This is a genomic window from Alteromonas alvinellae, assembly GCF_902705805.1.
Genome location: NZ_CACSIH010000084.1, coordinates 1 through 44,379 on the forward strand (window position 1 = coordinate 1; position 44,379 = coordinate 44,379).

Genomic DNA, 44,379 nt, shown 5'->3' on the forward strand with positions numbered 1-44,379 from the left:
CGCTTGTCGCTTGTCGCATTACCCTTGATCTTTTCTGAAAATACATTAAATTGTTTATATAAGATTTATCTTATTTAAAGTTGTTAGTCTCGCGTATAACTTTAATTAAGTTGCAGCTCTTATTAAGAAGCAGTCTTCGAATCTATTTCAGTGCAGCAGGATGATGCATGGGAAAAGCCAAATTTTTCTAAGCATTAATGAATGCACTTAAGCGCAGTCCAACTAGGAGTTCATTGTTATGTTTACGGCAGTTATTGAAAGATTACTGTTTTTGTCTACCCACAAAGGAAAGTGGGTATATGCCGTCTTATTGTTGGCTGTCTTATTTTGTGCTTATCAAATGCGGTTAATTACGATAGACACCGATCCGGAGAATATGCTTGAAGCCAATCATCCTGCCCGCGTGTTTCATAACGATGTGAAGCATACTTTTGCTATGCATGACGCGATTGTGGTGGGGGTTATAGCATCATCGGCGAATGACACTGCTACTGAGAATGCCGATAGAACTACCAATAAAGGCATCTACACACCAGAGAATCTAAGTGCAATAGACAAGGTTACTCAACATATATTGAACACTGAGGGCGTGATTGCTCAAGATGTCATGTCGTTTTCAACGGTGGACAACATCACTCAGGGCGATAGTGGCGAGCTTAAGTTTTCTTGGATGATGCCAAACGCTCCGGCGTCTCAAGAGGAAGCGGGGAAAATTGCTGAGGCAATAGCACGTCTTCCGATGTTGCAAGGTACCCTGGCCTCTTCTTCTAAAAATGCAGCCGCTATTTATGTGCCAATTAAAGACAAAAATGAAAGCTTTCGAATTGCAGAAGACATTCGCGCATTTATTGGTGCGAATACAACAAACGAAACATTGCAGTGGCACATAACAGGGCTGCCCGTTGCTGAAGATCAGTTCGGCGTTGAAATGTTTATTCAAATGGCAATTTCAGCGCCAGCTGCGGGATTGATGATTTTTATTCTCTTATTTGTTTTCTTCCGTAATTTCACGTTGATTACTGCCCCAATGGTGGTAGCAATGGCAACGGTAATTATCACAATGGGCGCCTTAATCGGCTTAGGTTTCACTGTGCACATCATGTCATCCATGATTGCCATATTTTTGATGCCAATAGCTGTTGTCGATTCGGTGCATATATTGTCTGAGTTTTCAGACCGCTATAAACCAGGTCAAAAGGCCGATGATGTGATTACCACTGTGGTTGAACACTTATTTCAACCGATGCTTTATACGTCGCTGACCTCGGCAGCCGGTTTCTATTCACTTATGCTTACACCGATCCCGCCGGTGCAAATCTTCGGCGCCTTCATTGGTTCAGGTATCCTGTTGGCTTTCGTTATTACGCTCACTTTTATTCCTGCTTATATATCAAGAATGTCCCCAGAAGCGCTGGCTAAGTTGCAGGCTGCGTTACATACCGATGCCAACTCATCTTCAGTAAAGGCTACGTATCTACAGCGATTTGTATACGGTATTCGCAATGTTGCGCTTAATTACAAAGGTGCGTTACTCGTAGCGTTCATGGTGATTTCAGCGGTATCAGTGTGGGGTATTTTCCAAATACAAATTAACGACAACCCTGTGCGCTGGTTTAAAGAAAATCATGAAATTCGTGTAGCAGATAAGGCGCTTAACAAGGAGTTTGCGGGTACGTACAACGCGTACATTGTTATTCAAGATACCCGCGAGCTGAAAAGTGCAAGTGAAATACTGCAAAGTGCAGTGTTGCCCTCTTCGTTAGATGAATGGCGCAAAACAACCCTCGATACACTCAACAATGAAAATGCCGGTAATAATTATGAGACTCTCGCATTTGCCGTCGACGATGCATTGTTCGGTGATCTAGACAGCAACGAATATGACGCCTTAAATCGCTTGCTTTCAAGCATTGATGAAATTAAAGGCACAAGCAAAACGTTTCAACAGCCCGATAATGTAGCGCTGCTTTCAGACCTGCAAAGTTACTTAAGCACTCAAACGCTGGTGGGTAAAACTCAGTCCCTCAGTGATGTGGTTAAAGTAGTTAACCGAGAGCTGCACTCGGGCAATGACAGTGACTACGTGTTACCTAATACTCAGCCAGCGATAGCACAGACGCTTTTACAGTATCAGTCCTCTCATAGACCGCAAGACTTGTGGCATTTCGTGACACCAGACTATCGTAAAACCTTGGTGTGGCTGCAGCTATCAAGTGGTGATAACCAAGATATGACAGAGGTAATTGAGTTGGTAGATAACTACTTTGCTCAACATCCATTGCCTGACGGCCTAACTTATCAATGGGCAGGTAAAGCGTACCTAAATGTAGTGTGGCAGGACAATATGGTTGCAGGCATGTTAGACAGCTTACTTAGCGCCTTCATTATTGTTTTCGTGATGATGGTGTTGCTGCTGCGCTCGCTGGTGTTTGGCCTATTAGCTATGCTGCCTCTTACCATAACTATCACCTTTATTTACGGCGCTATTGGCATTGTAGGTAAAGATTACGACATGCCAATTGCCGTGCTTTCGGCCCTTACATTGGGTTTGTCGGTAGACTTTGCCATTCACTTCTTGGCTAGAGCTAAAGAGATCTACAAGCAAACTGGTGATGTGAATGCCACGCTAAGTGCTATGTTTGAAGAGCCTGCTAGCGCTATAACTCGTAATGCGCTGGTTATTGCGCTTGGCTTTACGCCGCTGCTTTTAGCGCCACTCGTGCCTTACATTACCGTGGGTATTTTTCTGGCAAGTATCATGTTTATTTCGGCACTCGTTACGCTGCTGGTGTTGCCAGCTGCTATGACTTTGCTTAAACGTTGGGTTTTCAAGGAGGCCTAAAATGCGTATTTCCATATTATCAACTCTAAGGTTGCGTCGACCAACAAAGTTAAATCTACGCAGCTCATTCACGGGGCTTGTTGCGCTATTACTTATATCAGGTAATGGTTTCGCTCAAACCTCGGCAAACCAAAACGGTAGTAATATAGATGTTGCCGAAATCGTCAATAAGGCCGAGCAAGCAGCGTATTACGCAGGCAATGACGGGCGTTCAATGGCGAGAATGCTGATTGTAGATGAGCAAGGTCGAAAGCAAATGCGTCAGTTTACTATTCTGCGCAAAGATGTGCTGAATGAGGCAGGCGCCGACACCGGCGATCAACGAATGCTGGTTTTCTTTAGCCGTCCTACTGAAGTTGAAGGTACGGTATTTCGCGTTGAAAAGCATGCGGCGCTTAATTCTGATGACGACCGTTGGTTATATTTACCAGCTTTAGATTTAGTAAAGCGAATCGCGGCAGGCGATAAACGTACATCGTTTGTTGGTTCTCATTTCTTCTATGAAGATGTTTCAGGCCGCGCAACGGCGCAAGACAGTTTTGAGCTGCTTGAACAAACCCAAACTCATTATCGCTTAAAAGCGACGCCTAAGGACACAGCGCTCGTAGAGTTCAGCCACTATGTAGTAGAGATAGACAAAGACACTTACTTGCCCACCTTAATTAACTTTTATAAGGGTGACAATAACTACCGTCGTGTTGAAGCTGTGACCATTGAGACTATACAGGGCAACCCAACTGTGGTGAGAAGTAAGGTGACGGACCTTACATCAGGTGGCTATACCCTTATGGAATTCAGAGGGATTGAGTACGACATAGGTCTTCCAGATAGCATATTTAGTGAGCGTAGCCTACGTGTACCACCGCAAAACTATATTAAATAACACTATCTCTAAAAAGGAGGGCAGCACTGTGCGCTTGTCTAAATTACTAGCTCCATCCATGTGGATAACGCTGCCTAGCCAAGCCTATAGTCTTTCTGAGCGGGTTAAAAAGCAATGGAGGGCGCACGTTTTGCTCGCGCCTTTTATTTTCACTTTTGCGTTCACGGCTGTAGTTAGTCTACCGCTAAACGCCCAGACAGTGAGTGTTGAAAACCAGAATCAGAAAGACCCGGTGAAAAGCGGCGCTCAAGAACAGGAAGCTAGCGCAAACGACGAGTGGGACAGCGTGTGGCCTGGGGACGACAATGTCGAATCAGGTGACGATTGGAACGATGAGTGGGATGACGAATGGGGCACTGAGAGCAAAAGTAAACTTCGTATTTCTGGCTTTGCCGAGCTCGCAGTAGGAAACCGTTTTTCCCGTGACATGGCTACTGCGTTTGGCAGTCAGAATTCACAAATGAACGAGAGTTTCCAAGCTGCTAACGCGCCATCCGTGCTAAATAACAGCACATTGCGCGACGCCAGAGTTCAACTTCGCGCAGACTATGCATTAGACAGTTCTTCCATTTCCAGTAAAGCAGACGTTTGGTATGACGGCGTTACATCGTCGTGGGAATCACAACTTCGCGAACTGGCATGGCAAGGTAGCTTAAGCAGCATTCTACCCAGCGCTTTAGTCGGCACGGGGGACTGGGCAAGTGCATTTGACATCAAAGTCGGTAAGCAAGTACTGACCTGGGGGACAGGGGATTACTTGTTCTTAAATGATCTCTTCCCAAAAGATTATCAGTCGTTCTTTGCAGGAAGAGAAGACGAATACCTTAAAGCGCCGAGTAATGCATTAAAGGTGTCGGGCTACACGGATATTGCCAATGTAGATTTAGTCGTCACACCTGAATTTGAGCCTGATATTGGTATTACAGGCGAAATATTTTCTTTTTACAGCCCGCAATTGGATGAAAACATTGCCCCTTCGTTTTCTGTTGAGCGCGAAAATCGCCCACGAGGAAGTGAGCTTGCCTTAAGGGTGTATAAATCCGTTAAAGGGGTAGAGATCGCAGGCTATGGTTACACCGGTTATACAAGGCAGCCCACCGCGACAGATTCTCTTGGAAGGCCTCGCTACAGTAAAATGAATGCCTATGGCGCAAGTGTTGTTACGCCTCTGGGGCGGGGGATAGCAAATGCGGAATACGTTTTCTACAACAGCCTTGAAGACATAGATGGAACTGACCGGCAAATAGCGAATGATCAAAGTCGTTTCTTACTAGGCTATAGCCAAGAAATTGCCGCAAATCTTACCGGTGGTTTCCAGTGGTACACCGAGTACTTACACAATGCGGATGGCCTAGATAGAACAGTCTCGTCTTCTGAGCGAGTTCAGGAAAAATATCGCCATTGGGTGACGACCCGTTTAACGTGGTTAGCACTTCGTCAAACACTGACGTTAAATACTTTTCTGTTTTATTCACCCAGCGATAGCGACGGATACCTAAAGACTACAGTGGCTTATTCGCCCACCGATAAGTGGCAAGTGCGAGCGGGCGTAAATGTGTTTTCAGGTAAGGATAACTATACGTTTTGGGGGCAGTTTGAAGACGCAAGTAATGCGTTTGTTGCCTATCGATTTTATTTTTAATCTTCTTCAATATTTAAGGAATTCGTTATGTCACAGGAAAAAGCATTAACTGCATTTGCAGGGTTCATGGTGTTGTTATCTGTAGTCCTAACCCAGTTTGTTCATGCAAACTTTATGTGGTTCACCGTGTTTATCGGCGCAAACTTATTTCAACAAAGCTTCACTGGCTTTTGCCCAGCAACCCTATTTTTTAAACACGTGCTTGGGCTTAAAAGTGAACGGGAGTTGGCGTGTCCTGCAGACACTTCTACTTCTCGATAGAAAGCCGCTGACTTCTATAATCAAACGAGCGCGCTGGGTATACTAGCTTATTCAACAGTGTTAAATAAGCTAGTTGCCCCGGCTACTCTAGCTTCGCTCTCTACCAAGACCCATACATGGGGTTTGGCAGAATAAAAATCTCTGTGCCCACTCGTGGCATGAGTGACTGAACGTTGGCAGATTCTTGAGTTACGCCGCCTACATCTTCAATGTTGTCCCCAATTTGCATGATAATAGTGTGAGGCACAGCCCACGTAGACGTCGCGTCTTTAGACGTATTTGAACATGCGATCTTGCCTTGGGTAAGCTGCATTCTGCGCAAGTCCTTGTCATTAACCATACCTTCTTGGCCTACCGCTTCTTTGTCTTCAGCAGTGCGGCCAACAACACAGGTATTACTCGTGGTAAGCGGTAAACCTTGCGCCAAGAGGTTATTCCACGTGTGACTATCAAGTGTTTTATCGCGATTCGTAATAAGCGCCACCTTGCCATTTCGTACAACAACTTCATCGATGAAAGCGGCTACTCCCGGTACCAGTGTAGCCTCTTCACGCTTTACCCAATCAGCCCAGCTTTTTGACGAGTAGCCCAAACCTACGCTTTCGCGCTCTTTCTGGTATGTGCTGTTATCTAATACAGTTTCATCAACATCCATAACCACAACGTCGCCATCGGCAAAGCGCGTAGGTAGTGCTGCAATAGCTTGGTTATACACAAAGCTGGAAAGAACAGGGTACTCTTTGCTACTGGTTTGGTATATCACGGCATTTGACAGAGTGTGTGATTTTACACCAGCAAGCGGGGTTGATGGCGTAGACGAGCACGCCGCAATAGCTGATACTGCAGCGCCTATGCACGCTGCTTTGCTGATGTAAGAGAGCTTGTTAAGAGATAACAATGTTATTTTCCTTTTATTGTTTCTTCTGCCTACCGGCTTCAACACTCAAATTATGTCTGAATTTATCGATGAACAGGGCCTGATAATTCAGCAATGGCGTCGTGTGCATGCAGACTTTCTTGATGTTCTACTTTTACACGAAAATAGGTAGCTTGGTAATACGTACTTAACGCTTCATGCAGTCGCCTTACCGAATCTTCTACAAACATTAGGTTTTCAGCATTACGCTTGGCAAACGCCTGTTCATCTTCACGCTTAACTGCGGTTTGAAGCGGTGTGCCTAACGCGTTTTCTATCAAGTCAATAATACCAATAAAATCGGGGATCTCGTTGTCGCTTAAATCTAGGGTTATATCGGCAAAGGAACGCTGTGCATGCGCCGTGGCGATGCTGGCTTGTTTAGAAGCGAGCCAAGCGCCCATTTCTTCTACGGATAAACCTTTTCCTTCGAATTGCTGCACAAATACTTCTGATAACGCCTTGCGAGAGAGGGAGGCCGAACAAGGACAAGTACTAGAGTACGGTACTCTTAACTTAAGCTGTGCCTCATAACGTTCAGGTGATCGTCTTACGCAAAGTGAAGCAGGGTACGATTGATATCCTGACATCCTACTGATAAGCGCAGGACGCGACACGGTGAGGTCAAAGTGTAAATTAAGCTGGGCGCTGTTGCTCAGCCCATCTTGAGACTCGATAAGCGCGTTCATTAACGACACAAGTGCCGACTTATGTAAGTCTTGGTTGCTCAAATATCGCTGTAGCAAGCTGTACAATCGAGACATGTGAATGCCTTTAGCATTGGGTTGATCTAAACTCACTGTTACATCGACTTTTACTTGGCTGGCTAATCGCTCACCGCGCTTAGCTAGCACGTGCAGAGGGATAGCAATGCCCTGCATGCCTACACTATCAATAACAGGAAGTTGTGCAGTGGAATGCTCTGTAGTGACATCGGGAAGTACCGTGTCGGAATGATTAAAACTAGACAAAATAACCTCTGAATGAGACCTCAAAAACGACTTACATCACTAATATTGCGAGCGTCGCTCGATAAGAATTACCCGCTTTTGAGATTATGATGAAACTAATAGGGTTGTGATTGGGTGGTCTCGCGCTCTTCGCAAATAGGCACCTGCACGGTCGACCTAAGCCGATAGTTAATCAGGTGCGCACCAACGATAATAAACGACGCGATTACCGTGATTATCACTTCACCATATTCACCAAGCACTTCGTGTCCTAAGCCTACCCATTCAACCAGTAGCGGACTACTTAAAAGCGTTAGTCCAAAAAAACCAGCAAATACTACCCACTTATTCTTGTGATGTAGGTAGCCTAGTGAGAGCGCAAAAACACCGATGGGCAACACAAAAAACAGCAATATTTGATGGAAGGTTTCATCATTGAGAATTGACACACCTGCCAATGCAGGCATGGAAATTAATAAAATAGGCGTTAATAAACAATGTATTACGCAAAGGGATGAAAGGAGCATAGCGAGCCTGTCTGAAATAAACTGCACTTTTGGCATTGCGCTGCTTCCTTGAGATATCGAATTCATAATATGTCCGAAAATTGCTATGGCGCACGCATAATGGGTGAAGCTTGCGCCTGAGAGAGTAAAAATCTAACTAGCTGCTTATCAGTAAGGCTGGCTGACTTGGAGTTACCTCCAGTGCGCCTTGTCCTTTGTTGGCTACCCAAATTGCATTAACGTGCTGCAGGCTTGGCCAATGGGGAAACCCTGTCATCTCAATACGCTTTACGGGGCCTTGGCAACTAAGCAAATATGCGACACGAAAATCAGAATGCGTGTTGCGATGGGCATGGCCTTCATGCTCGTTAGCTACCTCCCATGGGCTTTCAAGTGTGATATCGAGTAATTCACACGTATTGCTTAGGGTAAAAATGTCGTCAAAGCGCTGAAAAACCTTTTGCGTTTCTTCATAACGTTTTTTCTCGCTAGTCGTGGATGGCGCGTATTCAAACCCCAGGACATCAGCAGCAGGCAGCTGCAGCACAAACTGCCACTCACTTCCCGCTTGTAGGATTTGTAGTTTGCCTTCGCCGTGAGTATGAGGCGCAGCATGAACAGCGTTGATACCCATCCCAGCCAAATTCAATCCGACAAAAGTACCTACCTTAAGAAAAGTTGAAGAGGCGCGTAGCGCTTTTTGTGAATTCTTCCACGTAATAGAAATAGTTTTCATTTTTACCTCTTGTGTAAACGTTACAATATAACATACCATAAAAATAAATATGATACATTATCACATTACACAAATTCAGAGGTTAGAATAATGAAACTGTCTCGATTGGCGTTAGGCTTATCGCTTTCAGCGCCTGCGTTGCTATTAGCATCTCCGTCAGTACTGGCACAAACACTTTCTGGCACGGTAACTAATGCAGCCGGAAAGCCGCTCGCCAATGCCACTGTTGAAATTGAGGCGCTAAAGCGTGTTACCAGCACTAACGAGCTGGGCGAGTTTACTTTCTCTAACGTAAAGGAGGGCGACTATACGCTTCACATATTCGCCTCTGGCTTCGCTCACTTACATGAGCACACGCAAGCTCAATCTGACAACGCGGGTGGCGCTAACTTTGTCTTGGCGCGCAGTGCTATCGAAGTCATTGACGTGCACGCCACGCCTATGCATTTATCGGTGATGGAATCGGCCACTCCAGTGAGCGTGTTATCTGGCGAAACCTTACGTCGGCAACAAGCGGCCACGCTGGGCGATACGCTAGAAAAATTACCCGGCGTACAGTCTAACTTCCATGGCAATGTTGCGAGCACGCCAATTATTCGTGGCCTTAGCGGACCACGGGTACTGATTACTCAAAATGGCTTGGATGTGAGCGACGTTTCCCGTGTTGGCCCCGACCACGCAGTAGCAAGTGAAGCCTCAACCGCTAAACAAATTGAAGTGCTGCGTGGGCCAGCAACCCTGTTCTTCGGAAGCGGTGCGATAGGCGGTGTGGTGAACGTAGTTGACCAACGTGTGCCCACGTCCACTGAAACGCGCGGTGAATTTGTATTAGAAACGCAAACCGTTAACGACCAGAAACTTGGAACGTTTAACGTGACTACTGGCGTGGACAACATAGCCTTTTACGCTGACGGTTTTTATCGCGATTCAAATGATTATGAAACACCTGTTGCCCCTGACATTGATGACCCAGATGGCGCCCATGTGGTTGAAAACAGTAACGAAGAATCGAATGGGTTTACGTTAGGGACCAGCTATTTATTCGACCAAGGCTATGTTGGCGTAGCGGTAGAGCGATTTGAGCGAGAGTATGGCGTGCCTGGGCACAGCCATGGCGGAGATACTTCGGTATTCGCTGATCTTGAGCAAACTAAGTATCAGCTTTTAGGTGAGTACAACTTTACCAATGACTTTTTGCAAAGTGTTCACTTTAGAGCGGGTTATACCGATTATGAACATGCTGAAGTTGAGGGCGGTTTAGTAGGTACCACTTTTAGTAATGAAACCGAAGAACTACGCGTAGACTTATTGCATAAACCCATGGCTGGCTGGCGCGGTGGAATCAGCCTTCATTACAAAGGGAGCGATGTATTTGCTCAAGGCGAAGAAGCCTTTACACCGCCTTCAGAAATGGAGATGTTTGCTGTAGCACTCATGGAAGAGCGTCACTTTGGTGATTTTCTGGTTCAATTAGGGGCGCGAGCGGAAAGCGTAACATTAGACGCATCAAGTGTGCTGTTGCCTGAGCTTGACGCTCACGAGCACGACGATGAACATGATCATGATGAGCATGCTCACGACGAACATGAACATGAAGGCAGCGAGTTCGTACGACAGTTCGCGGTAGATCAAGAGATTACACCTATATCGCTATCAGCGGGTGTAGTTTATACCATTAATGAAAGCTATAACGTGGGCGTTTCACTTTCCCGTTCAGAGCGCGCCCCTTCTGCCTCTGAGCTTCTTTCTTTTGGCCCGCATATTGGCACCCGTACCTATGAAATTGGTGCCCTGTTTGATTTGTCAGAGGAAGGCGAGTTTGTGCTTTCTCAAACGGCAATCGATCTTGAGACAGCAAACAACATCGACCTAACGTTCAGAAAAACACAGGGCGATGTCGGCTTTGTATTTAATGCCTTTTATAACCAAGTAGATAACTACTACTTCCAAGAAGAAACCGGCTTATTCGCTGAAAGTGGTCATGACCATGCTCACGATGAAGAAGGCCACGATGAAGAAGAGCATAGCGAAGATGAACACAGCGATGAATTACCTGTTTACCTGTTTGGTTCAGCTGACGCCGTTCTTCATGGTTTTGAGTTACAAGTTGCCTGGCAAACCACTGACAACCTAAAACTCGATTTCTTCGCCGACTACGTTAAAGCCCGCCTTAAAGATGGTGGCGCACTGCCTCGCACTTCGCCCATGCGAGTGGGCTCACACGTTGCCTATACGTTAGATAACTTTCGCGCAGATTTAGACATCACATATTTTGCAAAACAAGACGATATCTCGACGTTCGAGACTGAAACGGACGGCTACACCCTTGTTGATGCTTCAATTACGTACGACATTCCTTTGGGAGATATTGATTTATCGGTTTACCTGAGCGGTGAAAACCTAACCGACGAAGAAGCGCGCGTTCACACCTCATTTTTGAAAGATATTGCACCACGTCCGGGTAGAAACTTTGCTTTCGGCGTACGCGGTTATTTCTAAGATCAGCTTATAAAAAAGAATTATTGATAGGGATACACACATGAAAAATAGACTAGTACTAAGCGCCATAGCCAGCGCACTTTTGCTTGCCGGCTGTGGTGATGCAGAAACCAATATCGTAGAGCTGGATCCTATTGAGGTGCCAGAGGATGAGCACGACCACTAATCAGATGTAGTGCTCTGAAAATGCTAACAAGCATTTAGATCGTAGATGAAGACTAGGGGCATAGCAATATGCCCCAATTTACCTACTTCCGCTTTTGACTCTGATCTTGTGAGTTAAAGAGAATCACGCAAAATCTAACAAGTCAGTACCGAAGAAGTTATCGATGACACAGCGCCATTCTCCACTTGCATCCCTTTGCAGAACATAAACGGCGCGCTTACCCTCGCAGGGTAGGGCGTTGGGTGTTGCTTTGGGCACAAGGTAAAGCTTAGCGACGACTAGCGCTACGTCACCGGCTTTTATAACCCGTTCATCTCCGGTTGTAACAAAATGATCGGGCATGAATTTCTTTTGAAATTTAAGCAAGGCATCAACGCAGTCGCGCTGCGTGGCATGTTCTTCAGCGGTTTGGTTTTGCGTTGAGCTGGACATAGGGGTCGCGACCACTGTTGCATCGCTAGCATAACATTGGGATAAGGCGTCTTGATCGCCGCGGTTTACTGCGTCATGCAACTGTTGTAACACGTGAGATATTGGATTGTTCATGGCTGTCGTTCCGTTATTTTTACCGCAAGACGAGCCAATAAAAAACCCGCCTTTGCGGCGGGTTTAGTGAATTCTATTTACGCACTAGCTAACCCGCCCATTCCTTAGAATAGCGAGAATAATAATCAGCGCAGTCGCTGAGTAAGCAGTATGTGTATTCGTGTTTTTAGGCATAGTATTTAAAAACAGTGCGCTGCTAGTGAGTATTTAATGACCCGAGTATCCTGTGCACAATGAAGAAAGTCAATGGGTTTTTAGGTGTAGAAATTAGACCCATGCGAGTGGGTGGGCAAGCGGTAAGTGTAAGGTACAAGATGTAAGGTGTAACGCTACCCTAGGCTTCAAATATGGTAATGCGAATAATCGAGCCCTGCTTTAAACAATCATAAATATCTTTATCAGTGAACCCGCTATTACTGAGAAGTTGCCTGGCAACTAGCTTAGCGCCTTTTGTACATTGCTTGTCGCGTATTATCCGAAGTGCTTTGTTTAAATAACTAATAGAAGGCATGATAAATAACCTTACGCACTAGGCGTGAGTTTTGTATGATATTTAAACGATGTGTTTTGGTGTAATGATCACTCAAACCATACAAACTGTGTTACGAATTAAGGTGGAATTTGACCCTTGGAGTTACTTTATAGCTGGTTAACGGCCAATGATGCGATGTCGATGTCATCATCAGTAGTACTTGTTGTTACCTCCTTTTTTACGTCGATGATGACAGCAACGCTGGGTATTGGTGGCGGGGTCTTATTGCTGGCAGTAATGGCCGGTACTATGCCAGTCAGTGCGCTGATCCCGGTTCACGGTCTAGTACAGCTTGGTTCAAACGGCAACCGTGCACTGATGACGGCAAAGCATATCGACTGGAATATGCTGAAGTATTTTTCTTTAGGCGCAATCGTTGGCGCTTTTTTTGCTTCGTTTGTTGTGGTTCAGCTGCCGTTGATTATTATTCAATTTGCGGTTGCCGCATTTATTTTATTTCTGGTGTGGGGGAGTAAACCCAAAGCACAAGAAATGAACCCCGCGGGTAGAACATTGGCAGGGTTAGTAACCACGTTGGTTTCAATGTTTGTAGGTGCTACAGGGCCTTTGGTGGCGGCATTTGTACACAGAAATAATTACAGCAAAATGCAGATAACCGGCACGTTTGCCAGCTGTATGACACTGCAACACGGCCTTAAAGCGTTTGTTTTTACCTTTGTAGGGTTTTCCTTTGCCCAATGGGCCGGGCTAATCATTATTATGATTGCCAGTGGTGCGCTCGGCACGTTTTTCGGCTTGAAGGTATTAAAGCGTGTCCCCGCTGAAAAATTTATGCTGGCGTTCAAGATAGTGGTGACACTGTTGGCCCTGCGGCTTTTGTGGCAGGCATTCTCAACCTTATTTCCCGCTGTAATCTGACACAGCTCTTTACCTCCCAAATACTTACGTTAGTGCGCAAGTTTTCATTTCTAGCGTTTAAAACGGCATGTGTATCAGACATTAAGAGAAGATAAACCAGCGGAGGCAGACCACTGGTTTATCTTTTTGCCTTTAGCTTTTACTCAGGGCTGAACCTACATATTGCGTTTGGCTTTTGGGGTTTGAGTTTTAAACAATTAGAACCTGTAGCTCAGCGATAGATGCCACTCTCGTCCCGCTGCGGGTACTCGCTCACCTAGTGCAACATCAGTATTCCTCACGCGGTTAATTCCCGCTGTGTGTGGGGCGTAATGCTTATCAAATAGGTTATGAATGGTGGCCGTAATCTGAAGATTTGACCGCGCATTATCTATAAGGGTGAAAAGCCCCGTAATGTGTACTAATCCATATCCTGCAGTAGTGGTTTCATTTTGTAGCGCTGAAACGTGGGTTTGTGCTCCTGCCAATTCTGACGTTAGTTGCAGCGCCATTGGCGCATTAAGTAGCTGTGTATCCCACTGAATGGTGGTGATTAGCTGTTCGGGGGCAATACGAAACAACGCATCGTCGATATCGTCGCGATTACCGTGCTGAACACTTGCTACTGCGTTAAGCTTCACGTTATCAAACACATTACCCGAAACAGTCAGATCTGCCCCTTTGATTACGGCGTCTGTATTAGTCCATTGAAATGGTGTTGTGCCTGCCATCATGGTAGAGACCATATTGGCAGCCATATTCATGCTGGGAGAACCAGTAATATAGTCTTCAATATCTTGATAAAATAGACGAGGAGAAACTGACCAGCTTTTGAAACGGTAATCAATACCCACATCTATCTGGCGTGCAGTTTCGTTGTCTAGAGCCAAGTTTCCAATGTAGTTAAACCCGTCTGCCATTCCCCCAGAAATACCAAGAGGCAGCCACGTATAGCGTTCGAAGTAAGTAGGGGCACGGTTTTTCTGCGATACGCCAAGGACAACATCGACATTGTCGCTGGCGTGATATCGCGTGCTAGCGGCAATATCTAACATGTTATAGCTCTTACTGCGTTCTGCCGCGTTGAAATCATCAACGAGTGAAGCAATGGCTGGGTTCATCATAACCATATTAGAACCGGCTAGCCCGGCATCCATGTCAACACGTGTATATCGGGTACCAATTGTTGTTGAAAAAGATGCTTTATCTCGCTGCCATTCTGCGTATACGCTGGCTGTGTCTTTTTCTACGTTGGTAAAGTTATCAACGAAGAACATGCCGTTATTAGGGTTGGTGATGGTCGAGTTATTCCTGCTGTGGTGCAGATAGGCACCCAGTTTGAGATCGCCTTTATAAAATGGCGTCACATAGGTGGCATCCAGGCCTTGAGCAATAGCATCAGCGTTATTCTCTCTCGCCATGCCGGCAGACATCACCATGCGCTGTGAGAAGTTGTCCATGGCATGTTGGTTGCTGTTGCCAAACCAGCTTAACGTGAAGAACTCCCTATCGTTCGCGTTATAGCGATAGCCCAGTCGATACCAAGCGGCATCAATAAAACCAATGTCCATGGCTAAAGCAGGCGTGCCGCTTTCGTTAGTATTAAGTTGCTGAAAACTCACATCGATTTGGTGATTGCCCCACTCGACGCCCGCCCTAAACTTACCGCCATTTCTTTGGTAATGGCTGTTTGGAATAACGCTGTTATCTCCCGACTCTTGTTCGTCGCGCTGCTGATGAGTGAAGGCGCCGCTAACAAAAGCCTGCTCACTCTTATAAAACACATTGCCTTGGTATTGCTGACCGCTCCCCGGAGATATTGCGCTGGCACTTACGCTACCGCTAAAGCCTGTATTCAGGTCAAAAAGTGCTGGGGCATCAGAGTGAATGCGAAGCTTTCCGCCTAGCGTCTGCACACCTGCACTTACTGGCACAATCCCCCGGTAAAGGGTGGCGGTCAGTCCTGGTTCTGGCAGCACATGAGAAAGGGGCGAATCCATGGCGTTTGGTCCTGCTCCAGCAATATCAACGCCATCAATGCTTACGCCAACTCGGTCACCGTAAAGTCCTCTATACTGAATAAGCCCGGTGACTGGGCCGTTTCGAGATATCGACACGCCAGGTAATGTGGCAAGCTGATCGCCAAAGTCAGCGTCAATATTGCTGGTAGCACTAACAGACTCTTGCTCGATATTTTGCGTGCTAAGGGAAAGTGGTGTGCCAATAACGGTGACCACTTCTGTCGAAGTGTTATCGGCCAAGTCGATGGTGTTTGCGTAAATGTGTACGGGCGCGCACGCAGTGAATACGGCAAGCGCGATGATAGATTGCTTCATAACAATTCCATTTTAAAAAACGAGTGTTGTGCATGGTGAAGGCATGCATGTTCAGTGTGTTTTGGAGTTTGTTATGCGTGTGGTGGGGCGCGGCTTAGCGGCGCCGCGTAAGCAAAATCTGTAAAGGGCTTAGCCGCTAAACGCGCGACTAAAGCGCGATAGCGAACCAGCGATAGTAAAGGTAATGTGGCATGTAGTGGCTCGTCCACCCGAGGTAAGTCGGCTAACGTGCCATTGGTACAGTCAACGTGCTCGGCGGGTGCTTTGAGCAGTTCGGGGCTAACAAAAACGAACTCACCTTCAAACTCAGTGGCGCTAATTGAAATGTAGCGCATGGTCTTGCCAGTACAAATAAGTTCAATATCTTCACCTACAAACGCACGTGCTTGCTGCATAGTATGGGCAGCAAGGCCAAGTGCTAATGCATTTTGCAAAAGCATACAAAGGCAAAGTGTTAGTGTAAGTAGGCGTCTTAAAGTCATTTTTCTTTATCTGGTTAGCGCCTTTTATCATAGCCTGCGTTTTGGTAATTTTTCTACCTATTATTTTTTAAGTATCTCCAACCCCCGCTTTTTTCAGCTTTCTGTAAAGTGTACGGGTACTCACTCCCAGCGCTTGTGCAAGTTGCTGGGTATCGCCTTCAAAAGACGTGTAAACCTGACGTAAGTATTGGCGTTCCATTTCGTCTAAGGTCACAACGTTACCGTGAGATGACAAGGCATCATTGATAGCATCAGAGCTAATGTTATCGAGCTCGGGTAAGTCTGTATCGTAAATAACGCTTTCATCAGCCAGTAAAATAGCTTGGTCTACAATGTTTTTGAGTTCGCGAATATTGCCTGGGAACGGGTAGTTGGTTAGTTTTTCTAGCGCGTTTTTATGAAACCGTTTTTTCTCTTTAGACATTGCTAGAAAGTGGGCTGCTATCAGCGCTATATCTGACTTTCTTTGTCTTAAAGAAGGCAGATTGATAGGAAAGCCGGCAATACGGTAGTACAGGTCTTGTCTGAATTCGCCCGTTTCCACCATATGCTTTAGATTTTTGTGTGTTGCACACACTAAACGAAAGTTAGCCTTTTTAGAGTCTACACTTCCTACTGGACGATAAGTTTGCGACTCGAACAACCTCAGTAGCTTTACCTGTGTTGAAAGTGGAATATCACCCACTTCATCAAAAAATAATGTGCCGCCTTCCGCTGTTTCTATGAGACCTTTCTTGTTTGTTGTTGCGCCAGTAAACGCACCTTTTTCATAACCGAATAGTTCGCTCTCAAGTAGGGTGTCAGACATGCCGGTACACTCGATGATAACAAATGGTTTGCCAGCACGGTGACTACTCGAGTGAAGTGCTTGGGATACCAGCTCTTTACCCGTGCCGGTTTCGCCAAACAGTAGTACTGAAATATCTGAGTTAGCGGCGCGATTTATTTTGTTGAGCATTGCTTTGAATACTTCTGACTCACCCACCATTTTCCCTATTGAAGGTTGGTTTGAGGCAAACGACAGCTTATCAAGTATTTCCAAGTAGCCTAATAACTCTCCGCTACCGTCGAAGATCGGGCGCATGAGAATGTCGCAGTAGCTTTGACCCTCACTGGTGGTATGAACGTGTACTACGCTAGCCGCTCGTCCTGTGGCTTTACTCTCTTGCATGGGGCAATGCTCGCCGCACTTATCGCAAGGTTTGCTGTTGCGGTGAGAGACTTGATAGCAGGTACTGAAGCCAAGCTTTATATCTACAGGGTAGGTGTCTCTGTATGGCTGGTTAACAGCCTCAATAGCGTAGCTTGGGTTAATGAAGATTGCGGGTTTATCTATCGCATCTATCATCGCTTGTACTATGGATATATTCATGGGTGGCTGAACATTAGTTTGTTCTAATTTGATTTTGGCAATTTATCATATTGGCATAGAGCTTGTTCACTGTTTGAGACAAACGGCAATACTTCGGTAGCAACTCATTCAATTCCAAAGAGAGTTTTATAATGAAAAATAGCGTAATGCTGGTGGCGATAAGCTTATTGGCAAGTAGTGCTCATTCATTGGCAGATACAGTGACTGCCAATGAGCAACAAAGTGAAAACAGTGTACAGGAAAAAGTCAAAGAAGCGCGATTACACGCAAAAGCACTGGGAGGCGCGCTAAAGTCACGACTACAGCAAGCAATTCAATCCGGAGGGCTAGAGGCTGGCGTTAACGAATGCCAGATTGCAGCGGCTCCTATTGCTCTGGCGCTTAGTCAAAACGGGTGGGAGGTTGGGCGTACCGCGCTGAAAGTAAGGAACCCAAACAATGCGGCAGATCAATGGGAGCGTGAGCAGTTAGCGTGGTTTTCACAGTTACTGACCGAAGCTAAGCAAGACAATTTGACCCCTAAAAGACCTATTGAAACTTATCAATACGATAGCGAAAGCGGTGAGTTTAGGTACATGATGGCGATTGAACAAGGGCAAGTATGTATGGCCTGCCACGGAGCCAATGTGGCACCGTCAGTAAAGCACGCAATTTTAGAACACTATCCCAATGATCAAGCTACAGGGTTTGAATTGGGTGATTTACGAGGTGCATTCACAATCACATATACACCCTAACGCGCCCTATTCTCTACCTCTCAATGTTCACCTACGTGACCTTTCTTTTGTGTCATATTTGTCATTTGAGTGACAAATATGGCGCATTGTTCACCATTAATTGTTGCGTTGGATCAATAAGCCAAACTCCCGGTCGTGGAATACTTTTTCCGCACAGTACGAAAATACCGCCGTTCATCGGTAATTGGGCTTGAGCAGCCAAATTACTGATGTATAGCATAAACCGTGCTCTTGCCATGCGGCATATTCATGTGTTCATCACTGAATTTTAAACCACTTTTTCTGCTAAGCGCTTAACGCGCACACGAAATACAAGGGAGATAACCCATGAGCGATACGTTAATAGAACTATCGCGGTGGCAATTTGCATTAACTGCAATGTTCCACTTTATATTTGTACCTTTAACTTTGGGGCTTAGTTTCTTACTTGCCATTATGGAATCGGTATACGTAATGACGGGTAAAGAAATTTATAAGCAGATGACCCAATTCTGGGGAAAGCTGTTTGGAATTAACTTTGCCATTGGTGTAGCCACAGGCTTAACCATGGAATTCCAGTTTGGAATGAACTGGTCGTATTATTCTCACTACGTAGGCGATATCTTCGGCGCGCCACTTGCCATCGAAGGTCTAATGGCCTTTTTCCTGGAATCTACCTTTGTGGGGTTGTTCTTCTTTGGCTGGGACAAAATGTCAAAGGTGAAGCATCTGATGGCGACTTGGCTGGTGGCCATTGGTTCAAACTTCTCTGCACTGTGGATCTTGATTGCTAACGGCTGGATGCAATATCCAGTAGGCGCTGAATTTAATTTTGAAGCTATGCGTATGGAAATGACCAGCTTTGCTGAGGTCATTTTTAACCCCGTAGCACAGGTCAAATTTGTTCACACTGTATCAGCAGGTTACGTGACCGGCGCAATGTTTGTGTTGGCAATTTCAAGTTACTACCTGCTTAATCATAAGCATATCGCCTTTGCGCGCCGTTCGTTCGCCATAGCTGCTAGCTTTGGCCTGGCCTCAACGCTTTCAGTGATCGTGCTGGGTGATGAAAGTGGTTATGAGCTTGGTGATGTACAAAAAGTGAAGTTGGCAGCGGTTGAAGCTGAGTACGAAACCCATCCTGCACCTGCGCCGTTTACTGTGTTTGGTATTCCAAACGACGAGAAGCAGGAAACCGAGTACGCCCTTCAAATTCCTTGGGCAATGGGCATTATTGCTACCCGTTCGTTAACCGAAGAAGTAAAAGGTATTAAGGATCTTAAAGAAGAGAATCGCGAGCGTATTCTAAGCGGAATTAAAGCCTATGAAGTGCTTGATGATGTAAGAAACGGCACCGCGACAGCTGAGCAACGTACTGCCTTCGACCAAAATAAAGACAGTTTGGGCTACGCTATGTTGCTAGAGCCTTTCACTGAGAACGTTTCAAATCCTTCTGATGCCGCGCTTCAACAGGCAGTAGATTACAGCATTCCGCCGGTTGCCCCACTGTTTTGGAGTTTCCGCCTTATGGTTGTGGCTGGCTTTATTATGCTTGCGTTATTTATGTGCGCCTTTTACTACAGTACTAAACACAAGATTACTAAGCCACGTTGGCTATTAAAAAGCGCGCTCTACGGTTTGCCGCTTCCTTGGATTGCCTGTGAGGCTGGCTGGTTTGTCGCTGAATATGGTCGCCAGCCATGGTCAATTGCAGAGGTGCTTCCGGTGCATACGTCGGTATCTAACCTCGCGGTAAGCGATGTGGTAATAACCCTAGTAGCCTACAGTGCTTTCTACACCGGCATGTTCATTATTGGTTTTTACTTAATGAAGAAGTTTGCCAAAAAAGGGCCAGTTCCACCTGAAGATAAGCAGTCTGACACTGAATTTGATCTTATTGACCTTGATGAGCAAGGAGCAAAAGCATGATTGATTATGAACTACTAAGAGTCATTTGGTGGTGCTTGGTTGGCGTTCTGCTAATTGGCTTCGCGGTTACTGATGGCTTCGATTTGGGCGTTGGAGCTCTGCTCACGCTTATTGGTAAAAATGACAAAGAACGTCGCGTAATGATAAACACGGTAGGCCCGCATTGGGATGGCAACCAAGTTTGGTTTATCACCGCAGGTGGCGCTATTTTCGCTGCGTGGCCGATGATTTACGCCACTGCGTTTTCTGGTTTTTACCTCGCGCTGGCCCTTACCTTAATTGCCCTTTGGATGCGCCCGATAGGCTTTGATTACCGCAGTAAATTACCTAACCCGCAGTGGCGTAAAGCGTGGGATTGGGCGTTATTTGCTGGCGGTATTATCCCAGCCCTTATCTTTGGTGTGGCGTTTGGTAACCTGTTGTTGGGCGTACCGTTTGAAATGGATAGCACGCTTAAATCAACCTACACAGGCTCGTTCTTTGGCCTTTTAACACCGTTTGCGCTGGTGGCAGGACTGCTTTCAGTGGCTATGTTGCTGAACCACGGTGCAACCTGGCTACAAATGAAAACCGATGGCTTCATTGAAGTTCGAGCACGTGCAGTATCGGTTGTGTTAAGCCTGACTGGTGTCACGCTATTTGTACTTGCAGGTCTGTGGGTAGCATTTGGATTAGATGGCTTCGTGATTACCTCGGCAATTGACACCATTGCTACGTCAAATCCACTTAAGAAAGAGGTTGCCATTGAAGCTGGGGCTTGGATGAGCAACTACAGCAAATACCCCTTTATGATTGCAGCACCTGTGTTGGGCATTATTGCGGGTTTGGCCTGTGCGCTTTTCTCTAAGAAGGGTAATGCAGGCATGGCGTTTGTATCGAGCGCGCTATTTATAGCAGGCGTTATCTTAACTGCTGGCTTTTCAATGTTCCCATTTCTAATGCCAAGCATCACTATGCCAGAGGCGAGCTTAACGGTTTGGGACGCAACGTCTAGCCATATGACGCTCAACGTAATGTTTATCGTTGCCTGTATCTTTGTGCCTATTGTACTTAGCTACACGGCCTATAGCTTTTACGTAATGCGCGGGCGTATTAAAAATGAAGACCTTGACCAGTCTCACACCATTTATTAAGGAGAACGCTATGTGGTATTTCGCTTGGATTTTAGGAGTTTTACTGGCGTGCTCTTTTGGCATTATCAACGCCATGTGGTTGGAGTCGACGGAAAATATGGATAGGCCCGAAGACCAAGAGTAGAAGTGGAGGTGGGCTGACCGAAGAACACGCCGTGAGCCCGTCCTTGGGGGCTTTTCAGCAGCGTCCCTGCTGCTGAAGGTTTGAAAACGGGTGAACACCGAGTCATCAGTTTAGTTGGCAGGTGTTGGAGCGTTCTTGCAGCCAGCCCACCACCACTTCGAAAAGAATGAAAAAAAATGCGAGATTTGCTCTCGTTACTAAGTAACGAAAAAGATGAGTCAAAACCACAGTGATCAAAGAAAAAGTTCCCAACCGGCAAACGCTCAACGCGTGGTCCAATAAGATAGATAAGGCGCAGTCGCTTGGCTTGCGTACCTCTCTTATGGCCCTAGTAATGGTTAAGTGTTTGTCGCTTTTTTCTTTGATTATTGGGTTCTATTATTTTTCACATATTGCTCATGACTGGGTAGTAAACCAGACTCCTGCAACAGCGAGTGATGTCACAGGACTTGCCGTTTCTCTGGGGCTTAGCTGGCTGCTACAAGGCGCATTCAATGCCTTATCTAGTAGTGCAAGAATGCAGGTGTTAAACAAGCTCGAACAGCACCTACAACACGTATTCATTGAGCGTCAACATGCGCTTATTCGACTGCACTCGGTTTACTATTGGCAAACGTTGTGGCTACAGCACTTACAGGCTTTTGCTGACTGGGCACTTGAATATCGAGTGCAGCAATTGATTGCAGTTGTTGTCCCATTATTTGCTTTAGCCGTTATCTTTTATGTGAACCCCATTATAGGGATTGGCCTACTGCTTACATTGCCAGTAGTGCCACTTTTTATGATTATTGTGGGTAAAGGGGCGGCAGCCCTTCATCGAAAGCACTTTATCGCCCTTGAACGTTTGGGAAGTTTATTTACTGATAGGTTAGCTGCATTGCCTATGCTGACTAGCTATCAGGCGCATCAAAAGCAAACTGCCCTGCTAAAAGATGCCAGTGAAAACTTGAATGCGCGTACTATGAAAGTAGTGAGCGTAGCCTTTTTGTCCAACAGCGTGCTCGACTTCTTCGCAACACTCGCGGTTGCACTTACGGCAGTATTTATTGGTTTTTCACTGTTAGGTGAATTGAGTATTGGGCCGGAAATAACGCTCCAGCAAGGCTTATGGATATTGCTGACCGTACCTTTGCTGCTAAGTGAAATGAAAAAGTTGGGGCAGGTATACCATCAGAAGGCGCAAGCGGAAGCAGCCAAAACTGAACTCGCGCCGTTATTCTCGTGCTTCACGCAAAATCTTGATAGTAGTGCAGTGAACGCGGTTAACATTGCCACATCCCACTATCATTTTTCAGAACACGGTGTATTGCTAACGGCTAACAATCTTAAGGTCTATGACATTAACGCCGGGCAAACTCACTCGCAAAGCTCTTGCGCTACAACGGATGTTGATGAGCCGTCTGTGCTTTTGCACGCTGAATCTCTAGAAGTATCAAAGGGCGACAAAATACTTATTAGCGGGCGCTCAGGTTCGGGTAAAACACTGTTATTAGAAGCCCTAGGTGGTCAAAGATCTAGCACACATACATTCAGTGAACCGGTAATTTGGATAACCCAGCACCCCGTGATCACGCCAGGTACCGTGCGTGAAAATTTGTGCTTGAACGACACCTATACAGACGACGCGCTTATGAAAGCGCTAGAAGCAGTAGAACTTGACTTGTGGCTGTCGTTATTGCCTTTGGGGCTTGATACGGTAATGACGGATTATCCGCTGCTTTCAGGTGGAGAAGCGCAAAGGCTGTCGCTTGCGAGAGCGCTGTTGCGCAAAGACAATATATGGTTGCTCGATGAACCCACGGCCCATTTACCTGATGCTCAGCACACAAGATTGGCACAGCTAATTGAACGATTGGGCAAAGATAAAACACTGATTTGGGCTTCTCACAAAGCCCTCCCTGCAAACTGGTTTAACCGCTTTTGGACGGTATCGCGAAGCACGCCTGAACAAGACGTTCTCTTAAAGTCAAAGGCAGGACTTAAAAGCAAGCTGGGCGCAAAACATGAAGGGCACCAACAAGGTTGTAGTAGCGTTGTAGAAACAAGTTTCAAGACGAATGCCAATCAAAAGGAGCGTAGCCTTGATGAAAAGTAAACCGGCTTATCTCACGCTGCTGCTTGCTCTTTTACACGGTGTGGCAGGAATAACCATTCTCGTTATTTCTTCGTGGTTCATCGCTATCAGTGCTATTGCACCTGTAGGTTTTAACTACGTTATTCCAGCGGTGGTCATTCGCGCGCTAGCGCTACTTCGCATAGCATCTGGGTATGCCAGTATGTGGGTGGGGCACAATGATTTACTTGCGCGTATCGCAGGGGTGCGACTACGTGTTTTTAGGCAACTTGAAAACAGTAAAATTACCGACAAAGCCTTCACCACAGAGGCGTTAGCACAGCACACCGAAGAGCTTGCCAGCCGTTGGATTGCATGGATAGCTCCGCTTTCTAACATTACATTTATATTCACAAATCTTTGCGTTGTTGCAGTATGGTTTGACCTTCCCGGCACCTCGTTCTTAATTACGCTTTTTGCTATTTGGTTAGTGGCAGTGGTGGTACAAGGCTTAGGTGCACTAAATATTGCCAAACGAGTAACGAAAGAAAATAAGGCATTTCGCCAGCAATCAGCCGACTTTCTTAATTGCAGCGCTATATGGCACTTAAATAAAGCAATGAACAACATGCCAAAGGAAGAGGGAAGGCATGTGATCAACAGCGCTCCGAGTGCTCATAGTGTTTGGCAACAACAAACTGCGCAGAAAGACAAAGCGCAACGCGTGAATTGGTGGTTTCAGGGGGCTGCATTTTCTACCGTTGTATTAGTCATGTCGGGCGTATTTAGCTCGCCATCTGAGATGTCGTATATGCCCACCGCTATTGTAGTACCTATGATACTTCTGGCTGCCCCTGATTGGGCTGGCGCGGCGTTTCACAGCATTACCAAGTTTGCACAGCACAAACAAAGCGTGAAGGCCCTTAAAAAGCTCAAAACCACACCCATTCAGGTGATCGAAAATACCGAACTACAGCATTCACTTACATTGTTTGATTTTGCAGCTAAAAACAGGCGTCTACCCTTGGTGAGCGCAACATTTCCATCCTCAGGGATCGTATCTATATCTGGGCCCTCAGGCTGTGGCAAGTCATCCTTGCTTCAGTCAATTGCTGGAGTGCTGCCATCTACAGGTATAAAAGAGGTGGATGGCATGCATATACCCGATGGCTTAATTACAAACTGGCGCTATGTGGAACAAGAGCCAATAGTACTTTCTGGCAGTGTCTCATCAAATTTAGACCCTGCCGGAATGGGTATTCCCCTTGATGACATGACTAATCTGTTGGCTCAATTAGGGCTAGAGGCACTGTTGCCGTTATCTATGTGGGTTGGCAAGGCGGGAAGGGCGCTTTCTGGGGGCGAGCGCAAGCGGCTTGCGTTAGCGCGCGCTATTTTATCTCACGCCAATATGTTGCTTGTTGATGAACCCTTCGAGGGCTTGGATGTAACTACTCAACATAAAGTGTGTGAGGTATTAAATCGCTACGCCGCCAACCATCTTATCCTTGTTGCTTCTCACGTTACGCCAAGCGCGTTAAATGTATCATCAACACTACTATTAGAAGAGGCGAGAATGGATAACCTTTGTGCAGGTCAGCATGCTATCAGATTGCCTTAATATACAGGATTGTCCTCAGCTAAGCGGATCGCTCAAATTCTTCTGTGATTTCCTCCAAGGTTCTCCCTTTTGTTTCTGGGAAGAGCTTGGCAACTAAGATCAGACTGACTAAGGCGAACCCGCCGTAAATTGCAAACGTGGCCGCGGCTCCCAAGTTGGCCAACTCCCAAGGGAAAACAACTTGAACTAGAAAACTGGTGAGTGAATTCACCATGCCCACTAATGAAATAGCCAAAGCGCGGGTTTGATTCGGAAAAATTTCAGCAAGCATTGCCCACATCACAGGGCCAAGGGACATCGCGAACGAAGCAACAAACGCAATGATGCCAAACAACACTAAAGGTGCATTCATATTAATACTGCTAGTTAGCAATGGTTGCTGATACGCATCGTATTCGTCGCTGGTAAGTGTGGTCTTTAGCGTGCGCTTAAACTCAACGTCTGAATAATAAATATCGTTGGTTAGTGGAGTTAGCTTTATTGCCACACTCGGCGCATCTTGCTGTATTTCGTTTATGGTCGTTTGCTGTACTTGATATGTCGCCTGTTTAAAGCCATAGGTACAAATAGACATGCTGATCACTACGCCAGTTAAGCCAATCAGTAGCAGCGGTTTTCTACCCCATTTATCAATAGTTAGCATAGCAACCACGGTAAATGCCACGTTAACCAAGCCAATCCATACAGCCTGCATAAATGCCGCATTGGTACCTACACCGCTTTGTTCAAAAATCGTGGGCGCGTAAAAAAAGATAACGTTAATTCCGGTAATTTGCTGAGCAATGGCAATGATAATGCCGACCATTAACGGAAATCGCATGGCCTTTGCCTTTAGAAAGCCTAGGCGTTCACGAAAAGGCCACGACTTTTCTTTAAGTGAAGACGCTATATCTTCAACAAGAGCACTGGCTTGGGCTTTGTCGAATAAGCGGTTTATAATCTGTTCGGCTTCCTCGTGTTGGCCTTTGAGTACCAGCCACCTGGGGCTACGCGGAATAGTAAACAGTAAACCAAACCATAGTGCTGCGGGGATAACCTCCAAGCCCAGCATGTAGCGCCACAAATGCGTATCTATACTCCATTCAGTAACCCAACCTGCACCGCTATTGCTGAGCTGCAACAGGTAATAGTTGGTGAAATAGGATAGGGCGAAGCCAAATACAATGTTTAGCTGGTTCACCGACACCATTTTGCCTCGGTTTTCTGGGGCGCTTATTTCCGAAATATACAGCGGGGCAATGATCAGCGAACAAAACGCAATGCCGCCAATAAAGCGAGAAAGCACTAATAGTTCGAAGTTAGGGGCTAAGGCTGAGCCGACAGAAGAAAGCAGGTAAAGGAAAGCGACAAGAATGAGTGCTTTGCGTCTGCCAATAGCGTCGCTAACGCCGCCTGCAAATAGCATGGCTATAAGCGCACCTAGTGTCGGAGAGCTTACGACGAAGCCTTGCTGCCAGTCGCTTAAGTTAAATTCGGCATCGATAAAGCCATTGGCTCCTGCTATCACACTGGCATCAAAGCCAAAAATGAACCCTCCAAGAGAGACAATGAGAGTGTAATACAGCGACGGAGACAGGGCTTTATTCATTTTATAATTTGCCTAATGTGTCCCTATTTATTACTTCGGGTTCAAATAGGTGCTCAATAGGAATGGGGCTTTTTATGTCATAAACATGTTGTAGCACCCAATAAGCAGCCATTTCTCCCATAGCGTGAATAGGGTTATTAATGGTAGTGAGTTTTGGATAAAGGTAGCGCGAAAACAGTACGTTATCGAAGCCAATGATAGAAAGCTGTGACGGTATATCAAAACCCGCTTCTCTTGCGGCGGTCATTGCGCCAGAGGCCATTTCGTCGTTAGCACATACCAATGCGGTAAAGTCAGAGAATGTTTTCTGAAGATGCTGCATACCTTCTTGGCCTGATGACTCGTGGAAATCGCCTTCAAAGACGCTCGTTTCATCAAAAGTTAGCCCTGCTTCTTGTAGCGCTCTTTTGTGACCTGCCAGACGATCGCTCGCATCCTTTTTAAATAGCGGGCCGCTAATGTACGCAATCTTTTTATGGCCAGCATCAATAGCGGCTTTCGTTGCCATGTAACCGCCTCTTTCGTTGTCCACAACAAAGCAGTTCTCGTCGAGAGCGTCCACTTTTCGGTTTATCACAACAACGGGGATCTTACTGTCTACTAGTGTTTTTAAGTAGTCATCGGAGACGGCTTCAGCGTGAAGAATCAAGGCATCGCAACGGCGGCTTTTTAAAAACTCAATGGCTTCGTGCTCGCGCTTTTCATCCACATGACCGGCGGTAATAATAACGTGCTTACCATTTTGTTTTAGCACATGTTCTACCGTACTCATCAGGTCGCCAAAGTAAGAGCCGTGCAGTTCTGATACGAGCAAACCGACGCTGTTAGTGCGGTTTGATGCAAGAGATTGAGCGATGGCATTGGGTTGATATCCCAACGATGCCATAGCATCCTCTACTTTTTTGCGGGTGCGCTCGCTTACCTTCGCGTTGCCATTCATAACGCGAGAAACGGTAGCTAACGAAACACCAGCAGCCTCTGATACTTGGTAAATTGTTGCCATACGGTTTGGTACTTGTCCTTATTTGATACCGCTAATGTACCCATTTATCCGGCTCTTAACCAGTTCTGAATAAGCCAAAGCACTTTGTTTTAGCGTACGTTTTTGGGTTTCGTAGTCAACATAAACTATGCCGAAACGCTTTGAATAGCCCAGTGCCCACTCAAAGTTATCCATTAGGCTCCACGCAAAATATCCGCGTATATCTACGCCTTTTTCTATTGCCTCATTTACCGCATTTAAATGTGTGTGAAAGTAGGCGGTACGCTCGTCGTCTAACACTTCACCGTCTACGAGCTCATCATCCATTGCGGCTCCGTTTTCAGTTATATAAATAGGCGGTAAATCGTAGCGCTGGTGTAAATCAACAAGCAGTTCGGTAAAGGCATCTGGGGTAATTTCCCAGCCCATTGCGGTTAATTCGGTTGTGGCTGGTGGTACAATTTCAAACCAACCGTTGCCATCGCTTTGATACACGGTGCGGGTGTAGTAATTAATGCCTAAGTAATCGATTGGTTGGCAAATAAGAGCCATATCACCGTCCAATATGTCAGGTTTTGCGTCGGCATCAAGCTTATCGATAATGTCTGGGTACTTACCTTCTATAATAGGCTTTAGATACCATTGATTGTGGTAGTCATCGGCCAGCTTGGCGGCGTGAATGTCTTCCTGTGAATCACTTCTTGTATGGCAATTACTAAAGTTAAGTACGATACCGTTTTGGCTATTTGGACAAACTCGGTTAAGCACCTTCAACGCTAAACCGTGGGCAAGTAATAAATGGTGCGCTGCCTTTCGACCATTTGCCATGCCTGTCTTTCCAGGTGCATGAATGCCTGCCTCATAACCCAAATAGGCTGAACAAAATGGCTCATTTAATGTAGCGTAGGAGTGGACTTTTTCGCCCAACGCGTTTGCTACGGCTTCAGCATATTTTTCGAATTCATAGGCTGTATTGCGATTAAGCCAGCCACCGTTATCTTCAAGATGTTGCGGTAAATCCCAGTGATAAAGGGTCACGAACACTTTCATGCCGCGCTTGATAACTTCATTGACTAAGTTTACGTAAAAGCGCATGCCAACTTCGTTTACGCTACCGTCTTGTTTCATTACTCGCGGCCACGAAATGGATAGGCGGTAAGCGTCTACACCAAGGGAGTCAATTAGCTCTACATCTTGTTTCCACAAATCAATGTGATTACATGCAATATCGCCATTAGTGGCGTCAGTAATCGCCCCTTTCTTTTCACAGAACGTGTCCCAGATACAATCCAATCTACCCTTACGGTCTCCCTCTATTTGGAAGCTCGATGTAGCCACACCAAACAAAAAGTCTTTCGACAACATCATTGAGTTGGATGGAAGGTTAATTTCTTGCATCGTGGAAATGTCCTGACTATAACAATTTCTTCATATTAACCCTGCGTTAGACAGAGCAAATAACATCATATTTACATTGAATTTGATTACGCTTCGTGTAATTATCTCTTTAATGTAAGCGCTTACAAAATTACTTGCAGTTGGATGTAAGCGCTTTCAAATGTAAATTTATCATTAAATAGAAAAATAGCAACAGAGGTTATTCGTGGACACACCAGTGCAGCCTAATATTTCAAGCGCCCAAGAGGCAGAGGCGAACGGTGGATACCGTTTTGCGCTTATCTCACTCACCACGCTGTTCTTCATGTGGGGTTTTATTACCTGTTTGAATGACATCCTTATTCCTTACTTAAAAGGTGCATTTAACCTTAGCTTCACTCAAGCAATGCTGATTCAGTTTTGCTTTTTTAGTGCCTATTTCATTGTTTCACTGCCTGCAGGCATGGTGGTATCGCGCATTGGCTACCAAAAAGGGATTGTACTTGGGCTCGCGATAGCCTGCGCGGGGTGCTTGTTGTTCTTCCCTGCTGCCTCAAGTCAAATATACGGTATCTTTCTGTTAGCTCTTTTTGTCTTAGCGTCTGGAATCACTGTACTTCAGGTCTCTGCCAACCCTTATGTAACGGCGCTTGGTGACCCTAAAACTGCCTCGTCACGGCTAACCATGACCCAAGCATTTAACGCTTTTGGTACAACTGTGGCTCCCTTTTTCGGTTCTTATCTTATCTACGGCGCAACGGGCGAGCACGGGGGCGGTACGCCAAGCGCATCAGACGTTCAAGTGCCTTACCTAATTCTTGCTGCATCACTGCTTCTTCTGGCTCTTATTTTCATGTACTTAAAGCTGCCGAAGCTAAATCACACCAGCGCAAGCACTGGAGTATTTAAAGGAGGTGCATGGCATCACAAGCACCTTGTTTTAGGCGCTGTCGGCATTTTTATGTATGTCGGCGCGGAAGTGGCTATTGGCAGCATGCTGGTGAATTATCTAGCGAGTCCGGCGGTTGGCGGATTAAGCGAGGCAGGGGCTGCCAAGCTACTTGCTTACTACTGGGGAGGCGCGATGGTAGGGCGCTTTATCGGTGCTGTGGTCATGCAAAAAATCTCGGGTGGCTACGTGCTGGCGTTTAACGCTTGTATGGCTATTGCGCTTATTTTGCTATCACTTTCAAGCACAGGAGACATAGCGCTATGGAGCATTTTGGGAGTAGGTTTGTTTAACTCAATCATGTTCCCTACCATTTTTAGTCTTGCACTTCACCAGCTAGGAAAAGACACCCCACAAGGTTCAGGCATCCTTTGTTTAGCCATAGTTGGCGGTGCCATTATTCCACTGCTTCAAGGCATGCTTGCAGACACCGTCGGCGTTACGCTGTCATTTTTACTACCCGCTTCTTGCTACCTTTACATTGCCTACTATGGCCTTGTAGGAAGTCGCGTATCTCACATTAATACCACTGAAAAGTAACGAGGATAAATAATGCGAAAAAGTATAATCGCGAAAGTTGTTACCGGTGCATTGGTTGGCGTTTTAGTTAGTGCATGTTCAGCTGAAAAAAATACGTCTTCAGTCGATGACGTTGAGCCACAGCCAAACAAAGCGGGCGAGGTATGGCCTAAACTAGATATTGAAGTTAAAACAAACGCTACTGTCGAAACCAAGGTAGAAGAAATTCTATCTACCATGACTATCGAGCAAAAAATTGCGCAGATGATCCAGCCTGAAATTCGCAATATCACGGTAGAAGATATGCGCAAATATGGATTTGGTTCTTATCTTAACGGCGGTGGTGCATTCCCTAATAACGACAAGCACGCCACACCAGAAGACTGGGTAGCACTTGCAGAAAAGCTTTATCAGGCTTCCATTGATGACAGTTTGGACGGCTCGACAATTCCTACAATGTGGGGGACAGACGCTGTTCACGGTCATAACAATGTTATAGGCGCAACTTTGTTTCCTCACAACATTGGATTAGGCGCTGCAAACAACCCTGAACTGGTAGAGAAGATTGCGCACATTACAGCTAAAGAGGTCATGGCGACAGGTATCGATTGGGTATTTGCGCCTACCGTTGCTGTGGTACGCGACGATCGCTGGGGCAGAACCTATGAGAGTTACTCTGAAGACCCAGCTATTGTTAGAGAGTATGCTGCTTCAGTGGTTAAAGGTCTTCAAGGGGCAGCTGAAAAAGATTTCTTAAGCGACCAGCGTGTAATTAGTACGGTAAAGCACTTTGTAGGTGACGGCGGTACGGTTGGCGGTGATGACCAAGGTGACAATGTTGCCAGCGAACAAGAGTTATTTGATATTCACGCCCAAGGCTATGTGGGCGGATTAACGGCGGGGGCGCAGTCTGTTATGGCGTCGTTCAATAGCTGGAATGGCGAGAAGCTTCACGGTCATAAATACTTGCTAACCGACGTACTTAAAGAGCAAATGGGCTTTGACGGGTTTGTTGTCGGTGATTGGAACGGTCATGGGCAAGTTAAAGGTTGCAACAACGAAGATTGTGCGCAGGCCATTAACGCAGGCTTAGATATCTTCATGGTGCCAAACGATTGGAAGGTGCTGTATGACAATACCCTAGCTCAAGTAAACGACGGCATCATCCCTATGTCGCGTATTGATGATGCGGTACGCCGAATTCTTCGTGTGAAAGTACGCGCTGGCCTGTTCGAAAAGCCAAGTCCGGCAAACCGCCCGTTATCTGGCGACCGTTCGCTTATTGGTAAGGCAGAGCATAGAGAAGTGGCGGCGCAAGCGGTGCGCGAGTCTCTGGTACTGCTGAAAAATAAAAATAAAACCCTCCCGATTTCTGCAAGCAAACGCATATTGGTAGCGGGCGATGGTGCGGATAACATTGGCAAGCAATCAGGTGGTTGGAGTATTACGTGGCAAGGCACAAATAATACCAACGATGACTTCCCTGGCGGCAGCTCTATTTATGACGGTATTAAAGCACATGTAGACAATGCTGGTGGTAACGTACAGCTATCGGTTGACGGTAGCTTTGAAACTAAACCTGATGTCGCCATAGTGGTGTTCGGTGAAGAGCCTTATGCCGAGGGTCATGGCGATAGAGAAACCTTAATTTATCAACACGGTAGCAAGACGGATCTAGCGTTGCTCGAAAAATTGAAATCTCAGGGCATTCCGGTGGTGTCGGTGTTTATCAGCGGCCGTCCGATGTGGGTCAACGCAGAGCTAAATGCATCTGATGCATTTGTTGCAGCTTGGCTTCCTGGCTCTGAAGGTGCAGCGGTGGCAGACGTTTTGTTTGGTGAGCAGGACTTTAAAGGCAAGCTGTCTTTCTCTTGGCCGTCAGAGCCTCAGCAGATCGTTAACAAGGGCGATGAAACCTATGAACCTTTGCTGCCTTATGGCTTCGGCTTAACGTACAGCGATGACAACGTTCTAAGCGATACGCTAAACACTGAAATTAGAGTCAGTACTGACAGTAACAAGCCGATGGAAATTCTAAAGGGCTCGGTTGAGGCACCTTGGGTATTATGGCTTTACTCTGGTGATGTTTCTCTGGCAGTGAACGCTAGCACGCATACTGTTGGAGCAATTACTTATCGTACGGTTGATAAGGAAGTGCAGGAAGATGCGCGTAAAATCACTTTCGATGGCACTGAGTTCGCCGCTATGCGTTTTGCAAGCAAGAGCTTTTTCCGTGAAGATTTAAGTGCGCAACTACTTACGCATGGTGCCTTAAGCTTTAACGTTAGTCGTCACTCAGACATAAATGCACCTGTAACGGTAGGCATGAACTGTGAAGGCGAGGGAGACGCAGCAGGCAGTTGCTCAACTCAAATTGATATTAGCGAGCAGCTAAAGGCGATGCCAGCTGACACATGGACAAACATAAGTATTGACCTACAGTGCTTTGTTGATGAAGGTATCGATTTTACCGGCCTTGTTGTGCCGTTTGAGCTAGGCAGTTCAGGTAAGGCAAGTTTGAGCGTAGCGGATATTCAGTTTACCCCTGAGGCTGACAAATCGGCGAGTATAAGTTGCCAAAACTAAACAGTCAGTAGCTCTCAACGCTACTAGAAAAAACAACGCCGCCAACCTCAAAAACTGGCGGCTTTTTTTTGTTTGCACCGACCTTGAGCCTTCCGTTTATCGATCTATTATGCAGTTCATCCCGTAGCCAACCTGTAATATAAACAACAATCGTTGGTGAGATGAAAGTAGATAAGACGTGTTTCCGTCCTGCATTCATTCTTGTCATTCGGGAAAATTACAGGGTAGTAAAATGACAGATGAACAGCGTGCTACACCAAGTCTCTTACTTGCGTTAACACCTGTTGTATTAACGCTTTTAATCCTTGGCACCCAGATATTTTACTTTGGTGTGTTTGAGCCTCATATACCTCTAGCCATTGGCATTGCATTGACAAGCTTTGTAGGTACCTATCTTGGCCTTACATGGGAAGAAGTGCGGGCTGGAATCTTTAAAGTTATCCATGTCGCCTTGCCGTCGGTAAGCGTACTTATTGTCGTAGGAATGATTATTGGTATATGGATAGCAAGCGGGACAGTCCCGACTATTATTTACTACGGCTTGAAAACCCTGTCTCCTCAGATATTTCTTGCAGCAGGAATGGTTATTTGTGCAGTGGTATCCGTTTCACTAGGCACAAGCTGGGGAAGTGTAGGTACCGTTGGCCTTGCCTTGATGGGTATCGGCGAAGGATTTGATATTCCTATGTATTGGACGGCGGGCGCAGTAGTTTCCGGCGCATTTTTCGGCGATAAAGTGTCGTCCCTGTCTGATACTACAAACCTTGCCCCAGCTGTTACCGGCACGGATGTGTTTTCACATATCAAAAATATGATGGCCACCACAATTCCAGCCATGGTTATCGCATTTTTAATTTATCTTGGCGTTGGCTTTTTCGTCATTGACGCTCAGAGTGTTTCGTTTGCAAAAATTGCAGGTATTACTACAGCATTAGAAGACAACTTTACCATTTCCGGCTGGGCGTTATTGCCAGCGCTTGTTGTTATGGGGTTAGCCTTAAAGAAAATTCCCCCCCCTTCCTGCGTTATTTGCAGGAGCGGTTGTGGGAGGAGCTTTCGCCATGTTTATGCAAGGTCAGAGTCTGCAAGCCGTTTTCGATTATGCAAATAACGGATATGCCATTCAAACCAATATTGTTGAAATAGATAGTTTGCTTAATCGCGGCGGCGTTCAGTCAATGATGTGGACTATTTCATTGGTATTGATTGCGCTTGGTTTCGGTGGAGCGTTAGAAACGACAGGCTGTCTAAGAAGCATCATCAATGCAATAAAGAGCAAAGCAAAAACCTTTGCTGGTACACAGATAGCAGCGGTTGGTACGGCGTTTTCTACTAATCTGGTGGCTGGCGACCCGTACTTGTCGGTAGCCTTGCCGGGAAGAATGTATTCACCCGTTTATAGAGGGATGGGTTATTCCACGCTTAACCTGTCCCGTGGCATTGAAGAAGGGGGCACGTTAATGTCTCCGCTCATCCCTTGGAATGCCGGTGGTGCGTTTGTGATATCTGCTCTTGGTCTGGGTATTTCTGGCGCAAACTTAGAAAACCTGCTGTACATCCCTCTTGCCTTTGCTTGTTGGACGGCGCCCCTAATAGGGATATTTTACGCCTACGTTGGCTGGTTCTCACCCAAAGCCACTAAAGCTGAAAAGGAAGAATGGGAGTCTTCTGGGGCCGAAATAGCGAAATTTAATAAGGACGGAACGCCCGTTACCGAGTAATGTTGGATAAGCGAAAACAGTTGCTTGAAACGCGCGAGTGACCGTAGCTAAAACTCGTTACTACAGTGTTAAAGTCTGATGACTCTAATACTGTAGTACACTCGACTTATTGGCGTTCAATTCTTTGGTTTTCTTAGTCATCCTGACTGAAAATACAAACTCTATTCCTACCAAACCTTTTAGCGACATAAAGCGCTTCGTCACACTGCTTAATGAGATTCGATATTTCAATCCCTGTTTGATACTGCGCAATGCCAGCAGAAAAGGTTTGTGCGCTGATATTTGGCGTAATACGCACTTTTCGATAACTATCAAGGATAGAGCTAACAACTTCTTTAGCCTCGGCAGCCGACGTGTTAGGAAGGCACAGAATGAACTCCTCTCCACCATAACGTCCAAATGTATCTGTTTTTCTAATGGACTTGGAAACGTGTTCACAAAAGGCTTTGAGTAAATCGTCCCCACACTCATGGCCATAGTTGTCATTGATTTCTTTGAAGTTATCTAAATCGATTAACACCAAAGATAAGTCGTTTTTATACGCCTTTGCTTCATTTAGCTCTAACTGCACTGCGCCGAGTAAACTTCTTCTATTACGAACGCCTGTGAGCGTATCTACGGTCGCTAATGTTTCCTGTTCTCTTTTCAACCTTCGCTGGACAGCATATAGATAGCTAATGAGGGCTAAAAGTCCTAATAAAGTCAGCGCCCCAGCAGTAAGAATTAGATTCATTCTGTTGCTGTTTGCAAGTTCCAGTTGAGATGATTCGTGCTGTTGTTTTAAGAGTTGTAGTTTTCGCTCAGCTAACGCACTTTCATAATAGTCGCTAAACAGTTCTTTTCTGTCGTCAGTTTGATAGTAAAGAGATTGATAAAAGTTCTTACTGTCTCGCAATGCTGAAATGGCAGCCTCTTTGTTCCCCAGCTGCTCGAAAAGAGAAGACTGAATAGATTTGAATTGCGCCCAATGTAAGTCTGATGAGCTGTACTCGTCATTTAAGTTGTCGATAATCGCGGCCGACAGTGCTTTAGCGCTTTCAAATTCTTTCTGTTCTACTAGTTCTTTAAAGCGAGAAATTTGATAGGTGTTAGTGTCATATGAGATTGGTAGTGAAGATACAAAGTGCTCAGTTTTCTCAATTAATTCATGAGCTTTATTAACTTTGTCTAGAGAATAAAAATAATCGATTTTTAAAACTATGCCATATACGTACGAGTCCCAGTCCTCAATAGAGGTAGCGTACTCAACATATCGTTCAAGGATGGCAAAAGCCTCATCTATTCGACCTGAATTTTCAAGGCTTCTTCTTTGGCAGTCGAGGGCAATTTGATAATATCGATGAGGGCTTGCTACAGGCCTGTCTGCAAAGAATTCCTCTGCACGCGAACACAGTTCTAAAGCGTGACTGTCTTCACCCAGATAAGACATGTTAAGCCCTATCTCCAGTTCCATGTTTTCTATTGCGCCATCGCCAAAGAAGCGTTTTTCGGTTAATGAAGGCAGTTCGCCTAACACTTTCGCGCCTGAGTTTAGGGATGCTCTAATTAGTCCCATTCTCGCTAGAAAAATGGATTTAGTCGCAATAGCGTCAAAGTAAAGCTCAGGGTCATTGTCGTTGGCAAACGCTATTACTTCGTCAATAGTGCTATGGGCTAAACGCCACTTTTCCTGAATGGCGAGGTTATAAGCTGACAGAATGTTGTGTCTGAAATACAACGCTGGGTGTGAACGCTTTATATCTTTTAAGTGGTCTTTCGGGGCAAGTTTGTACTCTTCGAATGCCGTGGGATGATCAACCATAGATTGCAGTAAAGCAATGTAAACAGATGCAAGAGATGACTGTTCAGATAAGACATCAGAGTCAGAGACTAATGCCGTTAACTCTTCTTCACTGTCGGGTTTACTGCCTATAATTTGGGAATACGCTTGGAAATATCTATCATCGTCAGATGCGAAGGTATTGTTTATTCCCAACAAAAATAGCACTAGTACGCTAATACACTTCTTATACTTCACTCGCTTTCTTCTTTTATTACTCGTACCTGAGCTTGTCTAGTGAGGTTATCAAATATTGGAAGAAATGTTTGATAATTCTAGCGTGCTAAAACAAAAAAGGGCCTGAAAAGGCCCTTAGTATTATTGCTCTATCAACTTAGAAAGTATATCTAGCGCCAAGCGTGTAGCGAGGTCCGTACTGACGAGCAAATAAGAATTGCTCTTCGAATCGGCCGTAGCCACGTTCTGTTTCATCGTTGATGTTCACGCCTTCTAAGAACACGGTTAGGTGTTCGTTAACGTCGTAGTTGATGCTGGCATCAATTTGACCGAAAGTGTCGAACTGAGTAGCTGGGTTATCTGAAGAACCTTGTGCTTGGCCAATACCCACAACATAGTCTGAGCGCCATGCATAGGTCACTTTTACAGAAAGGCCTTCTTTCTCATAAAACACTTGGAAGTTGGCCGAGTCACTGATACCTACTAGCGGGTCTTGCTCGTTCAGGTTGTAAGGATCGTATTCAACGTCACCGTCAACTAACGTTGCGTTGGCGCCGAAACCAAAACCAGTGTCGCCAAACGTGTGCTGTATAGCTAGCTCAATACCTTCAACCGTTTTTGAATCGCTGGAATTACCAGGCTGTGTGGTACGCCACGTGATTAACGGGTCGTCCGCATTAGGGGTTACCACACCGTTTTCGTCAGCATAGCCGTTATCAATAAAGTAATTATAGATAGCGCTATCGGTGGCTTGCTCACCAGCTGCCGTTAATGCGGTCACGGCTTCGTTCCAGCGAGGGCCTTGATAGATGTCACGTAAACCTTCGAACTGCTGATCTTGACCTGTGGTTGTAATGTAGTTTTCAACCGACTTTCTGAATAAACCCACGGCAAGCATGCTCGACTCGTCGTAGTACCACTCAAATGAAAGGTCTAAGTTAGTTGACTCGAACGGTAGCAAGCTGGTGTTACCCGCCGATGCGGTTCTCGCGCCAATTTTAGGGCTTCCACTGAATGCCAAGCCACCTTGTAGTAAGCCAATCGGCGCTCTGGTAATTGATTTACCCCAAGAGAAACGCGCAACAATGTCATCCGTCACATCTACTTTTACGTCGAACATGGGTAATAAAATGTCATATTCGCCAGTAAAGTCTTGCACCTGTAGCTCGTCTTCAAACTGCGTGATCCACTCAGAAGCTGCGACCCAATTTACCTGCACAGGTACACGAACCTCCGCAGAGCTTGGCACTTCTGTTTCTTCGTAGCGTACACCAGCATTTAGTTGCACGTAATAATCACCGACCTCGAAGTCCCACTCTGACTGAACATAAATAGAGTCGGTAATTTCCTCTACGTTACTGACAGAAGGCGCACCGCTGAAGTAAGGGTCGATAGAGTAAGCGTTACTCTCGCCAACGACATCACCAGTAATGAAAGCAAGTTGACGGGCAATGGCTTCGTCAAAATCATAGGTGTAATAGTAACCTGGATTCATGCCTGCGCCGCCACCGTCAAAGGCGTCTAGGAAGCCTGATGTGTCATTGCGAATAAACATGCTGTCTGGGAAAATTTCTGTGAAAGATGGACTAAAACCCGGGCCGCCGCGTAGTCCGCTCCACGCTTCAAAACCCGTCAATGCTTGTTCTGTTCGGGCGTAACCAAAGTCAATTTTAACCAGTGGTATGTCGAAAGCTGAGTTATACCACGTGCCGTCAAGCTGCAGTTGCTCAATATCAGAGCGACCTGGTGAGTAAATGAATTGGCTGAAGTTAGAGTCAATTTCACTAGGTAAGATTTCATTCGTACCGTTGTTCCAGTTCACATAAACTTGTGGAATCTCGCCTGCTCTGTAGTCGTAAACTTTTGACTCAAGCTGGTTTGAGCCCAGTATAATTTGGCCAGAGCTACCCAAACCTTTGTCATAACCGTTATCAATCTCGTTGTAAGAATCGTGGTAATCCAGACGGAAATGCCAATCGTCAGACACTACCCAGTCTAAGTTTACACCAATTGAACGCGCGTCAACTCGCGTGGTTTCGCGACTGGCAGTAAACGAGCCGTCGTCGCCACTAATATCGGCATAGACTGCTGTACCATTTTCGTCTAATTCGTACGCATTAATATTAGCGCCAAAGTTATTCCAAATACCCCATCCCACTGTGTTGGTGCCAGTAGTGGCGCGTGTTGCAGTGTAATCTATCGTTGCCGTAAAATCGTCAACTGGGCGAAATTGGAAAGTAACTTGGGCGTTTGAACGCTCACGCTGAACGTCAGTAATGCTGTAGTTCATGTCTTTAGGGAAGAACGCAGCGTCGGTAATATTGGTGCGGTTATCAACCACATTTTCAGGGTCTAAGTCAGGTAGTGCAGCGTTTTCTTGAAGCTGCCAGCCTTGAATATTTGCCGCTTGTTGTTGAAAGTCACGTTCTTGATGAGAGAATGACAGACCAAATCCAAACATGTCATCGGCAAACGTGTTGCTGTAGACACCAGCAATTTCAGGGGTTACGTCATCACCCGCTTCGTTAGACGAGTCGTAAATACCTTTTACTGAAATAGTGGCGTTTTGCCCTGACTGGGCCAGCGGCTTCATGGTAATAATATTTACCGTAGCACCTAAGCCACCACTAGGGTTTTCAGCGCGAGCGGTTTTTTGAAGCTCTAAAGTGCTTACGCCTTCAGATGAAAGGTTGGCAAGATCAAACGAACGGGTAAAACCGGTCCCCGGCATCTGGCGACCGTTTAGGGTTATCAGGTTGAATTCTGGACCGAAGCCACGAACGGTAATTTGGCTACCCTCGCCGTTATTACGGCTAATGGTTACACCCGTAATACGCTGGAGTGCTTCAGCCAAGTTGGTATCAGGAAATTTACCTAGTTCTTCAGCTGATATGGCGTCTACCACGCCGCTTGAGCTGCGCTTTAAGTCCATAGAGCGGATCATACTGCCGCGAATACCGCTAACTTGAATAACTTCTACTTCGCCTTCTGCGGGCGTTGCCGTATCTGCTTCTTGAGCGTATGCGGGTAGCACAAGAGAAGAGCCCATCAACAAAGCCATTGATGTGGCAAGCTGGGTCTTTTTAAAAGGTGTGTTTTTCATAATTGCCCTACTAATTCTTATCAATTTTGTATGCCCCCTAAGCACAGCCTAGGCGGCACATGCTTTGCTATTGAGCTGCAATTTCAACATTATCAATGCGGTATACTGCGCCCTCACCAGAGCCCCATGCAGGGAACATCATGATGACGTTGATTGCACTGATATCCAGACCTAAGTCATAAAGCGTTTGAAGAGGGAATGTATAGGTTTGCCATTCGCCTTCAACAGGGTCTACACCTTCAAGGCTAGCTGAAATAGGAAGTTCTACGGCTGATGACACGTTGATTGATTCAATTTTGAACAACCAAGGCGCTGATGTATCGTTAGGCATAGAGCTTACTTTCATTTCAAATCGCACAGCACCATCAGTTAGTAGTGCTGACGCGTCATAAGAGTGGCCGTCATCAGCAATGATGCCCATAACCGTTGGCGTCGCGCCAATTCGGAACTCGGCTACAGTGCCGTGGTCCGCATCATCTACTTCTTCTGTTGGGGTTGAGCCACCGCAGCAGTCCCAGATACGCCACTGGTCTGCCGCAGTGTCTGCGAACAAGGTAATCCCAGACGCTGAAGGCGCGTCTTGACCACTGTCCGGGTGATATATTTTCACGTTGTCTAGGCGATACACGGCGCCTTCACCAGTACTCCAAGCAGGGAACACCATGATGACGTCTATTGCGCTAACGTCTAAGCCGCGAGCTTGTAGGTCAGAAATAGGGAAAGTGTAGGTTTGCCACTCACCTTCAACAGGCGCTTGGCCTTCAACGCTATCCGCTAAAGGAAGCTCGACTGCGGTTGATGCACCGTTTGACTCAACTTTAAATAGCCATGTTGAATCTGGGTTGTTTGGAGTGCTTAACACACGCATTTCAAACTGTAGTAAACCACCGTCAGTTAGGGCTGTGGCATCAAATGGAGTATCACCACCACCGGCAGCAGAGCGAGTAATAAAGCCCATTACGGTAGGTTCTGCGCCAATGCGGAATTCTGCCGTTAAGCCGTGCTCTTCGTCATCCATTTCTTCAGTTGGGGTAGAGCCACCACAGCAATCCCACATGGGCCAATCAGGGTTTTGGCCATCTTCGAAGATAGTTAGTTCAGGATAAGAAACACCGCCTTCTTGTGAAATTTCAACGTTTGTCATGCGATAAACTGCGCCATTTCCAGTATCCCAGGCAGGAAACACCATAATGACATCAATAGCGCTGGTATCTAAGCCTGCTTCAGCAAGCGCACTTAGTGGAAATTCATAAGACTCCCATACACCTTGCTCTGGCGTGTCACCTGCAGTATCTGCTGGACCCACGTAACCACTCATTAAGGGCAGTTCTACCGCAGTGGAGCCTTCAGAACTTTCAATTTTAAATAGCCAGTTTGTGGTAGCGTTGTTGGGTAGAGAAGTTACTTTTAGATCAAACTTAACACTGCCTGTTTCTTCTATTGGCGAGGCATCAAAAGGAGAAGCCTCACCTTCTGGGTCTGTTATAAATTGTCCTCGACTAATAAAGCCCATTACGGTAGGTGCTTCGTTGATCGTAAATTCGTAAACTTGACCTTGCTCAGTGTCCTCAACTAAAGCTGGGGTAGTGCCGCCACAGCAATCCCATGCTGGCCAGTTCGGGTTAGGCGCACCATCAAAAATCGTTAAGTTTTGAGGAATGCCAGTAGAAGGCGGAGAAGGGATAGGGGCTGCACCTTCAACCAGTGCGTCCTCAAACGAGTCGTAGCCAGGGCGCACAGTTTCACAGCCTTTACCAGTGTCTGGATCAGAGGCACATTCATAAACGCGAACGTAATCGATTTCAAAAGTTTGGCCGTTTGCAAATGCTTCGGCATCAATACCCGTTTCATTAACTGCTTCGGGCCAATTTCCGCCCACCGCAAAATTAAGGATCATGTAAAACTCTTGGTCGTAAGGCGCATTATTCCATTGGGTTTCAAGTTCCCCGGTGACTTGGTCGAAGTACTCGGTATACCATCCGCGATGAGAAAGCCCCGTTGCATCACCATTTGCGTTATAGCGAACTTCAGAACGACGCTGAGTTGCGTACAAATAGCCGTCCATATACCAGCGAATTTCACCTTCTTGCCATTCTATAGCGTAGGTATGGAAGTCATCAGCTGGGTTCGCGCCATCAGGAAGAGAATAAGCTTGACCAGAGCTGTCATTGTTTGGCCATTCTTGACCATAGTGAAGGGTGCCGTAGATGTGGTTTTCAGGGGTACCTTCTGCGTCTGCTGCTTTCAGGTTTACCGCTTCCATAATGTCGATTTCACCAGAGCGAGGCCAGCCGCCATATACAGAATCAGTAGGCATCATCCAAAACGCTGGCCAACTACCTTGCCCTTCCGGAAGTTTCGCGCGCATTTCAAAACGGCCATATTTAAAATCGGCTTTGTATTGAGTAATTAATCGGGCTGACGTGTAGGGCTTTGGTGCACCTTCTTCGGCAGGAAGCGCAACAATTTTTAGACTACCATCAGACACAAATGAATTGTCTTCACTGTCTGTGTAGCACTGGGCTTCATTGTTACCGCCACCGTCGCAGTTTACTTCATGGGTCCAGTTATCATCGTTAATACTGGTTCCATCGAACTCGTCGCTCCAAACAAGCTCCCAGTCAGTAACGGGAACCGTTGCGTCAACAACGTCGATATCCGTAGAGGTTGTTGCTCCACCTCCACAGCCAAATAGGGTTGTGACTGAGATCGCGGCTGCTATCCGCGAGAGTTGAGATGCTTTTTTCGTCATTGTTTTCAGCCCTGATCAAAAGAAATTGGGTTTTTATGTTGTGGCAAATGCCACGTAAAAAGCTTGTGTAAGCGCTTACAAAATAAGTTAAATAAAAATGGCTGTTTGAAAGCGCTTACATAACATTAAGCCACTGACACGTAAAGATCAATACTGTTCTCAAAAATTTAACATTTGGCTGTCGGTCTTATTTTTGTTGTTTTTGGTTTATTTTCAAATAAAACAATAATATAAGGTTGTATTAGGAGGTTGGTTAAAATTTAAAGGTGCTTGTTTCACTCACTATTTACAAATTATCTCAGGGACTTGTTAATGATCTGTGCTCGATATTTTGTTCGCACCTGTGCACACATCACGTTAAGCTCAACGTACGATCTCATGTGAGTTGTTATTATGCATCACCACAATCACAGCACTACCGCCTCTAATCATCATAAAGGTCAGCATCACGGCCATCACCACGGTGCGCATGCTGAAGGGCTAGGCACAGATTCCACACGCATTGGATGGGCGTTCTGGCTAAATTTCATCTTTACTATTATTGAATTCATCGGTGGTTGGCTTACTAACAGTGTCGCCATAATGGCAGATGCTGTTCACGATTTAGGAGACTCTCTATCCATAGGTCTGGCGTGGTATTTAAGTAAGCTCGGGAATAAAGCATCTACCGAAAAGTATACGTATGGCTTCAAACGGCTAAGCCTTATGGGAGCTATGATCAACGGCGTTATCTTGGTGATTGGCTCAATTTGGGTGTTGTCTGAGGCCATCCCTCGTTTATCTAACCCCGAAATGCCCGTTACAGAGGGTATGATTGGATTAGCGATCCTCGGTATTGTCGTGAATGGATTTGCAGCTTATAAACTCCACGGCGGTCATTCGATGAATGAAAAGGTGCTTAACTGGCACTTAATTGAAGACACGATGGGGTGGGTAGCGGTACTGGTAGTAGCTATTGTGCTCCATTTTGTTGAATGGCCTATACTTGACCCAATTTTATCTATTGGTTTTACGCTATTTATTTTGGTCAATGTTGTTCGGTATGTTGTGCAGACCATGTCTTTGTTTCTACAGGGCGTACCTGACTTGGCTACAAGGAATGCTATTAGCAACGCGCTTTTGAAAATCGAGCACGTTGAAGAAATTCACCATGTACATTTTTGGTCGCTTGACGGAGAGCAGCACGTGCTTACTGCACACGTGGTAATAAACTGTGCAATAGAGAATGACAAACTGAGAGCACTCAAAAGGGAAGTTCACGAGCGTTTAGCCCCCTTTGAACTTGCTCATACCACGATAGAGTTTGAGTTGCCGGGTGAGCCATGTCGTGATGATAATGACCATTTACACGCCCACTCTCACGAACATCAGCATGAAGAACTATAAGTTGCGTTAAACTCTGGCGAGAGTAGGGATTCGTTGTCTATAGGCCAACGAAAATCAAGCTTTTGTAGTGATAGGCCTTTTTAGCAATAACTATAATTAATAAATAAAAGTATGAATATCAGATATCAAGCGATTCTCCCGGGAGTAAGCGTTTCGGTCATTACCGGCTTGGCGGCTCTTTTTCTCAGCGAGCACTACGGTTCCCCTGCCATGCTGTTTGCTCTTCTGATAGGAATGGCTGTTTCTTTTCTCTATAGAGCTGATTCACCAAGTGCCGAAGGCATTGATTTTTGTTTGCCCAGCGAAGCTGGCAAACC

Annotated in this window: 32 protein-coding genes and 2 pseudogenes; 18 read left to right on the forward strand and 16 right to left on the reverse strand. The window is 45.9% G+C overall.

What is annotated here, in order from left to right:
- Nucleotides 1-238 precede the first annotated feature (238 nt).
- Genes ACX5KA_RS05425 through ACX5KA_RS05440 form a run of 4 tightly spaced genes read left to right on the forward strand, consistent with a single transcriptional unit; the run spans nt 239 to nt 5,628 of the window.
- Nucleotides 239-2,842 carry an efflux RND transporter permease subunit gene (locus tag ACX5KA_RS05425; protein ID WP_458730606.1) on the forward strand — a complete coding sequence of 868 codons (2,604 nt, stop codon included), beginning with the start codon at nt 239-241 and terminating at the stop codon, nt 2,840-2,842.
- 1 nt (nt 2,843) lies between these two features.
- Nucleotides 2,844-3,725, forward strand: a complete 882-nt coding sequence (locus tag ACX5KA_RS05430; RefSeq protein ID WP_458730607.1) for an outer membrane lipoprotein-sorting protein — start codon at nt 2,844-2,846, stop codon at nt 3,723-3,725.
- A gap of 28 nt (nt 3,726-3,753) precedes the next feature.
- Nucleotides 3,754-5,367, forward strand: a complete 1,614-nt coding sequence (locus tag ACX5KA_RS05435) for a hypothetical protein (protein WP_061096120.1) — start codon at nt 3,754-3,756, stop codon at nt 5,365-5,367.
- A 27-nt stretch (nt 5,368-5,394) separates the two neighbouring features.
- Nucleotides 5,395-5,628: a YgaP family membrane protein gene (locus ACX5KA_RS05440; RefSeq protein WP_049585620.1), complete on the forward strand. Its 234-nt coding sequence runs from the start codon at nt 5,395-5,397 to the stop codon at nt 5,626-5,628.
- 100 nt (nt 5,629-5,728) lie between these two features.
- On the opposite strand, the gene ACX5KA_RS05445 is transcribed toward ACX5KA_RS05440, so the two are convergent.
- The 4 genes from ACX5KA_RS05445 to ACX5KA_RS05460 form a co-directional block, all read right to left on the reverse strand.
- The gene (locus ACX5KA_RS05445; protein WP_049585622.1) at nt 5,729-6,526 is read right to left on the reverse strand and encodes an HAD family acid phosphatase; all 798 of its coding nucleotides are present in this window, start codon (nt 6,524-6,526) and stop codon (nt 5,729-5,731) included.
- Between the two features lie 62 nt (nt 6,527-6,588).
- A complete protein-coding gene (gene folE2 / locus ACX5KA_RS05450; RefSeq protein WP_049585624.1) occupies nt 6,589-7,515 on the reverse strand; it encodes a GTP cyclohydrolase FolE2 in 927 nt (308 codons plus the stop codon).
- 95 nt (nt 7,516-7,610) lie between these two features.
- On the reverse strand, nt 7,611-8,087 hold the full coding sequence (locus ACX5KA_RS05455) for a MerC domain-containing protein (protein ID WP_232380213.1): 477 nt from the start codon (nt 8,085-8,087) through the stop codon (nt 7,611-7,613).
- A 70-nt stretch (nt 8,088-8,157) separates the two neighbouring features.
- Nucleotides 8,158-8,736 carry a ZrgA family zinc uptake protein gene (locus ACX5KA_RS05460; protein WP_232380212.1) on the reverse strand — a complete coding sequence of 193 codons (579 nt, stop codon included), beginning with the start codon at nt 8,734-8,736 and terminating at the stop codon, nt 8,158-8,160.
- A 90-nt stretch (nt 8,737-8,826) separates the two neighbouring features.
- Here ACX5KA_RS05460 and ACX5KA_RS05465 point away from each other — a divergent pair, with 90 nt between their 5' ends.
- Both ACX5KA_RS05465 and ACX5KA_RS05470 read left to right on the forward strand, forming a co-directional pair.
- On the forward strand, nt 8,827-11,235 hold the full coding sequence (locus tag ACX5KA_RS05465) for a TonB-dependent receptor (protein WP_232380211.1): 2,409 nt from the start codon (nt 8,827-8,829) through the stop codon (nt 11,233-11,235).
- Between the two features lie 40 nt (nt 11,236-11,275).
- Entirely contained in the window at nt 11,276-11,401 is a 126-nt protein-coding gene (locus tag ACX5KA_RS05470; protein WP_269752024.1) for a hypothetical protein, read from the forward strand.
- Between the two features lie 123 nt (nt 11,402-11,524).
- Here ACX5KA_RS05470 and ACX5KA_RS05475 read toward each other — a convergent pair whose 3' ends face one another.
- Both ACX5KA_RS05475 and ACX5KA_RS05480 read right to left on the reverse strand, forming a co-directional pair.
- Nucleotides 11,525-11,947, reverse strand: coding sequence for a YybH family protein (locus tag ACX5KA_RS05475; protein WP_202941387.1), 423 nt, complete (start codon nt 11,945-11,947; stop codon nt 11,525-11,527).
- A 334-nt stretch (nt 11,948-12,281) separates the two neighbouring features.
- Nucleotides 12,282-12,458 (reverse strand): hypothetical protein, encoded by a 177-nt coding sequence (locus ACX5KA_RS05480; RefSeq protein WP_202941386.1) that lies wholly within the window; start codon nt 12,456-12,458, stop codon nt 12,282-12,284.
- A 117-nt stretch (nt 12,459-12,575) separates the two neighbouring features.
- On the opposite strand from ACX5KA_RS05480, the gene ACX5KA_RS05485 reads away from it, so the two are divergent.
- Nucleotides 12,576-13,358 (forward strand): sulfite exporter TauE/SafE family protein, encoded by a 783-nt coding sequence (locus ACX5KA_RS05485; protein ID WP_202941385.1) that lies wholly within the window; start codon nt 12,576-12,578, stop codon nt 13,356-13,358.
- A gap of 197 nt (nt 13,359-13,555) precedes the next feature.
- Here the strand turns inward: ACX5KA_RS05485 and ACX5KA_RS05490 are convergent, their stop codons facing one another.
- The 3 genes from ACX5KA_RS05490 to ACX5KA_RS05500 all read right to left on the reverse strand — a co-directional run bounded on the left by ACX5KA_RS05490 (nt 13,556) and on the right by ACX5KA_RS05500 (nt 17,503).
- On the reverse strand, nt 13,556-15,673 hold the full coding sequence (locus ACX5KA_RS05490) for a TonB-dependent receptor plug domain-containing protein (RefSeq protein WP_458730608.1): 2,118 nt from the start codon (nt 15,671-15,673) through the stop codon (nt 13,556-13,558).
- 71 nt (nt 15,674-15,744) lie between these two features.
- Nucleotides 15,745-16,155 carry a hypothetical protein gene (locus ACX5KA_RS05495; RefSeq protein WP_458730609.1) on the reverse strand — a complete coding sequence of 137 codons (411 nt, stop codon included), beginning with the start codon at nt 16,153-16,155 and terminating at the stop codon, nt 15,745-15,747.
- Nucleotides 16,156-16,222: 67 nt separating this feature from the next.
- Complete coding sequence (locus ACX5KA_RS05500; RefSeq protein WP_458730621.1) at nt 16,223-17,503, reverse strand: sigma-54 interaction domain-containing protein; 1,281 nt, start codon at nt 17,501-17,503, stop codon at nt 16,223-16,225.
- A gap of 155 nt (nt 17,504-17,658) precedes the next feature.
- On the opposite strand from ACX5KA_RS05500, the gene ACX5KA_RS05505 reads away from it, so the two are divergent.
- Nucleotides 17,659-18,264, forward strand: coding sequence for a Tll0287-like domain-containing protein (locus ACX5KA_RS05505; RefSeq protein ID WP_458730610.1), 606 nt, complete (start codon nt 17,659-17,661; stop codon nt 18,262-18,264).
- A gap of 61 nt (nt 18,265-18,325) precedes the next feature.
- Here the strand turns inward: ACX5KA_RS05505 and ACX5KA_RS05510 are convergent, their stop codons facing one another.
- A complete protein-coding gene (locus ACX5KA_RS05510) occupies nt 18,326-18,484 on the reverse strand; it encodes a hypothetical protein (RefSeq protein WP_458730611.1) in 159 nt (52 codons plus the stop codon).
- A 107-nt stretch (nt 18,485-18,591) separates the two neighbouring features.
- Between ACX5KA_RS05510 and ACX5KA_RS05515 the strand changes: the two genes are divergently transcribed.
- From ACX5KA_RS05515 to ACX5KA_RS05535, 5 genes are all read left to right on the forward strand, one after another.
- Nucleotides 18,592-20,172, forward strand: a complete 1,581-nt coding sequence (locus ACX5KA_RS05515) for a cytochrome ubiquinol oxidase subunit I (protein WP_458730612.1) — start codon at nt 18,592-18,594, stop codon at nt 20,170-20,172.
- Nucleotides 20,169-21,305 (forward strand): cytochrome d ubiquinol oxidase subunit II, encoded by a 1,137-nt coding sequence (cydB, locus tag ACX5KA_RS05520; RefSeq protein ID WP_039233673.1) that lies wholly within the window; start codon nt 20,169-20,171, stop codon nt 21,303-21,305. The genes ACX5KA_RS05515 and cydB overlap by 4 nt, the downstream gene beginning before the upstream one ends.
- Before the next feature lie 10 nt (nt 21,306-21,315).
- Nucleotides 21,316-21,429 (forward strand): cytochrome bd-I oxidase subunit CydX, encoded by a 114-nt coding sequence (gene cydX / locus ACX5KA_RS05525; RefSeq protein ID WP_014951149.1) that lies wholly within the window; start codon nt 21,316-21,318, stop codon nt 21,427-21,429.
- Nucleotides 21,430-21,658: 229 nt separating this feature from the next.
- A complete protein-coding gene (locus ACX5KA_RS05530) occupies nt 21,659-23,524 on the forward strand; it encodes an ATP-binding cassette domain-containing protein (protein WP_435786848.1) in 1,866 nt (621 codons plus the stop codon).
- Entirely contained in the window at nt 23,514-25,103 is a 1,590-nt protein-coding gene (locus ACX5KA_RS05535; protein WP_458730613.1) for an ATP-binding cassette domain-containing protein, read from the forward strand. Before ACX5KA_RS05530 ends, ACX5KA_RS05535 begins: the two co-directional genes overlap by 11 nt.
- Before the next feature lie 19 nt (nt 25,104-25,122).
- Here ACX5KA_RS05535 and ACX5KA_RS05540 read toward each other — a convergent pair whose 3' ends face one another.
- Genes ACX5KA_RS05540 through ACX5KA_RS05550 form a run of 3 tightly spaced genes read right to left on the reverse strand, consistent with a single transcriptional unit; the run spans nt 25,123 to nt 29,071 of the window.
- The gene (locus tag ACX5KA_RS05540) at nt 25,123-26,691 is read right to left on the reverse strand and encodes a sugar porter family MFS transporter (RefSeq protein WP_458730614.1); all 1,569 of its coding nucleotides are present in this window, start codon (nt 26,689-26,691) and stop codon (nt 25,123-25,125) included.
- A gap of 1 nt (nt 26,692) precedes the next feature.
- Nucleotides 26,693-27,694, reverse strand: a complete 1,002-nt coding sequence (locus ACX5KA_RS05545) for a LacI family DNA-binding transcriptional regulator (RefSeq protein ID WP_458730615.1) — start codon at nt 27,692-27,694, stop codon at nt 26,693-26,695.
- 18 nt (nt 27,695-27,712) lie between these two features.
- Entirely contained in the window at nt 27,713-29,071 is a 1,359-nt protein-coding gene (locus ACX5KA_RS05550; RefSeq protein WP_458730616.1) for a GH1 family beta-glucosidase, read from the reverse strand.
- 205 nt (nt 29,072-29,276) lie between these two features.
- Between ACX5KA_RS05550 and ACX5KA_RS05555 the strand changes: the two genes are divergently transcribed.
- The 3 genes and pseudogenes from ACX5KA_RS05555 (at nt 29,277) to nhaC (ending at nt 34,825) form a co-directional block, all read left to right on the forward strand.
- The gene (locus tag ACX5KA_RS05555) at nt 29,277-30,539 is read left to right on the forward strand and encodes a sugar MFS transporter (RefSeq protein WP_458730617.1); all 1,263 of its coding nucleotides are present in this window, start codon (nt 29,277-29,279) and stop codon (nt 30,537-30,539) included.
- A gap of 12 nt (nt 30,540-30,551) precedes the next feature.
- Nucleotides 30,552-33,104, forward strand: a complete 2,553-nt coding sequence (locus ACX5KA_RS05560) for a glycoside hydrolase family 3 protein (RefSeq protein ID WP_458730618.1) — start codon at nt 30,552-30,554, stop codon at nt 33,102-33,104.
- A gap of 232 nt (nt 33,105-33,336) precedes the next feature.
- Nucleotides 33,337-34,825: pseudogene (gene nhaC, locus ACX5KA_RS05565) on the forward strand (Na+/H+ antiporter NhaC).
- 133 nt (nt 34,826-34,958) lie between these two features.
- On the opposite strand, the gene ACX5KA_RS05570 reads toward nhaC, so the two are convergent.
- The 3 genes from ACX5KA_RS05570 to ACX5KA_RS05580 all read right to left on the reverse strand — a co-directional run bounded on the left by ACX5KA_RS05570 (nt 34,959) and on the right by ACX5KA_RS05580 (nt 42,676).
- Nucleotides 34,959-36,842 carry a GGDEF domain-containing protein gene (locus ACX5KA_RS05570; protein ID WP_458730619.1) on the reverse strand — a complete coding sequence of 628 codons (1,884 nt, stop codon included), beginning with the start codon at nt 36,840-36,842 and terminating at the stop codon, nt 34,959-34,961.
- Nucleotides 36,843-36,978: 136 nt separating this feature from the next.
- Complete coding sequence (locus ACX5KA_RS05575) at nt 36,979-39,924, reverse strand: TonB-dependent receptor (protein WP_458730620.1); 2,946 nt, start codon at nt 39,922-39,924, stop codon at nt 36,979-36,981.
- A gap of 67 nt (nt 39,925-39,991) precedes the next feature.
- Nucleotides 39,992-42,676, reverse strand: coding sequence for a glycoside hydrolase family 16 protein (locus ACX5KA_RS05580; protein ID WP_039221740.1), 2,685 nt, complete (start codon nt 42,674-42,676; stop codon nt 39,992-39,994).
- 393 nt (nt 42,677-43,069) lie between these two features.
- On the opposite strand from ACX5KA_RS05580, the gene ACX5KA_RS05585 reads away from it, so the two are divergent.
- Together ACX5KA_RS05585 and ACX5KA_RS05590 are read left to right on the forward strand one after the other, a co-directional pair.
- Nucleotides 43,070-44,062: a cation diffusion facilitator family transporter gene (locus ACX5KA_RS05585; protein ID WP_039221744.1), complete on the forward strand. Its 993-nt coding sequence runs from the start codon at nt 43,070-43,072 to the stop codon at nt 44,060-44,062.
- A 111-nt stretch (nt 44,063-44,173) separates the two neighbouring features.
- A pseudogene (locus ACX5KA_RS05590) lies at nt 44,174-44,379 on the forward strand (hypothetical protein); the annotation flags it as partial.

Bases quoted from the DNA above. Each gene is read 5' to 3' on its own strand.
- ACX5KA_RS05475 (WP_202941387.1), bottom strand. From the start codon at position 11,947: ATGAACAATCCAATATCTCACGTGTTACAACAGTTGCATGACGCAGTA.
- ACX5KA_RS05575 (WP_458730620.1), bottom strand. From the start codon at position 39,924: ATGAAAAACACACCTTTTAAAAAGACCCAGCTTGCCACATCAATGGCT.
- ACX5KA_RS05540 (WP_458730614.1), bottom strand. From the start codon at position 26,691: ATGAATAAAGCCCTGTCTCCGTCGCTGTATTACACTCTCATTGTCTCT.
- ACX5KA_RS05580 (WP_039221740.1), bottom strand. From the start codon at position 42,676: ATGACGAAAAAAGCATCTCAACTCTCGCGGATAGCAGCCGCGATCTCA.
- ACX5KA_RS05515 (WP_458730612.1), top strand. From the start codon at position 18,592: ATGAGCGATACGTTAATAGAACTATCGCGGTGGCAATTTGCATTAACT.
- ACX5KA_RS05505 (WP_458730610.1), top strand. From the start codon at position 17,659: ATGAAAAATAGCGTAATGCTGGTGGCGATAAGCTTATTGGCAAGTAGT.
- ACX5KA_RS05425 (WP_458730606.1), top strand. From the start codon at position 239: ATGTTTACGGCAGTTATTGAAAGATTACTGTTTTTGTCTACCCACAAA.
- ACX5KA_RS05500 (WP_458730621.1), bottom strand. From the start codon at position 17,503: ATGATAGATGCGATAGATAAACCCGCAATCTTCATTAACCCAAGCTAC.
- ACX5KA_RS05560 (WP_458730618.1), top strand. From the start codon at position 30,552: ATGCGAAAAAGTATAATCGCGAAAGTTGTTACCGGTGCATTGGTTGGC.
- ACX5KA_RS05510 (WP_458730611.1), bottom strand. From the start codon at position 18,484: ATGCTATACATCAGTAATTTGGCTGCTCAAGCCCAATTACCGATGAAC.
- ACX5KA_RS05430 (WP_458730607.1), top strand. From the start codon at position 2,844: ATGCGTATTTCCATATTATCAACTCTAAGGTTGCGTCGACCAACAAAG.
- cydX (WP_014951149.1), top strand. From the start codon at position 21,316: ATGTGGTATTTCGCTTGGATTTTAGGAGTTTTACTGGCGTGCTCTTTT.
- ACX5KA_RS05545 (WP_458730615.1), bottom strand. From the start codon at position 27,694: ATGGCAACAATTTACCAAGTATCAGAGGCTGCTGGTGTTTCGTTAGCT.
- cydB (WP_039233673.1), top strand. From the start codon at position 20,169: ATGATTGATTATGAACTACTAAGAGTCATTTGGTGGTGCTTGGTTGGC.
- ACX5KA_RS05585 (WP_039221744.1), top strand. From the start codon at position 43,070: ATGCATCACCACAATCACAGCACTACCGCCTCTAATCATCATAAAGGT.
- ACX5KA_RS05550 (WP_458730616.1), bottom strand. From the start codon at position 29,071: ATGCAAGAAATTAACCTTCCATCCAACTCAATGATGTTGTCGAAAGAC.
- ACX5KA_RS05495 (WP_458730609.1), bottom strand. From the start codon at position 16,155: ATGACTTTAAGACGCCTACTTACACTAACACTTTGCCTTTGTATGCTT.
- ACX5KA_RS05470 (WP_269752024.1), top strand. From the start codon at position 11,276: ATGAAAAATAGACTAGTACTAAGCGCCATAGCCAGCGCACTTTTGCTT.
- ACX5KA_RS05460 (WP_232380212.1), bottom strand. From the start codon at position 8,736: ATGAAAACTATTTCTATTACGTGGAAGAATTCACAAAAAGCGCTACGC.
- ACX5KA_RS05480 (WP_202941386.1), bottom strand. From the start codon at position 12,458: ATGCCTTCTATTAGTTATTTAAACAAAGCACTTCGGATAATACGCGAC.
- ACX5KA_RS05490 (WP_458730608.1), bottom strand. From the start codon at position 15,673: ATGAAGCAATCTATCATCGCGCTTGCCGTATTCACTGCGTGCGCGCCC.
- ACX5KA_RS05455 (WP_232380213.1), bottom strand. From the start codon at position 8,087: ATGAATTCGATATCTCAAGGAAGCAGCGCAATGCCAAAAGTGCAGTTT.
- ACX5KA_RS05535 (WP_458730613.1), top strand. From the start codon at position 23,514: ATGAAAAGTAAACCGGCTTATCTCACGCTGCTGCTTGCTCTTTTACAC.
- ACX5KA_RS05440 (WP_049585620.1), top strand. From the start codon at position 5,395: ATGTCACAGGAAAAAGCATTAACTGCATTTGCAGGGTTCATGGTGTTG.
- ACX5KA_RS05465 (WP_232380211.1), top strand. From the start codon at position 8,827: ATGAAACTGTCTCGATTGGCGTTAGGCTTATCGCTTTCAGCGCCTGCG.